Source organism: Histophilus somni 2336 (assembly GCF_000019405.1).
Lineage (GTDB): Bacteria > Pseudomonadota > Gammaproteobacteria > Enterobacterales > Pasteurellaceae > Histophilus > Histophilus somni.
Genome location: NC_010519.1, coordinates 2,012,111 through 2,069,781 on the forward strand (window position 1 = coordinate 2,012,111; position 57,671 = coordinate 2,069,781).

At 37.9% G+C, this 57,671-nt stretch carries 52 protein-coding genes (2 of these 52 running past the window's edge); 20 read left to right on the top strand and 32 right to left on the bottom strand.

What is annotated here, in order from left to right; translation table 11 throughout:
- Positions 1–193, top strand: partial view of a lactoylglutathione lyase gene (gloA, locus tag HSM_RS09120; protein WP_011608659.1) — the end only. It extends 218 nt beyond the left edge of the window; only the last 193 of its 411 coding nucleotides appear in the window; its start codon lies off the left edge, out of view; the stop codon is at positions 191–193.
- A gap of 87 nt (positions 194–280) precedes the next feature.
- Positions 281–937, top strand: coding sequence for a ribonuclease T (rnt, locus tag HSM_RS09125; protein WP_012340875.1), 657 nt, complete (start codon positions 281–283; stop codon positions 935–937).
- 49 nt (positions 938–986) lie between these two features.
- On the opposite strand, the gene HSM_RS09130 is transcribed toward rnt, so the two are convergent.
- Both HSM_RS09130 and HSM_RS09135 read right to left on the bottom strand, forming a co-directional pair.
- Entirely contained in the window at positions 987–2,390 is a 1,404-nt protein-coding gene (locus tag HSM_RS09130; RefSeq protein ID WP_012340876.1) for a multicopper oxidase domain-containing protein, read from the bottom strand.
- Positions 2,391–2,405: 15 nt separating this feature from the next.
- On the bottom strand, positions 2,406–3,131 hold the full coding sequence (locus HSM_RS09135; RefSeq protein WP_012340877.1) for a 1-acylglycerol-3-phosphate O-acyltransferase: 726 nt from the start codon (positions 3,129–3,131) through the stop codon (positions 2,406–2,408).
- 110 nt (positions 3,132–3,241) lie between these two features.
- On the opposite strand from HSM_RS09135, the gene lpxH reads away from it, so the two are divergent.
- On the top strand, positions 3,242–3,946 hold the full coding sequence (gene lpxH / locus HSM_RS09140; protein ID WP_012340878.1) for a UDP-2,3-diacylglucosamine diphosphatase: 705 nt from the start codon (positions 3,242–3,244) through the stop codon (positions 3,944–3,946).
- A gap of 65 nt (positions 3,947–4,011) precedes the next feature.
- Here the strand turns inward: lpxH and uvrD are convergent, their stop codons facing one another.
- The 3 genes from uvrD to HSM_RS09155 form a co-directional block, all read right to left on the bottom strand.
- Positions 4,012–6,192, bottom strand: a complete 2,181-nt coding sequence (gene uvrD / locus HSM_RS09145) for a DNA helicase II (RefSeq protein ID WP_012340879.1) — start codon at positions 6,190–6,192, stop codon at positions 4,012–4,014.
- A 147-nt stretch (positions 6,193–6,339) separates the two neighbouring features.
- Positions 6,340–7,425: a 23S rRNA (cytidine(2498)-2'-O)-methyltransferase RlmM gene (rlmM, locus tag HSM_RS09150; RefSeq protein WP_012340880.1), complete on the bottom strand. Its 1,086-nt coding sequence runs from the start codon at positions 7,423–7,425 to the stop codon at positions 6,340–6,342.
- Positions 7,418–8,311 (bottom strand): transcriptional regulator GcvA, encoded by an 894-nt coding sequence (locus HSM_RS09155; protein WP_012340881.1) that lies wholly within the window; start codon positions 8,309–8,311, stop codon positions 7,418–7,420. Before HSM_RS09155 ends, rlmM begins: the two co-directional genes overlap by 8 nt.
- A gap of 434 nt (positions 8,312–8,745) precedes the next feature.
- Between HSM_RS09155 and HSM_RS09160 the strand changes: the two genes are divergently transcribed.
- A complete protein-coding gene (locus HSM_RS09160; protein WP_256692754.1) occupies positions 8,746–9,783 on the top strand; it encodes a branched-chain amino acid aminotransferase in 1,038 nt (345 codons plus the stop codon).
- Between the two features lie 80 nt (positions 9,784–9,863).
- Here the strand turns inward: HSM_RS09160 and bcp are convergent, their stop codons facing one another.
- Positions 9,864–10,340: a thioredoxin-dependent thiol peroxidase gene (bcp, locus tag HSM_RS09165; RefSeq protein WP_012340883.1), complete on the bottom strand. Its 477-nt coding sequence runs from the start codon at positions 10,338–10,340 to the stop codon at positions 9,864–9,866.
- 109 nt (positions 10,341–10,449) lie between these two features.
- Here bcp and dapA point away from each other — a divergent pair, with 109 nt between their 5' ends.
- Positions 10,450–11,346: a 4-hydroxy-tetrahydrodipicolinate synthase gene (dapA, locus tag HSM_RS09170; RefSeq protein ID WP_012340884.1), complete on the top strand. Its 897-nt coding sequence runs from the start codon at positions 10,450–10,452 to the stop codon at positions 11,344–11,346.
- A 302-nt stretch (positions 11,347–11,648) separates the two neighbouring features.
- Positions 11,649–12,245 carry a hypothetical protein gene (locus tag HSM_RS09175; RefSeq protein WP_012340886.1) on the top strand — a complete coding sequence of 199 codons (597 nt, stop codon included), beginning with the start codon at positions 11,649–11,651 and terminating at the stop codon, positions 12,243–12,245.
- A 114-nt stretch (positions 12,246–12,359) separates the two neighbouring features.
- Here the strand turns inward: HSM_RS09175 and rimI are convergent, their stop codons facing one another.
- From rimI to ung, 10 genes are all read right to left on the bottom strand, one after another.
- Positions 12,360–12,806: a ribosomal protein S18-alanine N-acetyltransferase gene (gene rimI / locus HSM_RS09180; protein WP_012340887.1), complete on the bottom strand. Its 447-nt coding sequence runs from the start codon at positions 12,804–12,806 to the stop codon at positions 12,360–12,362.
- Positions 12,807–12,809: 3 nt separating this feature from the next.
- The gene (locus tag HSM_RS09185) at positions 12,810–13,214 is read right to left on the bottom strand and encodes a DNA polymerase III subunit psi (protein ID WP_012340888.1); all 405 of its coding nucleotides are present in this window, start codon (positions 13,212–13,214) and stop codon (positions 12,810–12,812) included.
- A 177-nt stretch (positions 13,215–13,391) separates the two neighbouring features.
- Positions 13,392–15,803, bottom strand: coding sequence for an endopeptidase La (gene lon, locus HSM_RS09190; protein ID WP_012340889.1), 2,412 nt, complete (start codon positions 15,801–15,803; stop codon positions 13,392–13,394).
- A gap of 288 nt (positions 15,804–16,091) precedes the next feature.
- Entirely contained in the window at positions 16,092–16,979 is an 888-nt protein-coding gene (gene hflC / locus HSM_RS09195) for a protease modulator HflC (RefSeq protein WP_012340890.1), read from the bottom strand.
- Positions 16,979–18,229 (bottom strand): FtsH protease activity modulator HflK, encoded by a 1,251-nt coding sequence (hflK, locus tag HSM_RS09200; protein ID WP_012340891.1) that lies wholly within the window; start codon positions 18,227–18,229, stop codon positions 16,979–16,981. The genes hflC and hflK overlap by 1 nt, the downstream gene beginning before the upstream one ends.
- 308 nt (positions 18,230–18,537) lie before the next feature.
- Positions 18,538–19,503, bottom strand: a complete 966-nt coding sequence (gene pfkA, locus HSM_RS09205) for a 6-phosphofructokinase (protein WP_011608642.1) — start codon at positions 19,501–19,503, stop codon at positions 18,538–18,540.
- Between the two features lie 112 nt (positions 19,504–19,615).
- The gene (locus HSM_RS09210; protein WP_011608641.1) at positions 19,616–20,512 is read right to left on the bottom strand and encodes a cation diffusion facilitator family transporter; all 897 of its coding nucleotides are present in this window, start codon (positions 20,510–20,512) and stop codon (positions 19,616–19,618) included.
- A gap of 14 nt (positions 20,513–20,526) precedes the next feature.
- Positions 20,527–21,081 (bottom strand): 6-phosphofructokinase, encoded by a 555-nt coding sequence (locus HSM_RS09215; protein WP_012340892.1) that lies wholly within the window; start codon positions 21,079–21,081, stop codon positions 20,527–20,529.
- On the bottom strand, positions 21,078–21,854 hold the full coding sequence (gene yaaA, locus HSM_RS09220; protein WP_012340893.1) for a peroxide stress protein YaaA: 777 nt from the start codon (positions 21,852–21,854) through the stop codon (positions 21,078–21,080). Before yaaA ends, HSM_RS09215 begins: the two co-directional genes overlap by 4 nt.
- A gap of 15 nt (positions 21,855–21,869) precedes the next feature.
- Positions 21,870–22,541 carry a uracil-DNA glycosylase gene (gene ung, locus HSM_RS09225; protein WP_011608638.1) on the bottom strand — a complete coding sequence of 224 codons (672 nt, stop codon included), beginning with the start codon at positions 22,539–22,541 and terminating at the stop codon, positions 21,870–21,872.
- A gap of 259 nt (positions 22,542–22,800) precedes the next feature.
- Between ung and grcA the strand changes: the two genes are divergently transcribed.
- On the top strand, positions 22,801–23,184 hold the full coding sequence (grcA, locus tag HSM_RS09230) for an autonomous glycyl radical cofactor GrcA (protein ID WP_011608637.1): 384 nt from the start codon (positions 22,801–22,803) through the stop codon (positions 23,182–23,184).
- A 102-nt stretch (positions 23,185–23,286) separates the two neighbouring features.
- Here the strand turns inward: grcA and glyS are convergent, their stop codons facing one another.
- The gene (glyS, locus tag HSM_RS09235) at positions 23,287–25,353 is read right to left on the bottom strand and encodes a glycine--tRNA ligase subunit beta (protein ID WP_012340895.1); all 2,067 of its coding nucleotides are present in this window, start codon (positions 25,351–25,353) and stop codon (positions 23,287–23,289) included.
- An 852-nt stretch (positions 25,354–26,205) separates the two neighbouring features.
- Here glyS and HSM_RS09240 point away from each other — a divergent pair.
- From HSM_RS09240 to HSM_RS09250, 3 genes are all read left to right on the top strand, one after another.
- Positions 26,206–34,482, top strand: coding sequence for a YadA-like family protein (locus HSM_RS09240; RefSeq protein ID WP_012340896.1), 8,277 nt, complete (start codon positions 26,206–26,208; stop codon positions 34,480–34,482).
- Between the two features lie 285 nt (positions 34,483–34,767).
- Positions 34,768–34,926, top strand: a complete 159-nt coding sequence (locus HSM_RS10920; protein WP_157857771.1) for a hypothetical protein — start codon at positions 34,768–34,770, stop codon at positions 34,924–34,926.
- 226 nt (positions 34,927–35,152) lie between these two features.
- Positions 35,153–36,070: a glycosyltransferase family 52 gene (locus tag HSM_RS09250; protein WP_041605163.1), complete on the top strand. Its 918-nt coding sequence runs from the start codon at positions 35,153–35,155 to the stop codon at positions 36,068–36,070.
- A gap of 69 nt (positions 36,071–36,139) precedes the next feature.
- On the opposite strand, the gene HSM_RS09255 is transcribed toward HSM_RS09250, so the two are convergent.
- The 5 genes from HSM_RS09255 to HSM_RS09275 form a co-directional block, all read right to left on the bottom strand.
- Positions 36,140–36,430 (bottom strand): DsrH/TusB family sulfur relay protein, encoded by a 291-nt coding sequence (locus HSM_RS09255; RefSeq protein WP_009875596.1) that lies wholly within the window; start codon positions 36,428–36,430, stop codon positions 36,140–36,142.
- 11 nt (positions 36,431–36,441) lie between these two features.
- Positions 36,442–36,804, bottom strand: coding sequence for a sulfurtransferase complex subunit TusC (tusC, locus tag HSM_RS09260; protein WP_012340898.1), 363 nt, complete (start codon positions 36,802–36,804; stop codon positions 36,442–36,444).
- On the bottom strand, positions 36,801–37,181 hold the full coding sequence (tusD, locus tag HSM_RS09265) for a sulfurtransferase complex subunit TusD (RefSeq protein ID WP_011609781.1): 381 nt from the start codon (positions 37,179–37,181) through the stop codon (positions 36,801–36,803). The genes tusC and tusD overlap by 4 nt, the downstream gene beginning before the upstream one ends.
- Complete coding sequence (locus tag HSM_RS09270; RefSeq protein ID WP_011609782.1) at positions 37,181–37,849, bottom strand: helix-turn-helix transcriptional regulator; 669 nt, start codon at positions 37,847–37,849, stop codon at positions 37,181–37,183. The genes tusD and HSM_RS09270 overlap by 1 nt, the downstream gene beginning before the upstream one ends.
- Before the next feature lie 68 nt (positions 37,850–37,917).
- On the bottom strand, positions 37,918–38,604 hold the full coding sequence (locus tag HSM_RS09275; protein WP_012340899.1) for an FKBP-type peptidyl-prolyl cis-trans isomerase: 687 nt from the start codon (positions 38,602–38,604) through the stop codon (positions 37,918–37,920).
- A 96-nt stretch (positions 38,605–38,700) separates the two neighbouring features.
- Here HSM_RS09275 and HSM_RS09280 point away from each other — a divergent pair, with 96 nt between their 5' ends.
- Complete coding sequence (locus tag HSM_RS09280) at positions 38,701–38,922, top strand: SlyX family protein (protein ID WP_012340901.1); 222 nt, start codon at positions 38,701–38,703, stop codon at positions 38,920–38,922.
- 1 nt (position 38,923) lies between these two features.
- Here the strand turns inward: HSM_RS09280 and HSM_RS09285 are convergent, their stop codons facing one another.
- From HSM_RS09285 to HSM_RS09295, 3 genes are all read right to left on the bottom strand, one after another.
- Positions 38,924–39,379, bottom strand: a complete 456-nt coding sequence (locus HSM_RS09285) for an NUDIX hydrolase (RefSeq protein WP_012340902.1) — start codon at positions 39,377–39,379, stop codon at positions 38,924–38,926.
- A gap of 1 nt (position 39,380) precedes the next feature.
- A complete protein-coding gene (locus tag HSM_RS09290) occupies positions 39,381–40,028 on the bottom strand; it encodes a pseudouridine synthase (protein ID WP_041605339.1) in 648 nt (215 codons plus the stop codon).
- An 86-nt stretch (positions 40,029–40,114) separates the two neighbouring features.
- A complete protein-coding gene (locus HSM_RS09295; protein WP_012340904.1) occupies positions 40,115–42,328 on the bottom strand; it encodes an NADP-dependent isocitrate dehydrogenase in 2,214 nt (737 codons plus the stop codon).
- Positions 42,329–42,542: 214 nt separating this feature from the next.
- Here HSM_RS09295 and HSM_RS09300 point away from each other — a divergent pair, with 214 nt between their 5' ends.
- Positions 42,543–43,721, top strand: coding sequence for an ATP-grasp domain-containing protein (locus HSM_RS09300; RefSeq protein WP_012340905.1), 1,179 nt, complete (start codon positions 42,543–42,545; stop codon positions 43,719–43,721).
- A 60-nt stretch (positions 43,722–43,781) separates the two neighbouring features.
- Positions 43,782–44,534, top strand: coding sequence for an esterase family protein (locus tag HSM_RS09305; protein WP_012340906.1), 753 nt, complete (start codon positions 43,782–43,784; stop codon positions 44,532–44,534).
- A 454-nt stretch (positions 44,535–44,988) separates the two neighbouring features.
- Here the strand turns inward: HSM_RS09305 and tuf are convergent, their stop codons facing one another.
- From tuf to hslR, 6 genes are all read right to left on the bottom strand, one after another.
- Positions 44,989–46,173, bottom strand: a complete 1,185-nt coding sequence (gene tuf, locus HSM_RS09310) for an elongation factor Tu (RefSeq protein ID WP_011608348.1) — start codon at positions 46,171–46,173, stop codon at positions 44,989–44,991.
- Between the two features lie 71 nt (positions 46,174–46,244).
- Positions 46,245–48,347: an elongation factor G gene (gene fusA, locus HSM_RS09315; protein ID WP_011609790.1), complete on the bottom strand. Its 2,103-nt coding sequence runs from the start codon at positions 48,345–48,347 to the stop codon at positions 46,245–46,247.
- 89 nt (positions 48,348–48,436) lie between these two features.
- Positions 48,437–48,907: a 30S ribosomal protein S7 gene (gene rpsG / locus HSM_RS09320; RefSeq protein ID WP_011609791.1), complete on the bottom strand. Its 471-nt coding sequence runs from the start codon at positions 48,905–48,907 to the stop codon at positions 48,437–48,439.
- 130 nt (positions 48,908–49,037) lie between these two features.
- Positions 49,038–49,412, bottom strand: a complete 375-nt coding sequence (rpsL, locus tag HSM_RS09325; RefSeq protein ID WP_011609792.1) for a 30S ribosomal protein S12 — start codon at positions 49,410–49,412, stop codon at positions 49,038–49,040.
- Positions 49,413–49,570: 158 nt separating this feature from the next.
- Entirely contained in the window at positions 49,571–50,431 is an 861-nt protein-coding gene (gene hslO / locus HSM_RS09330; RefSeq protein ID WP_012340908.1) for an Hsp33 family molecular chaperone HslO, read from the bottom strand.
- A gap of 55 nt (positions 50,432–50,486) precedes the next feature.
- On the bottom strand, positions 50,487–50,897 hold the full coding sequence (hslR, locus tag HSM_RS09335) for a ribosome-associated heat shock protein Hsp15 (protein WP_012340909.1): 411 nt from the start codon (positions 50,895–50,897) through the stop codon (positions 50,487–50,489).
- A gap of 71 nt (positions 50,898–50,968) precedes the next feature.
- Here hslR and cysQ point away from each other — a divergent pair, with 71 nt between their 5' ends.
- From cysQ to HSM_RS09370, 7 genes are all read left to right on the top strand, one after another.
- On the top strand, positions 50,969–51,787 hold the full coding sequence (gene cysQ, locus HSM_RS09340) for a 3'(2'),5'-bisphosphate nucleotidase CysQ (protein ID WP_012340910.1): 819 nt from the start codon (positions 50,969–50,971) through the stop codon (positions 51,785–51,787).
- A 71-nt stretch (positions 51,788–51,858) separates the two neighbouring features.
- Positions 51,859–53,349, top strand: coding sequence for a glucose-6-phosphate dehydrogenase (zwf, locus tag HSM_RS09345; protein ID WP_011609796.1), 1,491 nt, complete (start codon positions 51,859–51,861; stop codon positions 53,347–53,349).
- 50 nt (positions 53,350–53,399) lie between these two features.
- Positions 53,400–54,104, top strand: coding sequence for a 6-phosphogluconolactonase (pgl, locus tag HSM_RS09350; protein WP_012340912.1), 705 nt, complete (start codon positions 53,400–53,402; stop codon positions 54,102–54,104).
- Between the two features lie 32 nt (positions 54,105–54,136).
- Positions 54,137–54,565: a toxin-antitoxin system YwqK family antitoxin gene (locus tag HSM_RS09355; protein ID WP_012340913.1), complete on the top strand. Its 429-nt coding sequence runs from the start codon at positions 54,137–54,139 to the stop codon at positions 54,563–54,565.
- A 3-nt stretch (positions 54,566–54,568) separates the two neighbouring features.
- Entirely contained in the window at positions 54,569–56,023 is a 1,455-nt protein-coding gene (gene gnd, locus HSM_RS09360; protein WP_012340914.1) for a decarboxylating NADP(+)-dependent phosphogluconate dehydrogenase, read from the top strand.
- A 168-nt stretch (positions 56,024–56,191) separates the two neighbouring features.
- Positions 56,192–56,941 carry an MlaA family lipoprotein gene (locus tag HSM_RS09365; RefSeq protein ID WP_012340915.1) on the top strand — a complete coding sequence of 250 codons (750 nt, stop codon included), beginning with the start codon at positions 56,192–56,194 and terminating at the stop codon, positions 56,939–56,941.
- Positions 56,942–56,960: 19 nt separating this feature from the next.
- A complete protein-coding gene (locus HSM_RS09370; protein WP_012340916.1) occupies positions 56,961–57,455 on the top strand; it encodes a YfbU family protein in 495 nt (164 codons plus the stop codon).
- A 49-nt stretch (positions 57,456–57,504) separates the two neighbouring features.
- Here HSM_RS09370 and yggU read toward each other — a convergent pair whose 3' ends face one another.
- On the bottom strand, positions 57,505–57,671 hold the 3' portion of the coding sequence (gene yggU, locus HSM_RS09375) for a DUF167 family protein YggU (protein WP_011609802.1). It continues 133 nt past the right edge of the window; only the last 167 of its 300 coding nucleotides appear in the window; its start codon lies beyond the right edge, outside the window; it ends in the stop codon at positions 57,505–57,507.

A 57,671-nucleotide genomic window follows, 5' to 3' on the forward strand; every position in this document is an offset into this window, starting at 1 on the left:
TCACATTGCTATTGGAGTTGAAGATATTTATGCCACTTGTAAAGCGGTTAAAGAAGCAGGTGGGAAAATTACTCGTGAGCCTGGTCCAGTAAAAGGCGGAAAAACTGTCATCGCATTTGTGGAAGATCCTGATGGCTATAAAATTGAGTTTATTGAAAATAAAATGGCACAAGCAGGGCTAGGTAATCAATAACCTCAACAATTTTTATCCTAAAAAATGGGCTTTTTATCTGCCTATTTTAAGTATTACATTTATCTCATTCTTATAAGGTAATATTTCGTGACCGCACTTTCAGAACAAGCAGTGGATTATAATTTACTTAAAAATCGCTTTCGGGGTTTTTTTCCTGTCATTATTGATGTGGAGACAGCAGGCTTTAATGCTCAAACAGATGCCTTGCTGGAGCTAGCTGCACTCACACTGAAAATGGATGAAAACGGTCTATTAGTACCGGATGAAAAATGCCATTTTCATATTCAACCGTTCGAAGGGGCTAATATTAATCCTGAATCACTCAAATTTAATGGTATTGATATAGACAATCCGTTGCGTGGTGCTATATCAGAAAATGTTGCTATGAGTGAATTGTTTAAAATGGTGCGTCATGGGCAAAAAAAGGCTGACTGTCAACGTTCAGTTATCGTAGCTCATAATGCGACATTTGATCAAAGTTTTGTTATGGCAGCAGCAGAACGTACGAAAATAAAACGCAATCCGTTTCATCCTTTTTCGATATTTGATACCGCAACGTTAAGCGGTTTTATGTTCGGACAAACAGTGTTGGTCAAAGGTTGTCAGGTTGCCAATATTTCTTTTGATGGAAAAAAAGCACATTCTGCTTTATATGATGCGGAACGAACAGCTGAACTTTTTTGTTATATGGTAAATCATTTAAAAAAACTGGGCGGTTTTCCCCATGTGGCAATAAACTCATAAAAAACGGTGCTAACAAAGCACCGCTCTTTTGCGTTACTCCTTATTCAAATTACTGTACAACAATACTCCCTAAGCAACCTTGATCAGCTAACACTAAATCAGATGAACCGAAAATAAAAGGGAATTTAGTAGAGGACGCATGATTAAATTGCACTAAAATTTCTACCTTGCCGTCAATCCAAAGACTATCTTTCCATGCAATATCCGATTGTTCTACCGGCTGATCATTTATGCTTTTCATGACAAAACGAGCACCTTGAATTTTAAATCCGACGGGCCTTGAAGAACTTAGAATCCAGCGTTCTATCTGCCCTCTTTTGGTACTAATGTCTATTCTATTCGGTTCAAACCGTTGTTGATTAATGGTTGCATTGCTCACATCAAAATAAAACTCTCTCGTTTTCATATTTTTCTTTGCCAATAAACTAGGTGCATCAGTATGAAATTGCCAATGACTTGGATTATAAAATACTGATTTAACCCCCTCTGTTCTTAACTCAACAATAACATTATCAACCAGCATATCAGAACTGAATATTGTACCTATCTTATTCAAAAGATTTCTTTTACTACCAGTAATTAAGGTAACATTTCCGCCCTCACTTAAGTCAACCAATAATTCAACCCTTTCACTAGGTGCAAGAGAAACTTTTTTGACAATTTTTGTTTGTGGCAAATAACCTTGTTCTCTGGCAATCAAGAAAAATGCCCGCTCATCATCAAATGTTAAATCATAAGAACGAGATAAAGAGGCATTCAACAAACGTAAACGTACCAATCCTTTAGGTACATTCAAATAAGGTGCTTCAACACCATTGACCAATAACCGCTCGCCTAGAAAGTGCGGTTGATTTTGAAATACTTGCTCTCCCTTAGAATTTAACAGTACATCTTGCAAAATAAGTGGAATATCATCAACGCCATATTTTTTTGGCAGTTTAGATTGATGAGTATCTTTGTCATTTATAATCCACATGCCAACTAAGCCACGATACGTTTGATACGCTGAATTAGCTAAAGTGCAGGCATGATAAAAACAAGTTGATGCCGGTTGAGTAATAGGTAAAATTGGAGCCCATCCTTCCCCTGCCTTCAATACTCGCCCAATACCACCAATTAATTCACTGTGTGCTTGTAAACCTTGTATATTCATAGCAACTGCCTGCGTTAAATTATTACGATAATTTAACTTCACAAAATCACCTTGCTCAACTCTTACGGTAGGACCTAAATGATGCCCATTAAATCCCCAAACTTCCGTTAGCTTTTTTTCTATGAATGAAGTTTGAGCAGCTTGCATCGTTAAAAATATCGGTCGCCCACGTTTTGCCTCCAATAACGGTGGAATAAATAAAGGCAAACGGCTAGCAGCCATTACTGATTGAGGGATACATGATAAAGAACTGGCTAAAATACCGCTTTTCAAAAAATCCCGTCGAGTCAAAGATCTCATATTTTACCTTGCTGCTTATACAGATTGCTGTTGAATTTCTGCATCAAGCTCTGCGATGCGTTGTTGCATAATTTGATGACAATATTCAGCTAATTCCCGTACATTATCCTTTGTGTAGTTCGATGTATCTACAGGAGACATCATTTCACAAATCACTTTACCATTGTCCCACCGATTTAGGTCAATGCGATTATGGGTGGTTGAACAAACGACTGGAACAATTGGCACACCAGCGGTAATTGCCGCATAAAAAGCCCCCATTTTAAAAGGTAATAATCCACGCCCACGACTACGTGTCCCCTCAGGAAACATCCAAACTGACAAATTATCTTCATTTATACGATGAGCAAGTTGGTTTATTGTATTATGGGCTTTGGAGCGATTTTCTCTGTCTAACAAAATATTTCCCGTTGCCCAATAAAGAAGACCAAAAAAGGGAATCCAAACCAAACTTTTCTTGCCTACACTGACTGTACGAGGGCGAACCATAGCAGAAACAGTCACCATATCATAATTATTTTGGTGATTACCAATATAGATGCACCTACCGATACTATCGACATTTTCAGGAAAACGATGTTCAACTTTTAATCCAAAAAAAGGATATAAACGCCCAAACCAGCGAGCCATCACACCTACATTACTTGGATTTTTAAAACGAATAAGTGAATAAAGAGATCCTACTACACAAATTAAAATACTACAGAAGATAACAACGATGGCTCTTAATAATATCAACATAAATATACCCCTAAAAATTTGTATACGCCAAGTATAACGAAAATCTAAAAATAAGTGTAGAAAAGCATAAAAAAGTGCTAGGCTAGCACAAATATTTTAGGAACCTCAGCATGAAAAAAACATTCTTTATTGCAGATTTACATTTAAGCGAAAACCGACCGCATTTAACTGAACTCTTTGTTCATTTTATGCAAACGCAAGCACCACAAGCAGAAAAACTTTATATTTTAGGCGACTTATTTGATTTTTGGATTGGTGATGATGAACAATCAGCATTGATCGAAACAGTACAACAACAAATATTACAACTTACTCAAAAAGGTATCTCTTGTTATTTTATTCATGGAAACCGTGATTTTTTGGTGGGAAGACAGTTTGCCAACAGTTGCGGAATGGAATTATTACCAACCTATCAGATCGTTAATTTATATGGTAAAAAAGTACTTATTTGCCATGGTGATACACTCTGTACCGACGATCTTGCTTACCAACAATATCGCAAAAAAGTACAACAAAAATGGCTGCAATGGCTATTTCTTCACTTACCTTTAAAAGTGCGGTTAAAAATTGCAGAAAAAATTCGCCAAAAAAGCAAAACGGATAAAACACATAAAAGTATTGAAATAATGGACGTCAACAAGGATTTTGTAGAACAGATTATGCAACAGTTTCAGGTCAACATTTTGATTCATGGACATACGCACAAGCAGAATATTCATCAAAATCCACCGCACTTTACTCGCATAGTTTTAGGTGATTGGGGAGCAACAGCTTCTGTTTTAGAGGTTTCAGCCAATGGGTTTCAGTTTATCTAATTCGTCAGGCACAAAACCTAAACATAAAGAAAAAGAGATCAAAATGTGCTATTTTTCCATCACAACTAAATTTTTTCCAATTTGGCTAAATGCGCGATTAGCCATTTAATACCTTGTCCCTGAAAAGCGATTTGTAATCGGGTATTATTATCAGCCCCCTCAACATTAATCACTGTTCCCTGACCAAATTTTTCATGTTTCACCTTTTGTCCAACTTTCCAACTATTATCCGATAAATCAGTTTTGACGATAGAACCCACTGCACTTCGGTTATAAGCTCGAGTCACTGTGCCACGTAAACGAACTTCTTGAATACATTCTTGCGGTAATTCAGCAATAAAACGAGAAGGAATATGTTTTTCGTCTTTACCATACAAGCGGCGAACTTCCGCATAACACAATGTCAATTTCTGTTTTGCTCGAGTAATCCCTACATAAGCTAAACGGCGTTCCTCCTCCAAACGTGCCAAGTCTTCACCCGAACGAAAACTTGGGAAAAGCCCCTCTTCCATACCAACAATAAATACTCTTGGAAATTCTAAGCCTTTCGCTGAATGCAATGTCATCATTTGCACACAAGGCTGGTGAGAGGCTGCTTGTTCTTCTCCTGCTTCCAAAGAGGTATGTGTTAAAAACGCCACTAAATCAGACATATCTTCAGCCTCATCCGGTTTTATAAATTCTCTCGTTGCGGTAACCAACTCCTCCAAATTTTCAATTCGCACTTCCCCTTTGTCCCCCTTTTCCTGTTTATACATGTCATATAAACCGGAATGTTTAATCACAAAATCAGTTTGTACAAATAGGGGCATTTCTGCGGTTTCTTGTTGTAAGGAATTGATTAATTCAATAAAACGTAACAAAACAGTTACCGAACGGATAGGAATTAAATTTTCTTGAATAGCAAGCTGAGTTGCTTGCCATAAAGTCACTTGTCTTTCACGAGTTAAATTACGCAAAATATCTAAAGTACGCTCACCAATACCTCGTGGTGGCGTATTTACAACACGTTCAAAAGCCGCATCATCTTGTCGATTGGCAATTAAACGCAAATACGCTAAAGCATCTTTAATCTCTTGTCGTTCAAAAAATCGCATACCGCCATAAATGCGATAAGGAATTTTAGCCCTGAGAAATGCCTCTTCTATCACACGAGATTGGCTATTGCTACGATATAAAACTGCACAATCATCAACCTTACCGCCGTTATCCAGCCAATTTTGTACCTGACCGGAGACAAACAAAGCCTCATCCAACTCGTTAAAAGCCGCATAAATCCCCACAGGATCTCCTTTTTCACCCGCAGTCCAAAGATCCTTACCTAACCGATTACTATTATTGGAAATTAAACGGTTTGCACTTTCTAAAATGTTGCCGGTTGAACGATAATTTTGTTCTAAACGAATAATTTTCACTTTTGCAAAATCTTTAAGAAAGCGATGAATATTCTCAATTTGAGCACCACGCCAACCATAGATAGATTGGTCATCATCTCCGACAATCATTACATTGCCCTGCGAACCGGCTAATAATTTAATCCAAGCATATTGAATTTTATTAGTATCCTGAAATTCATCGATCAAAACGTGCTGAAAACGCTGTTGATAATATTGCAAAATATGTGGATTTTTTAGCCACAATTCATAAGCTCTCAATAATAATTCAGCAAAATCTACTAGACCTGATCGATCACAAGCATCTTGATAAATTTTATAGATCTTGATCCACTCTCGCTCTTGACGATCATTATTATCTTCAATCTGATGAGGGCGTAATCCTTCTTCTTTTTTATTATTGATATACCAACAAGCTTGTTTATAGGGAAAGGCTTTTTCATCATATTGATGCAATTTCATCAAACGCTTAACTAAGCGAAGTTGATCTTCACTGTCTAAAATTTGAAAATCCTGTGGCAATCCGGCATCTGCGTAATGGGATCGCAATAAGCGATTGGCAATACTGTGAAAAGTGCCAATCCACATACCGAATAAACGTTGATGGGAATAACGAGCTAACGTTGCCTCAATACGATGACGCATTTCCGTCGCTGCTTTATTGGTAAAAGTTACCGCCATAATACTTGATTCAGGTATTTTTTCTACCGCACTTAACCAAGCAATACGATACGTTAATACTCGAGTTTTTCCGCTTCCAGCACCAGCAAGTACGAGATAATTCCCCAAAGGTGCAACAACAGCATTGCGTTGTTTTTCATTAAGATCATTAAGTAATTCTGAAATATCCATTGTCGCCCATAAACTGTGTTTTTATACAGTTGATTATATTGTTTTAACCGGAAAAAGCAAGATAAGAATCACCGAATAAATGCTGAAGCATATTTCGCCAACTTTCCTTCCCAAATTTCCAATCCATTTAAATATCAAACAAATTTCCTACATAAGTCGAATATAAACGGTTATTTCTTCTCTATCATGATAAAGATGTTTTGCTTGTATTTGGAAAGATATATGTTGTTCATTTAGTCTTTCTTTAATTTGTTGTAAACACCGCTTAACCTCAAAATAACGCTTTTTCATAGGTAATTTTAAGTTAAAAATAGTTTCCTTACACCAACCTTTGACGAGCCATTGACTGATTAAATCAGCAATTCTACGTGGCTGTTCAACCATATCGCAAACCAGCCAGTCAATTTTACAATGCTTAGGAGGCCGAAATTTAAAGCCATCTTCAGCACAATGTTCAATTCTGCCGGTCTCATGTAGACTTGTTGCCATTTTGCCATGATCCACTGCATACACAAAAACACCTCGTCTAACCAATTGATAAGTCCACCCTCCCGGACAAGCCCCTAAATCAACAGCATATTTATTTTCGTTAAAACGTGTTGCTTCTTGATTGGGGGGAATAAAATAAAGAATTGCTTCTTCTAATTTTAATGTTGAACGACTAGGCGCTTCTGCCGGAAATTTTAGTCGTGGAATCCCCATAATATGTTCAGCATGGTTATTGTTATAGGAATAGCCAATGTAACAACTGTTGGATTGAGTGAAAAAAATATGCAGAGTAATACCGCTCTTTTTGTTTTTTGCTTGTAGCCAGCCTTGCTTTCTGAAAGCTTGTCTAAGCGGTACAGTAAATTTTCGACAAAAAGCGGCCCGTGTTTTAGCTTCATTGGTATCGGCGGTTTCTACCCAAATATCACTACTCTGTTTGAGATTGAGGATTTTTTCTTGTTGACGATAATATTCAATAATCGGACTGATACGATCTTGCACGGAAAGATTACTAATAAGATCAGATACGACAATCAGTTGGCGAGCAAAAATCAGTTGACTAAATGTAATCTTTCTAGCGAGGAGATCCGCCTCACCGATTTGGTAACATTCAAAAATAACATAACCTGAATTTTCTACTACTCTGGCAAAGCCAAAAACACCAAGTGCGGTGGCTTTTTCGGTTATTTCCGCCGCCAATTCTTTTTCAAAGCCACTGCGGCAATATAACGCTAATTTATTCATGTTTATTTTGCTTCATTGCATGCATAATCCATTGACGGAATGCGTTAATTTGTTCTGTATTGGTTCGATTAAGAGAATTTACCACATAAAAAGATTTTGGATCCGGTAGAGAGATAGATAACACAACTTGTAAGTTTCCGTTCTCTATTTCGTGTTGAGCAAGAATTTTATTTGCCAACACAATACCTTGTCCATGCACAGCGGCTTGTAATGCCATAAATGTATGACTAAATACCGGTCCATGTCGAATATCTAATTTATCCAGTTGAAGTAAATTCGCCATATTACGCCAGTTATCTCTAGTATGAACATGAATAAGATTATGCTGATACAAATCTGTTGCTTGCGTAACAGGTTGTTTAGCGAGTAATTTAGGGGAAGCCAAAATCAACAATTTTGCCTCTGCCAATTTTTCAACTTGTAATCCTTCCCAATTTCCTTTGCCATAATAAATGGCAATATCAATTTCATTACTCAAAGGTATTTCGTCTTGATCAACCCCTTTTAATCTCACCTCAATATCCGGATATCGTTGATTAAATTCACTTAATTTTGGTACAAGCCATTGCATACCAAAAGTTTGCGGAACGCTAATTGAAAGATATTGCTCATTTTTCTGAGCCATTAATTTTGTTGTAGCATCGGCTAAATTATTTAGAATTTTGCTGACATCGGAAAAATAAGCCCGACCCAAATCGGTTAATTCTAATGTTCTATTTTTACGCTTAAATAATATAACACCTAAAAAATCTTCTAATAATTTTATTTGATGGCTAACTGCAGCCTGTGTAACAAAAAGTTCATCTGCGGCTTTAGTAAAACTTAAATGCCTTGCTGAACTTTCAAAAGATTTCAATGAATTTAAAGGAGGCAAACGTTTAATCATCATTCTTCCCAATTGTATTGTTTAAATTATAACGGTTGAAATTGCTATCAGATTAGTTTTTCTAATACCATATATAAAAAAATATATCTTGTCTGACCTATCCATTCTCCATAGAATGCACGCATACTTAACGATTGGTAATTCCTTACTGGTTAAAGAGTTTCGGACTTAAGTATGATGTTGTGTTTGCATATTGTTCGGGAAACCGAACCGAGTAACAAATTTTAAGTTACTCATTTACTTCCTGTATGTATATTTAAACCGTTTTTTAGGTTATGTACCGCTCTTTATGAGCGGTATTTTTTTATGGGCAAAATTCTATCATAAAATTTCCCATCTCTATCATTCCGAGCGATAAAAATCCCTTTATATTTTAAATATCCAGTTTCCAACCTGATGAGAATAGTGTAGATTAAATTCACTATTTTATAAACATCAAGAAGGAAGTAAAAATGAATAAAAATATTGATTGGGAAAATCTCGGTTTTAGTTATATCAAAACAGATTATCGTTACATTGCTTATTGGAAAAATGGAGCATGGTCAAAAGGTGAATTGATACAAGATAATGTTTTGCATATCAGTGAAGGTTCAACCGCACTCCATTACGGTCAACAATGTTTTGAGGGCTTAAAAGCCTATCGTTGCAAAGACGGCTCAATTAACTTATTTCGCCCTGAACAAAATGCACTACGCATGCAAAAAAGTTGCCAACGCTTGTTGATGCCCGAAATTCCGGTGGAAATGTTTGTCGATGCCTGTAAACAAGTCGTCAAAGCAAATGCAGATTGGCTAGGTCCTTACGGTTCCGGTGCAACACTTTACTTACGCCCATTTTTAATCGGTGTTGGTGATAATATCGGGGTCAGTCCGGCTCCTGAATATATATTCTCAATCTTTTGTTGTCCTGTTGGTGCATACTTTAAAGGCGGTATGAAACCGACTAACTTTATCGTTTCTGACTATGATCGTGCCGCACCACAAGGCACTGGAGCAGCAAAAGTGGGGGGAAATTATGCCGCCAGTCTTTATCCGGGGAAAATGGCGAAAACACGTCATTTTGCAGATTGTATTTATCTTGATCCGACTACACACAAAAAAATAGAAGAAGTTGGTTCTGCAAACTTCTTCGGTATAACTAAAGACAATAAATTTATTACTCCATTATCGCCGTCAATTTTGCCAAGCATTACTAAATATTCTCTACTCTATCTGGCAAAAGAGCGGTTAGGAATGGAAGTGATTGAGGGCGATGTTTATATTGATCAATTAGATCAATTTAAAGAAGCCGGTGCATGTGGAACAGCGGCAGTCATCACGCCTATCGGCGGTATTCAATACGGCGATCATTTCCATGTATTTTATTCTGAAACTGACGTAGGTGAAATAACAACAAAGCTTTATAATGAGCTGGTCGGTATTCAGTTTGGTGATGTTGACGCACCAAAAGGCTGGATTGTTAAAGTAGAATAATAAAAAATACACAACTAATCTGCAATTTAATCAAGTAACTTTCCGATGAAATTGCAGATTTTTTCTGACATAAAAATATCTTAACGTTGTTCCAATGAATTTAAATAATCCAAGACAATTTGATGATGATCCGTAGTTTTAAATTTATCAAAAACTTGTTCAATTTTTCCCTGTTCATCAATTAAAAAACTAATGCGATGAATACCATCAAAGATTCTTCCCATAAACTTTTTTTCTCCCCAAACACCGAATTGTTCTGCCACAATATGTTGCTCATCTGAAAGAAGATCAAAATTCAATGCTTTCTTTTCTATAAAATTGGCTAATTTTTTCGGCGAATCCGGACTGATACCTAAAATAACAACACCTTTATTTTCTAGCTCTGCTTTGCTATCACGCAACCCACAGGCTTGCTTTGTACAACCAGGCGTCAACGCTTTCGGATAAAAATAAACCAATACTTTTTTACCGTGAAAATCTTCAAGACTAATCGGTTTACTATCTTGATTTAATAGACTGAAGTGCGGTGCAAAATCGCCGGCTTTTAATGTTTTCATAAAATATTACCTTTTAAAAAATATAAAAAAATACTTGCAAAGTGTTGCCATTTTAACGATCCTAAACGGACTTTTTCAAGCTAATATGCAAACATAATAAGGAGATTTTATGACCACACACAGACCTTTATTCTACGGTAGTATCACCGCACTTATTACGCCAATGGATAATCATGGGGAAGTTGATTTTAACGCATTAAAAAAACTGGTTGAATACCATATTGCTTCAGGAACTCACGCTATCGTTTCTGTCGGTACAACCGGAGAATCCGCCACATTAAGCATCGCTGAAAATGTGAAAACAATTTTAAAAACTCTTGAGTTTGCCGATGGAAGAATACCTGTTATTGCAGGTACCGGAGCAAATGCAACCAGCGAAGCGATTACGATGACCAAGCTGTTAAATGATAGTGGTGTTGCAGGTTGTTTATCCGTTGTACCTTACTACAATAAACCAACTCAAGAAGGTATGTATCAACATTTTAAAGCCATTGCAGAATGTACGGATATTCCACAAATTCTTTACAATGTCCCGAGTCGTACCGGTAGCGATCTATTGCCTGAAACCGTTGGTCGTTTAGCTCAAATTAGTAATATTATTGGAATTAAGGAAGCGACAGGTGATGTCAGCCGTGTAGCGAAAATTAAACAGGCGGCGGGGGACGATTTCATTTTTCTCAGCGGTGATGATGCAACAGGGCTTGAAAGTATGAAACTTGGCGGTCAAGGAGTCATTTCCGTCACAAATAATATTGCCGCCGCTGATATGGCAAAAATGTGTGAATTGGCATTAGCCGGAAAATTTGATGAAGCAGAAATCATTAATGATAAATTAAGTGCTTTACATAAAGATTTATTCATCGAATCAAATCCTATTCCGGTGAAATGGGCGGCTTATAAATTAGGATTAATTCCTGAACCGATATTACGTCTTCCACTGACAACTTTAAGCGAACAATCGCAACCAAAAGTTATTGAAGCATTAAAAAATGCCGGATTGCTATAGTCTTCTTACTAAACATTAGGGTCTGCAAACGACCCTATTTTTTAACCGATTTCTAGGTTAAGTGCGGTTGTTTTGAAGGGCAAAATAATTTTTATTTTTTTCTGAAGGTTTGTATTGTATAATTCGTCACCTAATGTCATGCGTACAATCTACGCTTATCTTTTTACAAAATAAGGACTTTTTATGAAATACAAACTGTCGTTAGCGTTATTATTTACGCTTCCAGCCTTTGCCCATGCGGGGGGGGTAATTTCAACTTTTACGGCAAGGCGGGGATTGATTTAACCTCTCGTTTTGAGACTATGAGAATAGTATTAAATTACAATAAAGATGTAACAAATCTTCCTACAAGCTCAAGACAAAACACCTTCTCACCAAGTCTCTTTCTTGAAGCTACCTACAATATTTTACCGCAAACGGAAATCGGTCTCGGACTAGGCTATATTAAACGAAAAGGGTTCGATCATCATGCGACTTGGCAGATCACACCTGAAGGTAATTACGGAATAGGTGGAGATGTTAATGTAATTGAAAAATATAGAATAAATCGCTATTCTTCCCTACCAATTTATTTCACACTGAAACAAAATTATGCCTTTAATGCAAATAGCAAATTTTATCTAAAAGGCGATATCGGTTATTCAATCAACAAAATTGATAATACAAAATATATTTACTATACAGATCTAGATCATAAAACTACAACGACTAATCGCAATATGAAAGCCCGAAACGGTCTATATTTGGGTTTAAGCATCGGTGTTGAATATAAGTCTTTCTTAGCAGATATTGGATATTATCATGCTCATGCAAAAGTCAATTATGAAAGTAACGGCTACTATTCATGGCATCCTTACAACAACGACGCCATACGTTTAACGCTTGGATTTAAATTCTAAACAATACTAAACAGAATAAATCTTCAAGCCAAACTTTTACCATAAAAATCCCTATTGAAATATTATTCAATAGGGATTTTAACATGTTCAATCGGTTAAATCTTTATGAAACCGCTACATCATACCAAAATAAAGTGCCATTACCACCGCACTTTCCCGCTTTCCGTCAGGTAAAGGATAATAATTTTTACGAATATCCACCTCATTAAAACCCAAATTGTGATATAGCTGTCTTGCCTTAATGTTCGTTTCTCTCACCTCAAGCCATAAGGTTTGTATATTACGTTCTAATAATTGTTGAATTAATTCTTTCAGTAATTCTTTTCCTAACCCCAATCCTTGATAATCAGGATCGACGGCAATATTAAACAACGTTGCCTCATCTAACACAAGATGACAAATGGCAAACGCAACAATTTTGCCATTAACCACTTTCTTTAAATTAAGATAATGTTCGCCTTGATTATTTTTTAATGTGCCTAATGACCAAGGAACAATATGTGCTTTTTGTTCGATCGCAAATAATTCGGCAAAATCTTGTTCATCAATATATGAAATCATTTTCTATATTTCCTGAATTTGCTGCCAAAACTGACGTTTTTCCTGAGGACTTTGCTTTAATCTCTCAAGTTCATTACTTTTCCAACAAGGCATATATTGCTTATCGCTTAAAGTGCGGTCTATTTTCTGTTGATCGTTTGTGAGTAACCAATAAATCACTTCATGTTCGACTTGAAGATAAGGCAAAAAATCAAAGTCAATACATAAACAATCTTCTTTCATTAGCTCAAGACTACGAAAAATATCTTGTAAAAACGGTTGTTCTTTTAAAACCGGCTGTTCAGAAATCATAATCAAACGAATATTTTTTGCCACAGAGACATTTACCAACCCTTTTAAAATCTCGGGATGGCGTAATTTCCACTGTGAAATACCCATTTCTTGTAAGAGTTTATCTCGTCTGTTCATTTCTATTTTCCTAAATAACAGGCTATTTTAAACCGTAACCGAAATGAGGTTAAGCAATAATTGTGTCCATTTTTAGCTCTTGGATTTGATATAAAGTGAAGAAACTCAACCGTAGAAGATCAAACCTAAATAAGAAATCATTAAATTAGTTTTGACCTTCTACACTCCAGTAGAATTTTAATTCAAACTTTTTGTTCGAGAAGAACGCTTACGAGAAGATTTAATTTTATGAATTGGAGAAAGCTTCACAAAATCAACTCCTTCCGCTGGATTTTCTAGTGCAATTGTTAAGACTTCATCAATAGTGTCAACCGCATGAATAGTTAAATTATTTTTCACATTTTCAGGGATTTCTTCCAAATCTTTGACATTTTCTTTGGGTATAATCACCGTTTTAATACCACCTCGATGAGCTGCTAATAATTTTTCCTTCAACCCACCAATCGGTAATACTTTGCCACGTAAACTAATTTCCCCCGTCATTGCTACTTCAGATTTTACCGGATTACCGGTTAAACAAGAAACCAACGCTGTACACATAGCAATACCCGCACTTGGTCCATCTTTCGGAGTCGCACCGTCCGGTACATGAATGTGAATATCACGTTTTTCATGAAAGTCATTAGCAATACCTAACTTTTCAGCTCGAGTTCTTACAACAGTCATCGCAGCTTGAATACTTTCTTTCATCACATCGCCCAAAGAACCGGTATAAATCAATTTACCTTTACCGATTACAGATGCCGTTTCTATTGTTAATAAATCACCGCCAACTTCGGTCCAAGCTAATCCAGTCACTTCACCAATGCGGTTTTGTGTATCTGCTCGACCAAATTCAAAGCGTCTAACCCCAAGATACTCTTGCAAATTGTTAGAATTCACTTGAATAGATTTCAAACTTTTATCTAATAGCAGATTTTTCACTGCTTTGCGACAAATTTTAGAAATCTCTCTCTCTAAAGAACGAACACCGGCTTCTCGAGTATAATAGCGAATAATATCTAAAATAGCCTCTTCATTGATAACCAACTCATCAGTCTTCAATCCGTTACGCTCAATTTGTTTATTCAATAAGTGACGTGTCGCAATATTGAGTTTTTCATCTTCCGTATAACCGGAGAGACGAATGACTTCCATACGATCCAGTAAAGGTGCTGGAATATTCATTGAGTTGGACGTAGCAACAAACATTACATCAGATAAATCATAATCGACTTCAAGATAATGATCATTAAAATGTGAATTTTGTTCAGGATCTAGCACTTCCAATAATGCAGATGCTGGATCACCTCGATAATCCATTGCCATTTTGTCAATTTCATCAAGTAAAAATAGTGGATTTTTTACCCCCACTTTTGCCATTTTTTGAATTAATTTGCCAGGTAAAGAACCTATATACGTTTTACGATGTCCACGAATCTCTGCTTCATCTCGCACACCGCCTAATGCCATGCGTACATATTTACGCCCCGTTGCATTGGCAATAGAATGCCCTAGCGATGTTTTTCCCACACCCGGAGGGCCAACTAAACATAAAATAGGGCCTTTTAATTGATTTAAGCGACTTTGTACCGCTAAATACTCCAATATACGCTCTTTAACACGTTCTAAGCCATAGTGATCCGCATCTAAGGTTTCCTGTGCTTTGGCAAGATCTTTTTTAACTTTAGTTCGCTTATGCCAAGGAACTTGAACCATCCAGTCAATATAACTACGCAAAACCGTTGCTTCGGAAGACATTGGCGACATCATCTTTAATTTTTGCAATTCGGCAAACACTTTTTCACGAGCCTCTATCGGCATCTTAGCCTCTTCTATTTTCTTGCGTAATTGCTCAACTTCATCAACTGTGTTTTCATCATCATTCAGCTCTTTTTGTAATGCCTTAATTTGTTCATTCAGATAGTAATCACGTTGATTTTTTTCTATCTGTTTTTTAACTCTGCCACGCACACGTTGTTCAACTTGCAATATATCGGCTTCGCTTACCATTAATCCTAATAAATATTCAAACCGTGCCGACAAATCTCCTATTTCTAGGATATTTTGCTTTTCATTAATAGATACCGGAAGATGAGCTGCAACCGTGTCACTTAATCTCTCTATATCATTAATACGTCGCAATGCAGAAATAATATCTGCGGGAATTTTTTTATTTAAATTCGCATATTTTTCAAATTCGGATAAAGTAATTTTCTTCAATACACTTAATTCTTTCTCATCACTCCATTGTGTTTCAATTAATTCGTGAGACGCTAAGAAGAATTCCCCATTATCTTGCAAATCAATAAGTTTAGTTCTTTGTTGTCCTTCAACAAGAACTTTTACAGTACCATCCGGCAATTTTAACAATTGAATAATATTGACTAATGTACCAATCTTATAAAGATCAGCGATCTTAGGTTCTTCAATGTCAGGTTTTCTTTGTGAAACCAATAATAATTGCTTATTATTTTCCATCGCCTCCTCTAAACTACGAATAGACTTGGGACGACCAACAAACAATGGCATTACCATATAAGGAAAAACTACCACATCACGCAATGGTAGAACCGGAAGATGCTCTAGCTTAGTTCGTTTTGCGTTCATATAATTTACTCTCTTTCTTAAAAATAGACTGAATGCACAGGATATGGGGGCTTTTTGTTAAAGTTCAAGCGAAACCCAACCTGCTAAAACAATCAACATCATTCTATCTAAAATGCTACAAAACATTCCGGCACTTTCTTTTGCTTATTTCGAAGAAAATTCAAGCACCTGTTGTACGAAGAGTGATGTATCTTTAGAAATAAAAATCTGCACCTTAATCAGTTGTTTATTTACTCCAACTTTTAGTGTGCAGATCATTTTCAAGTGCGGTGTGTTTTTATAAGGATTTTACTTTTTAGGGTGATCCATAAAACGGAAGAAATCACTACCCGGTTTTAAAATCATCATATTATTCGAACCTTCAAAGCTGTTTTCATAGGCTTTCATACTACGCATAAAACTGAAAAACTCCGGTTCTTGAGCAAACGCATCTGAATATAATTTTGCTGCTGTTGCATCGCCTTCACCTCGCAACTCTTGTGCCTTTTTACTTGCTGTTGCCAAAATAACCACAACTTTACGATCAACATCAGCTTGAATAAATGCGGCTTTTTCTTTACCTTGTGAACGATGTTCACGAGCCACTGCATCACGTTCAGCACGCATACGTTGATAAATTGAAGAAGATACTTCATCAGGTAAATTGATCTGTTTTACACGAACATCTACGACTTCAATACCCAATTCAGCAGTACTATCTTGTCCTGTATTCAATGCTTTCTTCGCATCTTCCATTAATTCACCACGAGTACCGGATACAATGTCTTTAATAGTTCTGGAGCCAATTTCAGAACGCAAACGATCATTTACTTTACGGCGTAAAAGATTCGAGGCTTGTACATAATCTCCGCCACTAGTGGCTGTATAAAAGCGACCGAAATCACTAATTCTCCATTTAACATAAGAATCAACTAATAGATCCTTTTTCTCTACAGTCACAAAACGATCAGGTTGACCGTCTAAAGTTCTAATGCGAGCATCAAGGATTTTGACGTGATCAATAAATGGGATTTTAAAATGCAAGCCAGGGCTATAAACAACCACTTTATTATCTGCATCACGATGTACTTTACTAAACCGTAGCATAATGCCACGAGTTCCTTCATCAATAATCACAACACTTGAATAAATCAGTGCGACCAATACGATAAGAATAGGAGTTAAGAATTTACGCATTAATTAAATCTCCCTTGACGACCTTCTATAACTTGATAAAGACTGTTCGGTTGCGAAATTTCCGGATTTGTTACCGCTCTTTCAGGAACCTTTTTTTCACTTGATTGATCAGTTTTAACGAGCGTATTGCTTTTCTCTGCTAACGTTTTACTATTCAAGATCTGCTCTAACGGCAATACGGTTAAATTATTTCCACTCTGTGTATCTAACATGACTTTCGGTGTATTCGCCATGACTTTTTCCATAGTTTGAATATACAAACGTTCACGTAATAATTCCGGCGATGCTTTAAACTCAGGTAATAAACGTTGGAAACGCTCTACTTCACCTTGTGCATCCAACACAACTTGTTCTTTATATGCTGTCGCCTGCTCAATAATACGTTGTGCATTTCCACGAGCCCGTGGCTCTTGCTCACGAGCATAAGCTTCTGCCTCACGAATATAGCGTTGCTCATCTTCTTGAGCCTTAATTGCATCATCGAAAGCCGCTTTCACTTCCTCCGGAGGGCGAGCAGACTGGAAGTTCACATCAATCACTTCTAAGCCCATATCATAAACAGCAATGATATCATTTAAAGTTTTCCAAGTATTTTCACGTACAACTGAACGTCCGGTAGTTAAAATATCATCCATCGTCATATGACCAATTACATAACGTAATGCACTATCTGTCGCTTGATTTAAACTGTCATCCGCTCTCGTTACACTAAACAAATATTTCGCCGGATCTTGAACACGATATTGCACCGTCATCTCAACCTTAACCATATTTTCATCTTGCGTTAACATTGAACCCTGTGTTCTTAATTCACGAACCCGCTCAACATTCACCGCTGTTACGCTATCAATAAACGTTGGTTTCCAATTTAAGCCCGGCTGAACGATTGAATGTAATTGTCCAAAACGAAGAACTACACCACGCTCCGCTTCTTTTATGGTATAAAACCCGCTTAATCCCCAAATCACCGCACCAATCAATACACCTAACGGTAACAATTTACCTAACCCCACCGGAGAATTTGGCTTGCCGTTTTTTCCGACATTACCGGATTTACCACTGATTTTTTTCAGCAAATTATTAAAGATCTCTTCAATATCCGGCGGTGATTGTTGAGTATTCTTTTGTTGGTTATTCGGCTGCTCCCAATTTGACTGTTTATCTTCATTATGGGATTGATTATTTTCCGGTTTTTTCCCCGTGCTACCCGGCTTACCCCAAGGATCTTGATCTGAATTATTGAACGACATTTCATTCTCCATTTGTCAAAAATTGTGACAAGTCTAAACAAAATATTGATCTAAGTCTAATTTATTTAAAACTAATTTTGCGATTTATTTGGTATTCCTCACACAAAAGCAAAAAAATAACTCATTTTTCAAACTCTGTAATGATAATCACCGCACTTAGAGGTAACAACACAGAATGATGAAAATCACCTTTCAAACGAATGGATAAGAACAAAAAATAGTTATTTAATAGCAAAAAATTCAGAATGAGAAAGTTATTCAGAAGTGATAAAAATCGCCGAATAATCGGCGATTTTGTATAAAATGAATCAATCTAACCGTTTAGACATAGCTAACCAATCGGCTTTAAATTCACGACGCATATTATTAATTGCATCAATAATATCATGATGCACCAATTGTTCATTTTGGATACCGACACAATAACCACCTTTGCCCTGTAATAAAAGATCTACAGCGTAAACCCCCATACGAGAACCTAAAATGCGGTCAAAAGCACAAGGCGTACCGCCACGTTGAATATGGCCTAAAATAGTTGCTCGAGTTTCGTGTTTTACACGGGCTTCAATTTCTCGAGCCAGCTCATTCACATCACATAATAATTCAGTGATGGCAATAATTGCATGACGCTTACCCTTAATAATGGCACGCTCAATTTGCTTAATTAATTCTTCACGATTAAATTCAATTTCAGAAGCAACAATATATTCACAACCACCTGCAATAGCCGCCGAGATCGTCAAATCGCTACAATGTCTGCCCATAATTTCCACGATAGAAATACGCTTGTGTGAACTTGAGGTATCACGTAAACGGTCAATTGCCTCAACTGCGGTTTCAAGTGCGGTTTGATAACCGATAGTATAATCAGTGCCAGCAACATCATTATCAATTGTTCCAGGAATACCGACACAAGGGAAATCATGTTCTTCAGTGAGTAATTTTGCTCCCATATAAGAACCGTCTCCCCCGATGACGACCAGTGCATCAATACCATGTGAACGTAAAATTTCCACGCATTTTTCACGTACGGCAGGATCTTTAAACTCAGGGAAACGAGCTGAGCCGAGGAATGTACCGCCCCGGTTGATAATATCCGATACGCTATAGCGAGTTAATTGTTGGATCTTGTTGTGATATAAACCGTAATAACCTTCATAAATCCCATAAACTTCCAAACCCTCGGATAAAGCCGAACGAACAACACCACGTATCGCAGCATTCATCCCCGGTGCATCACCGCCACTTGTTAAAACTGCAATTTTTTTTATCATATTACTTACCTAATGTATTGTTAAAATTAATCTTCAAAAAAACAGTGCCAAGGTTACACTATTCCTTGCCGTCGCTCTATAAAAATTTTTGTGAATTGCAACACAATTTGATCTAGTTTAAACTTTTCAGCTCAACTTGAACAACGCTGGTTGGCTCTTGATGAATCGCAATATCAGTGTAAGAAAATCGCTGTCTCAATTGATTTTCTATATCTTCCGTAATTTGATGAGCTTGAAGAAAAGACATATGATCATCTAATTCTAAATGAAATTGGATAAAACGAACCGCACCTGAACGTCTAGTTTTAAGATCATGAAAACCCAAAATACGTTTATCTGCTAAAATAATTTGTTCTATGCTTTTAATTTCTTCATCCGGTAAGGCAACATCTAAAAGCAACTGGAGATTATCAAACAAGATTTTACCTGCATTAATCAATATATAAAAAGCAATTAAAAGAGCAAAAATCGCATCGGCTTGTTGGTAACCTAATTGGCTCAACGATAATGAAATTAAAATAGTAAAATTCATCAATAAATCCGTTTGATAATGAAGTTTATCCGCTTTAATTGCCGGACTGCCTGTTTGTTTAATCACTTTGCTTTGATATATCACTAACAATGCAGTAGCTAAAATCGAAAATAAGGTTACAAAAACACCAATCTGAAAATTCATCAAGGGTTGTGGTGTATTTAAGCGATGAATACCTTGCAGAAGAATAAATACCGCCGATCCGGAAATAAATGCACTTTGCCCCAAACCAGCAAGAGCCTCAGCCTTACCATGACCAAAAGAATGATTATGATCCGCCGGCATCAGTGCAAAACGCAAAATCAGCATATTCATCAAAGACACCAATAAATCCAACATTGAGTCAGTGATAGACGCTAACATACTGACAGAACTCGTTTGCCACCAAGCGAAACTTTTCACTAAAATTAATAATAAAGCGGTAAAAATAGCTAAATTGGCTGCTTTTTTCACTTGTTGGGAATAAATACGTTCCATTTATACAATTACCCTCATTGATAACAACCGACTATTTTATATTGTTCGAGCTGTGCGATTTCTTTATCCACAATATATTTTTTTAAATAGCGTTCAATTTTATGTTTACTCATTGCTGATGTGGGAGCTTTCATTAACTTAAAAGAATATTGATATTGAATAAAACCACAAAAAGGAATCTCTTTACCTTTTGCAATATCTACTTGCCAAGTTGGATTTTTTTCTGTCGGTTCATAAATCACAAAGCTGTAAAGCTCATTATCTTTCAAATAAAGATTAAATTGCTTCACACCGTTATTCTGATAAACATGTCGTCTCAATGTTATACGATCCGACAAACTACGTTTTTCACGATTACGATCATGTAATAATTCAACCGCACTTTGCCAGTTTTCAACGGTATGCTCTTTCGGTAAATAAAAGTAACGAGCCACAGTTTCCAAATCTATCGCACTGACAAGATAATAACTTTTTTCATGATGCTTAATATATTCCGGTACGTTTACTCGAGAGTGTGATACACAAGCCGACAATAAAAGTGCGGTCAGAACAGCTAATATTTTGTTCATTTGGTTAAATCTCGTTTAAATACAAATTCTGTTTGTGTTGAAGAGGATGGATTAAACTGATACCCCCCTAAATCAAACTCTTTTAATTGTTCAATGTCAGTGACTCGATGTTGAATAATATAGCGACACATCAACCCTCTTGCTTTTTTAGCATAAAAACTGATGACTTTATATTTTCCTCCTTTGTTATCAAGGAAAACCGGCTTGATAATTTTCACCTCTAATTGATTTTCTTTAATGGATTTATAATACTCATCTGAAGCCAAATTAACGAGAATTCTATCGCCCTGCTGTTCAATTGCCTGTTGTAATGCGTCGGTGATGATATTTCCCCAAAAAGCATATAAATCCTTGCCTTTTTCATTTGCCAATTTTGTTCCCATTTCTAAACGATAAGGTTGCATTAAATCAAGCGGTCGTAACACTCCATATAATCCGGATAATACACGCAAATGCTGTTGTGCAAATTGAATATCGTCCCGACTTAATGTTTCAACCTCCAAGCCGGTGTAAACATCACCTTTAAAAGCATAAATTGCCGCACGAGAATTTTGTTCATTATGCTCTATTTGCCATTGTTCAAAGCGTGCGGCATTTAAGCCAGCAAGTTTATCGCTAATCGACATTAACGAACTTATTTGTTCCGGTGAAAGTTGACGACAAATTTTTATCAATTTTTCGCTATATGCAGTTAAGTGCGGTTGAGAAAAAGCAAAATTCGGTACCGCACTTTCCCAATCTAACGTTTTGGCTGGAGAAATAATAGCTAACATGTTCTTTCCTCAAATTTATATCGTCATTGGCAATTGCCAATTAATTTCAGTTAAATTGTGATGTCGTAAATACTGATTGGTTTTGGAAAAATGCCTACAACCGAAAAATCCTCTATGTGCCGACAATGGCGAAGGGTGTGGCGAGGTTAAAACACAATGCTTAGTGCGGTCAATAAATTGACCTTTTTTCTGAGCATGACTACCCCAAAGCAAAAAAACAAGATGATCACGTTGTTCATTTAAAACATGAATAACACGATCCGTAAACGTTTCCCAACCAAAATTCGCATGTGAATGTGCTAATCCCTGTTCAACGGTCAACACCGTATTGAGCAATAATACGCCTTGCTTTGCCCAACCGACCAAATAGCCATGTGAAGGAGTTTGAAACCCCATAATATCTGTTGAGAGTTCTTTATAAATATTTACCAATGAAGGAGGCGGTGCTATGCCGGGTTTGACTGAAAATGCCAACCCATGTGCTTGATTGACACCATGGTAAGGATCTTGACCCAGAATGACGACCCTAACCTGATCAAACTCCGTCAGTCTAAAGGCACTAAATACTTCTTCTTGAGGTGGATAAATTGTTCTACCGCTTTGTCTGGCTTGTTGAACTTGCTGTAAAATATGCTGGAAATAAGGTTGTTGTTTTTCTTGCCCAATTGCCTCTTTCCACGTATTCATGATTTTCCTCATATTGATATGCCAATCTTAAGCGGCAATTATAAAGAAAGAATAATAAAATGCCTAGTTTGGATTTGCTTAATACGTATAGGTTATTTTTAAATTTTGCTGATTTTAACGCCTTGATTACGTTTCAATCCAATATATTTTTTCAATAAAATTAAACCGCTCTATATCAAATTAATTGAAAATATAAAATTTTTTGATAAAATTTGCACCAGTTCAATTCGTGAAAAAACATAATGATTAGGAGCATATTATGATTAAAGGTATCCAAATTACTCAAGCGGCAAATGACAATTTATTAAACTCGTTTTGGTTGTTGGACAGTGAAAAAGGCGAAGCTCGTTGCTTAGCGGCTAAAGCGGAATTCGTTGAAGATCAAATCGTGGCAGTAAGCGAGTTAGGTCAAATCGAATATCGTGAATTACCGGTTGACGTTGCACCAACAATTAAAGTTGAAGGGGGTCAACACTTAAATGTGAATGTATTACGTCGTGAAACATTGGAAGACGCAGTAAATAATCCGGAAAAATACCCACAACTAACCATTCGTGTTTCCGGTTACGCAGTTCGTTTTAACTCTTTAACACCGGAACAGCAACGTGATGTAATTACTCGTACTTTCACACAAAGTTTATAATTTCCATCTGATCTGATGTGCCGTATTCCCACATACTTTAAAACGTGGAAATACGGCACAAAATATTCTCGTCGACTTTACTCTCCGATCTTACCTTATTTTTTATTGCAACACCGAAATGTCTGCTACTTGTAAAAAGAGATTTTGTAGCGTGCTTAAAATCGCTAAGCGATTTTGGCGAAGCGTTTGTTCTTCCACATTTACCATTACTCCGTCAAAAAACGCATCAATCGGCTGACGTAAATTCGCTAATTTATCCAATACAGCCGTGTAGTCGCCTTGTGCAATTAACGGTTGCACTTCGCCTTTTAAGGCAATAACCGCTTCCGCCAACGTTTTTTCTGCCGACTCTACGCAAACGCCTAAATCAATCTCACCAATCGCAATATCGGCTTTCGCTAGAATGTTGCTCACACGTTTATTTGCGGCGGCTAAGGCTTCGGCACTGTCTAATGTACGGAAATGAGAAACCGCACGCACACGAGCATCGAAGTCCGCAGGTTTGGTCGGACGGCGAGCCAATACAGATTGAATGACGTCTACTGCAATGCCTTCACTTTCATACCATGCACGGAAGCGGCCAAGCATAAAGTCTACTACTTCATCAACCACATTTTTATTCGTCAGTTTGTCGCCAAAAAGTGCGGTCGCTTTTGCCACAATGTCAACTAAATCCAACGGCAAGTTTTTCTCCACAATAATTCGCAGACAACCCAGTGCGGCACGACGTAAAGCAAACGGGTCGGCACTGCCTTTCGGGGATTGTCCAATACCGAAAATCCCTGTGAGCGTATCAATTTTATCCGCCAATGCAACAGAACAAGCGACTAACGAATTCGGCAATGTATCACCGGCAAAACGTGGCATATATTGTTCGTTCAACGCAACCGCCACGTCTTCATCTTCGCCATCGTGGCGAGCATAGTGCATACCCATTACGCCTTGCGTATCGGTAAATTCAAACACCATATTGGTCATCAAATCGCATTTTGAGAGCAAGCCGGCACGTTTCGCTTTCGTTTGATCCGCCCCGATTTGTGCTGCAATTTCTCCTGCTAAGGCTTCAATACGAGCGGTTTTATCACGCAATGTGCCAAGCTGCTGTTGGAATAACACGGTTTCAAGGCGTGGCAACCGATCTTCCAATTTCTGTTTTAAGTCTGTTTTGAAGAAGAATTCCGCATCGGTCAAGCGTGGGCGAACCACTTTTTCGTTACCTTCAATAATTTTGCTCGGATCGTCCGGATTAATATTGGACACGAAGATAAAGTGCGGTAATAATTTTCCGTCTTTATCATAAATCGGAAAGTATTTTTGGTCGCCTTTCATCGTATAAACCAAGGCTTCCGCAGGGACGGCAAGGAAACGTTCTTCAAATTTAGCGGTCAGTACATTCGGATATTCAACTAATGACGTTACTTCTTCCAACAACTCTTCTTCAATATCCGCCACACCGCCAAGTGCGGTCGCTTTTTCTTGAGATGTTGCAAGGATCAACGCTTTACGTTCATTGAAATCGGCTACCACAGAACCACGTTCTTTGAGCAATTGCGGATATTGATCGGCGTGATCAAGACTAAATTCACGCTCACCTAAAAAACGATGTCCACGAACGGTACGCCCGCTCGCCACGCCTAAAATTTCGCCTTCAATCAGATCCGCACCGAATAAAAGCGTTACGGTATGCACCGGACGTACAAACTGCTCGGTTTTATCGCCCCAACGCATTGTTTTTGGAATTGGTAATCCTGCAAGGGCTTTATCAATAATGCCTACAAGCAAGTTTTTAGTCGGCTGACCTTCAATCACTGCACGATGCACCAGCCATTCGCCTTTATCGGTGGCAAGACGTTCGGCTTGCTCAACGGTAATGCCACAGCCTCTTGCCCAGCCTTCCGCCGCTTTGGTCGGCTTACCTTCGGCATCAAACGCCGCCGATACTGCCGGCCCACGTTTTTCAACTTGTTTGCTCGGTTGAGCCTCTGCCAGCCCCAACACTTTTACTGCCAAACGGCGAGGGGCTGCAAACCATTCCACTTTCTCAAAAGCCAACCCTGCTTGATTTAACTCTTGCTCAACATTCTCCGCAAATGCGGTCGCTAATTTTTTGAGTGCCTTTGGTGGCAACTCTTCTGTGCCGATCTCGGCGAGGAAGTTTTGTGCTGTCATTGTTATTTCTCAACTATACGTTTTATTTAAATCCATTGGCTAAACAAATTGCTTTGTTCGTTTTTTGGGGTACTTTTACTCAATTCTTCACATCGTTTTTACGTCTACCAAATTCCCTAACTCAATAAAAATCAAAAGGTTACGTTTTACTTGATATCGTTTTGAACTCATTTTCTTATTCTACACTATTTTAGATAGAGGCAAAACAAGATTGCTTTTGAAAACGCTCAATTTGCCTTTTCGTTGTACTGAGTTTTAACGTTTTAAAAATCAATCTAAGCTCATATCAAAGTAACCCAGAAAAGAAAAAGAAAAAGAAAGGATAAAAAAAAGAGAAGAATTTTATTTTTTTTGCGATAAATTTAGACAATTTTGTAGCAAATTTATAACTAGATCAGTATAATCGCACACTTAACTAAACTGGATTTAATCATTTGAGAAAATAACTCAAATCAACCCTATTAACATTAATCGAATAAGAAGCAGAATATGAGCCTACAGCCTACAGCCTACAGCCTACAGCCTACAGCCTACAGCCTACAGCCTACAGCCTACAGCCTACAGCCTACAGCCTAGGCTAACGCCTTTTTATAAACCTTGCAAAATAAATTTTAAAAAGTTTTTAACTTCTCGTCATACCCAAATTTCCCCTTTTAACCCCCTTTGCGAAGATATCATTCGCCTTTTTCTGCTTTGCCTTAAAAAGCAAGGTATTGCCTATTTAGAGTTATCCCCTCTCTCTAAAGTTTAATAAATAATCAGTAAGAGATAATAAATAAACAATCAATAACAGATTCGATCAATAACCATTTAACAAGTCATTCAAAGATAATTTTTAAAGCGAGTAATTCTATGAACAAAATATTTAAAACTAAATACGATATTACAACAGGTCAATGTAAAGCCGTTTCCGAGTTAGCCAGCAATCGCCAAATAGCAAGTAGTTCGGAGAGTAAGCCGAAGTGCGGTGTGTTTTTCGGTGGAAATTTAGGGGCGTTTAAGGTCCTGCCGTTGGCGTTGGTACTTGCGGGATTTTTTGGTGTGAGCAGTGTTTCATATGCTGATATAGTATATATAGATATGGATGGAGAAACAGGAGCTGCGGGTGTAAAACAGAACTGGTCTGAAGCAACGTATTGGAAAGATAAAAAAAATATTTTGATAACCCCTGTTCAAGATAGGGGTCAAATTTTAAAGAGATATGGTGGAATAAATACAAATGTAGAACACTCTGTAATTATAGGTCCTAACTCGGCTGGGAGAAACCATAAACAAGGTATGACGATATTGGGCTATAATGCAGTCGGTTACGAAAGTCAAGCAACAGCTTTAGGTAATAATGTATATTCAGCTGGACAAGGTGTAGCACTTGGATCGGATGTAATGGCTGCGGGTCTTGGTTCTATAGCAATAGGGAATGATGATATATATACTGATGTTGGATTTTCAGATACGTTGCCTGAAGAGACTATTTTGAAAATTTATGGATATCGTTCAGATGATTCAACTAATGTTAAGTATAAAGGTAAGATTAGTTATAAAGATATATTAGATGAAAATGACTTTAAGAAAAAATACGTAAGAGATAATCATATTGATACCAGAGTATACTCCCCTACTTATTCAGCCGGAGTGGCGGCAATCGCTATCGGTTCAAGATCAGTTGCCTATGGAGATACCTCACTGTCTATCGGGACATTATCTTTCGCCTTAGGTAAGAGTTCAACGGCGGTCGGTGTACGTGCGTTTGTGGATTTTGTCGCAACAGGTGGGGTTGCGATCGGAGACGAATCACGGGTATTTGCCGCGAATTCCTTTGCGGTAGGAAATAATGCCGAATCAACGAATAAAGGGGCGTTATCCTTTGGTAGTTTCTCAAAAGCAGTAGGTGAGGGTTCTATCGCTATAGGACAAAATGTAGGGTCTAATGCCAAGTTAAGTGGTAGTGCTGACACCGAACTTGAAAAGTTGATTATGAGTACTACACAAACTGCTCAACCTACCGTATCCCCTGGGGATCATGGAAGTGCAACTATTGCATATGACAATAGATCACCTGATAAACAATTAAAATTCGGAGATAAGAATGAGATTGTTACACTTGGATTTGCTGCAAAAAACCAAACAGAAAATCCAGTTTCTAAGCTAATTGATGAGCTAATAAAGAAAAAAGAAAAACAAAAAGATCAGCTACAATATGCTTTTGACAAAAGCAACGGCGAGATCATCGAAACCACTGAAAAAATTTATAAAACTCAAAAAGAAGGCGACCATGCGATTTCGCTGGGCTATCATATTTCCAACAACGGCGATAATACCATTGCGATCGGGAGTGCTTCCATCGTCAGAGGATCGAACTCGGTCGTTTTGGGGGCATTAAATAACATCGGTAAATATGCACGAAATACCATCGCACTTGGGATTGGTACTAATGTATATAAAGAAAACTCTGTTGCTATCGGTACGGGGGTCAATGTTGCCGGTGCGGGCGTTGTGGCTATCGGTTCTGGCGTTGGTGTAACGAAAGATAACACCATCGCCGTCGGCTATGGTGCCCATAGTTTATCAAGTGAAAGTATTGTTTTGGGAAATGATGCAAGCCTAAAAGACCATGCTTCCGAATCTATCGTCATCGGACACCATGCACAAGTTGAGCATAAACTTGATGAATCAGCTAAACAGGAGAAAATAGAAAAAGTAAAACGAGATAAGAGGATATTTTTAGATAACGGCAATGTAGAATTAGAGATGTCCGCCATTGCGATAGGGGCAGACTCAAAAGTTTATGCTGAAAAAGGCGTAGCATTCGGGAATAATGCACAAGTTGAGCAAAACGCAAGCAGTGCGATGGCATTAGGTAATGATGCCGAAGCGACGATGAAAAACTCCGTGGCGTTGGGGTATAAATCCACCACCAAATATTTTTATGAGGACAAAACGGGCAATACTGCAACTATTACTTCATCAAACGGACCAACCGTTAAAAATGACAGCTCTACCAAGACCGCTACGTTAGACGGGAAAAAAGCCATTGAGTTAGCTCCCTATATTCCGGAGGGGTCAAGTTACGATTTAAAAACCGATGAAGCAGCGGGTATTGTGTCAGTTGGTTGGATTAAAAATGGAAGTAATGGTGGCGGTCAAGAACTTGGATTGAGAAGAATTGTCGGCGTCGCACCGGGTGCGTTGGATTCTGACGTGGCGACGATTGGACAATTAAAAGCCTTAGCTTATGTGAAAAAAGAGGGGGTGGTAACCTACTATACCGAAGAGAACGGGAACATATATAAAGTCGTTAAAGACACGAAAGGCAATTTTTATAAAGTCAATACGGATAACGGAACGCCATTAGATGATACGCAAATAGATAAAAACAAGGTTTTTGCCGGTCCAAAAGGGGCGAATGAAAAACCTGTCATGATAAATGGCAAAAAAACCGCAGATATGGGCGAACTAATTAAATTTGGTCATATAGCTGATGGAGAAATTGCTGACAAGTCTAATCAAGCGATTACGGGGAATCAGCTGAATCAGCTTGGTAAAACTATTTTAGGCTTGACCGTAAATAGTGATAAAACAAAATTTGATACGCCTAGTTTTGTAGCGGTTAATTATGAAGGAGCACAATCCGGAACAAATAACCAGCCAACAACATTTAAAAAAGCCATTGATGAACTGATTACGGCAGTAAATAAAGGGCTTAACATTGCAGGAGATGCTGAAAGCGGACAACTTACCCTAGGCTCAACTTTAACGATTAAAGCGGGGAATACAACGGTTGAGGATAAGGTACTCAAAACAACAACAGAATATAAAAGCGATAATATTAGAACAGCCTATCAATCGAATAACAAAACACTTTTAATAGGCATAAAAGAAAATCCGACATTTAAAAAAGTTACATTGTCAGAAGAACAAACCTATCCTTCTGGTACACAAAAAAATACAGTCGATAAAAACGACTTAATTACTAAAGGCTATTTAGACGGTGCATTAAAAAACGTCGCTACGAGTTTTAATGTCCAAGGGGATTCAGGGGCTAAATTTAAAGTCCAAGATACTTTAAACATTAAAGGAGCAGACAGCACGGCACAAACTACTGATCAAAGTGCGGGGACAACTTCTACAGCTCATAAAAATATCACCACTAAAGCCTCAAGCGATACATTAGAAATTGCTCTCAATGAGGACATAAAAGAGGTTAATTCCATTGCGGGCAAAACATTTATGACCAAGGGTAGCAATGGTAAGCAAACGCCTGTAAGCTCTTCAATTGAATTTAATGGAAAAAATGTAAATGGTACCAAAGCCAATACTAACGTTGTGATTAAATCCAATGGTGCAAATTTTGTATTTGACAGAACCGGCTTAACCTTAAGCGGTAAACAGATTAAAGGCATTACAAGCGGTTTAGGGTTAAATGGTACTGGAAACGGAAATGCTGACATTATCGACAAAGTCCTTGCTGGAACTCTTGATAGCACAAACAGCGGTGGCAGTAGCACGACAATTGCCAACAACGCCGTCAATGTGAAAGACCTGTCCGAAGTCGCTAAAGCGATTGTTCAAAAAGGCTTGACCTTTGCAGGGAATACTGGCACTGACGTTAAAGCCTCACTCGGCGATAAAATCACGATTAAGGGCGAGGGAACGTATTTGACCAGCAAGGCTTCTTCAAATGGTAGCGGTAAAGAAATTACATTTTCTTTGACGGATAAAGTAACCAATAAATTAGCGATAATCAATGTCGGCAATGGGTCTACCAACGGCGATAATTCCTTTGCGTTGGGTAAAAATTCTACATGGGAAGGGAAAACTACCGCTGCGACCAGTGCAGATATTAATGTGGGTTCAGCAAGTTTGAAATTTGACTGGAACAATGCAGGAGCAGGGGCGGATAAAGAAGTTGTCAGTGTGGGTAGTCAAGGCAATGAACGCATAATTAAACATGTTGCTGCTGGAAGTGTAATGCCTAACTCAACCGATGCGATTAACGGCGGACAGGTGTATAGCGTGATTGAAACATTTGGTAAATTAGGCGTTACAGTATTAGGTGCGGAAGTGGATAGCGGTACAAAACAATTCAAAGCAACCACATTTACCAAGTTGAAAGATAAAGATGGAAGTGAGACATCTCCAGCACCAACAACTTTTAAACAAGCGATTGAGAAAAGCATTGAAACCATCAACAAGGGCTTAAAATTCAAGGGCGATAAAAGTGCTGGAAGCAACAACGAAGCGAAGCAACTCTATCTTGGTTCAACCTTGACAATTAAGGGGGCGGAAAGCACCGCACAAACACCTGCCCAAGGTGCGGGTGTAGCCAAACATCAAAACATTACTACAACGGCAAAAGATGGTGGAATACTTGAAATCGCTTTGAACACGAATTTGAAGGACATTACCTCTATTGGGAAAGATGGGGATAATGTTTTAACGTTTGCAAATGGTGCAAGCGGTTCAAGTGGTGGAAACTCAGCGGTATTAAAAGTCGGTGGAAGTGAATTAACTTTTACCAAAGCAGATGGTAACAAAGTTACAATTACAGGCTTGGCAGATGGAAAGAGTGATGGCGATGCTGTTACAGTCAAACAATTAACCGCTTCACAATTGCATTATTTGTCGGTGAAAAATGGAACTAGTAATACCAGCACTGGTACTAGAACCGACAATTACAATAATGACGGTGCAAAAGGCGATAAATCAATTGCTATCGGTGTAAACACTAAAACAGATATGGGAGCCATAGGTGCGGTCGCATTGGGTAGCGGTGCGGAGGTGAAATCGGAATATGGCGTAGCGATAGGACACGGCACGGTAGTGGGTACAGGTGCTAAAAACTCCATTGCGATTTCAGCGACTAAAGATAGTGATAAAGGTAATTTACAAAACGCCGAATGGGCAATTTCCATCGGTAATAAAAACAACGTTTCAGGCGGAAATGATATTGTTGCCTTGGGGTCGAATATTACCATTTCAAAAAATAATGGTAAGAGTAACGATTCTGTCATCGCTATAGGAAATACAGTAACTTTACAAAATGCCAAACAATCCATCGGTGTGGGTAGGGATACGAAAATCACCAATGCCGAATGGGCAGTGTCTATCGGTAATAACAATAGCATTACGGGTGGTAATGACATTGTTGCCTTGGGGTCGAATATTACGGTTTCAGGTAGTGGTAATGATAGCGTACTCGTATTCGGTAACAGTGCCAAAGCAGAAAGTGCAAGTAATTCCGTGGTGATTGGTAGAGAAGCAGAGTCCAAAGCACAAAGTGCGGTGGTACTCGGTAAAGGTGCGAATGTTAAGCAAAACGCCACAGGTGCGGTCGCCATTGGTGAGGGTGCGACAGTTGAAGAAAATGCTGGCGATTCTGTGGCATTGGGTAAAAATTCAAAAGCTAGCGACAAGAAAAATGCACCGAGTGGTGCAGAGGTTTTTGCTGGTAAAAATAGCTTAAAAATCACTTGGGCAAGTGCAGGAACGTCTTCTGATATGGCAAAAGACAAAACCGTAGTCAGTGTAGGGGATAAGGGTAGCGAGCGGATTATCACCAACGTTGCCGCAGGTAAAGTCGAAACAGGCTCAACCGATGCCATCAACGGCGGACAGCTTGCGGAAGTGATTAGCATTTTTGGTAAATTAGGTTTTGATGTACTTGGTGCAGAGAAACATGATACAGATGATGGCTTTAAACAATCAACTTTTGCAAAAGTTGAGTATAAGAGAGCCTCGCAAGGAACACAGCAAGGACAACAGCAAGAACAAGCAAAAGCCCCAACAACCTTTAGAGAAGCTATTAATGAAAGCATTACGGCTATTAACAAGGGCTTGATGTTCAGTGCGGATCAAAGTGCGGTAACAAATGGCACTCAAAACACACCGCACTATCTTGGTTCGACCCTTAGCATTGTGCGTTTAGGTATGAATCAGGCTGGTTCGTCTGCTACACCAGCTCCGGCGGGGACTTCATCACAACCAAATATTGCTGAGTTTAAAGGTGATAATTTAATCACTCAATACACGAGAGAAACTAACGGCAACGCCAAAATCGAAATCGGCTTTAAAAATGCACCGATATTTGAAAAGGTTACGCTTTCTCAAAAACAAATGTATGAGAATGGCACAGGTAGCGGAAGTGGTGCAAGCGGAAGTACAGTTGGTGAAAATGACCTCATTACCAAAGGATACCTTGAACAAGCGTTAAATAAATTTAAGTTCAAGGTTGAAAATGGTAGTGGTAAGCCTATCGAAATCGGTCGTGGCGACACTTTGAAGTTTACGAACGGACAGAATATCCAAGTTACTGTAGCAAATGGAAATGGCAGTGCAACACAGCCAAGTTCGAGTGCTTCTGCTTCTGCACCGGCTCCAACACCAGCTGCTCCAGCACCGTCGCCTGCTCCAGCAGCTGCACCGCCGTCTGCTTCGGCAAGTAGCACAACTACAACACCAACCACGAGTACAACAACGACTGGTACACCAACCGCACCTACTACGGCTGTTGTTACTATAGCGACGACTGACACGTTAGAAAATATAAAATCTATCTCTTCACCTAAAGGAAGTGCGGGCGGAAATGGTGCTGGTTCAAATGAAGAAGTCACCAAACTTTCTTTAACTTCAGAAAATGCCACATTCCAAGTTGGCACAACGGGTGCGAAAGTGAATATCAATAAAGAGGGTATTGCACTTATGCCACAAGGGGCGAATAACACAGGCGGAGCAAATGGAGCAAATCCATTTGCTGATACAGCATCAATCACTATTAAAGCAGGTGCAAAACCGGCGGATCCAAAAAGTTTAGATTCACTTGATCCTAATAACGGACCTTCAATAGAGTTCTCAGCCAAGAAAACAAGTGATGGTAAATCTATTGGCACAGGAAAAATCACCGGTCTGAAAGATTTAGAAGCAAATTCTGACGGCACGAGTGCGGTGAATAAAAACTATGTGGATAAACTGGATAAAGTGACGGTGAAATATGATGATGAACATAAAAAATCAATCACTTTAGGCGGTAAACCTCAAAATGGAGGTAAGGCTCATGACCCTGTTGCCATCAACAACCTCAAATCCGGTTTAGGGCTTGATGATATGAAAGATAAACCGGATTCTCAAAAAAATGGATTAAGTTTTGAACTAGTGAAAAAATTAGTTGCTGAGGGTATGAGCGGTCAGCAAGGGCAACAAATGACAAAAGATGACCTACACAAAGCCGCCAATCTCGCTGATTTAAAAGCGGTTGCACAAGCTGGGTTGAGATTTAAAGGAAATCAGGGCGATGATGTGGTCAGAAAAATCAGCGATACCTTAACCATTAAAGGGGAAGAAAACGCTACAACTGGTTCTAGTGCCACTGACAAGTTTAACAGTACGACAACCGCCGCTGGTAACATTAAGGTAGAAACCAATACAGCCAAAGACGGCTTAGAAATAAAACTGTCGGATACCTTGAAAAATATGAAAGCCTTTGAAACCAAAGAGGAGGGCGGTAAGAAATCGACGTTAAATAGCGAGGGCTTAACTGTTGAGAACAAAGGTAAAGATGGCAATAGTAAAGGTACCTCTGCCACCTATGGTGCGGACAATATCATGTTGGAAGATAAAGGTAAAAACAATAAAGCAACAATAACTGCTGAAAGCCTTACCTTTGCTGACAACGTAGCACAAAATCAGCAAAATCCAATGCCAAAAACCGTTCTTAATAAAAACGGCTTAACCGTAACCGGCAAAGGCGGTGAAATTAAGATTGATGGTGAAAACGGTATTATTACCGTACCGGATATTAAACCAACAACCAGTGGAAGTGCGGTGGTGAATAAGAAATATGTGGATGGTCAACTCAGTGCCACTGTCAACCGCTTGGATAATGTGATCAGTGCCAACAACAAACGCTTGCAATCAGGAATTGCCGGTGCAAATGCGGCGGCTGCGTTGCCAACGATTGCGATGCCGGGTAAATCGGCACTTGCAGTCTCTGCGGGTACCTATAGAGGGCAAAGTGCGGTGGCTTTGGGCTACTCTCGTGTGAGCGACAACGGTAAGATTATGCTGAAACTACACGGCAACAGCACCTCAACCGGCGATTTCGGTGGTGGTGTCGGTATCGGCTGGGCGTGGTAAGCTGAGGTCAAACTATCAAAAAAAGCAGTGATAATCTGTTCCTTAGTCAGTTGTTTTTTTTATCCAACTTCTAGGTAAAGATCAAAATCACTGCTTTTTTGTTTGTTGGTGCGGTATTTGCCTGAGAGCAATGCATGATAAAAAATAGTCAGTTAAATACTGAATAACGATGCCATAATGTATAGGTGAAATTTCGAGATAAAAGCAAAAATCTATTACATCATTTCATTACTAATAAATTTAGCGTAAAATAATGCCATCTATAATTACATAGCAGAAATAAAAATGAGCCTACAAGCCTACAAGCCTACAAGCCTACAAGCCTACAAGCCTACAAGCCTACAAGCCTACAAGCCTACAAGCCTACAAGCCTACAAGCCTACAAGCCTACAAGCCTACAAGCCTAGTATATTGGCTAAAAACAACCTTGCAAATTCATTATGAAAGGTTGTTAATGTCTAAACAAAAATCCAAGACCAATCAATCTCAATCTATTACTCAAAATAGTTTTCGTTTTTTTGATGCCTATAAATCATTCATAGATTTAAAAGATTGTTGTTTATTTCTCAGAACGAACGATATCAATACTATTGGTATGTTTGCAGTTAATGTACTTGCATTTCCTCACAAAAAAACACCGCACTAAAATAAGATGTTCCGAGAAGATAATATGAATTTAATTATATGCTGTACTCCATTACAGGTAATCATCGCCGAAAAAATTATCGAACGTTATCCTGAGCAAAAATTTTATGGGGTTATGTTAGAATCATTTTATAACGATAAATTTGATTTTTATGAAAATAAATTAAAGCACTTATGCCATGAGTTTTTTTGTATAAAAATTGCAAGATTTAAACTAGAAAGGTATAAAAATTTACTTTCTTTATTAAAAATTAAAAACAAAACTTTTGATCGTGTTTTCTTGGCGAATATCGAAAAAAGATATATCCATATTATTTTAAGTAATATCTTTTTCAAAGAATTGTATACTTTTGATGATGGTACTGCAAACATCGCCCCAAATAGTCACCTCTATCAAGAATATGATCATTCTTTAAAAAAAAGAATTACTGATATTCTATTACCCAATCACTACAATTCCAACAAAGTAAAGAATATATCTAAGCTACATTATTCAATTTATCGTTGTAAAAATAATATTATAGATAATATAGAATATATGCCTTTGTTTAATCTAGAAAAGAAATATACGGCACAAGATAAAAGCATCTCAATACTATTAGGTCAACCTATATTTTATGATGAAGAGAAAAATATTCGATTAATCAAAGAAGTCATTGCAAAATTTAAAATTGATTATTATTTTCCTCACCCAAGGGAAGATTACTATATAGATAATGTTTCATATATTAAAACACCGCTTATTTTTGAAGAGTTTTATGCAGAACGATCTATTGAAAATAGTATTAAAATATATACTTTTTTTAGTAGTGCGGTATTAAATATAGTAACCAAAGAAAATATTGACCGTATCTATGCTTTAAAGCCTAAATTAACTGAAAAAGCATATTTAGATTGTTATGACATATTGAAAGATTTTGGTATAAAAGTGATTGATATTTAAAATTTTTGGCAAAAAAAAATAAATAAATGATCTTAAATTAATCCGTAATAATGAACTTCATTATTCACTTTATAAAGCAAGCTGAGGAGTAAATGTTACGGTAAGTTCAACCAGTTCATCTAAAGAAATTATTTTCATTTGCGGTAACTGTACAAATATTTTCTCACTTAAATTTCTTGCCTCAACATCAGGTTGTAAAAACATAACAGGTATATTAAGGCAAGCAAAAAGTTGAGGGTGCTTTAAGGGTAATAAAACAGCATCTTGCCATAAAACTAATACATCTTGTGGTGTGATTTGGTCTAAATAACCGGTTAATTCATTTATGTCGTAGCTTGATTGAGAAAAGGTATAGAGCATATTATTTATCCCTAAAAAGTTAAAATTTTCTCTGCCTGATTTAGTTTTTGTAGCAACAAAGTGCGGTCAATTTTTTGACAGGAAATAATAAAATCTTGGCTATTTAATTGATATTTTTCACAAGATTGCCGACAAATATAGCGTTGCTCGATTTCATACAAATCCAATAATTTAAAGGTACTAATGAAATCTTTTTGCAAAATAATTTCAGGTTTCTGCTGATTAAGTAAATTAAAAACACCATCTTCTAAGAAGAAGAGCGCAATTTCATCTTCATTACAAAATGCCGTTGCCGCCAACAGTGCATCTAAACCTTCTCGGCTGATACTGCTACCGTGTGGTGCTTGGCGAAAGATAAAAGCCAGTTTTATCATATTGTTATCAACCTATCTGCTTGCAAAACTGCCTTATTAAACTCTCCTAATCCTGCCAAAATAAAACCTTCTGCTAAATTATTTTGTTGCTGGTTATTTGAACTCAGCGGTTCAACGATACCTCGCCGTTGTGCTGCTGAAATACAAAGATGCAATGGAACAGAATATGTTTGACTTAACTGTTGCCATGCTTTTTGTAAGTGAAATTCGTCATTTGCCGGATTAACAAAGGCATTACCTAAAGTTACCCCTTGTTGAAAAAAAAAGATTTGTTCAATTTGATGACCTTTCGCCAATAAGGTTTGTGCAAATTGATAAGCAAGATATGCCCCTTGTGTACCATAAACAGGCTGTTTAACCGCTAAAACATAACGCATTATTCTATTCCTTGCTCTTGTTTGAGTTGACGGATATAGAGATAAACGGTATGTCGAGAGATATTTAAGCGTTCCGCTACTAAATTAATCGCATCTTTAATATCAAAAATACCTTTTTCATATAAGGACAGGACAATTTGACGATTTTTGTTATGATTTGCAACAAGACGATCCGCTGTAATTTCTTCGATAGTTTGTTCTATAGTTTGAACAACAAGCTCCTCTACTGAACTGGCGAAATTAACTGCTGACATTTCCACTTGTTCAGGTGCGGGCATCAATGCCTGAATAAATTGAGACATGGGAATATCCAAATTAATATTAATGCAAAGTAAGCCTATAATGCGTTGATTACCGTTACGAATTGCAATCGTCACCGATTTCATCAATCCCTTACTTTTAGATCGAGTAAAATAAGGTTTAGACACACTCTCGGTTTGCATATTGTGCAAAGACGTTAATGCAAAATTTGTAATCGGCGACCCCACTTGGCGATTGGTATTATGTCCATTGGCAATACAAATAGCCGAATGCTCAAGGTCTTCCAAAGAGTGTAAAACAATTTCACAGTGCTCACCAATTAATGCACTAATCCCCTCAACCACAGCGATATAAGAATTGAGAATAGTATGATCTTCATTTGTAAAAGGGCGTCTATCCGATAACATGCTTAATTTCCCTTATTTTTCTCACCGCACTTTAGGCTATTTTTAATGTAAGTGCGGTGAGTTTTACTTTATTTTTCAGAAGTTACATCTAAGATTTCAATATCAAAATATAGCGTTGAACTCGGTGGAATTAGACCTGCACCTCTTTCGCCATAAGCTAAGTCGGCAGGAATAACCAACTCAATTTTTCCGCCTTTTTTAATGAATTGTAAACCCTCTGTCCAACCTAAAATCACTTGATTTAATTTAAATTCAGCAGGTTGTCCACGCTCTCTGGAACTATCGAATACTTTGCCATTGGCTAATTTGCCCGTGTAATGTACTTTAACACGATCTGTCGGTTTAATGCTCTTACCTTCTCCCATTTTTTCAATACGATAAAGTAAACCGCTTTCCGTTTTTTTCACATTCGATTTTTTAGCAAATTCTGCTGTAAATTTCTCATTTTCAGCTTTGATTTTAGCCATTTTTGCATGACGTGCTTTGTTTTCTAACTCTTGCAACGTTTCTTGTGCTTTTTCATCAGTTAAAGTGCTTTTATTTTCTACAACATCTTTAATGCCAGCAACAATTTTCTCATAATTGTAACTGGCAACATCTTTGTGTTCTTCACCCATCACCGTTAAATATTTTCCCATAAAATAGCCCAAAGCATAAGAAACATCATCATTGAACTGCTTATCAGCAAAAACAGATTGAGAAACGACCGCACTTGCTATTAACGCTATTGCAGAACGTTTTTTAATTTTTAACATTTTTCTTGATCCTTTATAATAAAAATATGAAATGTTGAATAGATTAAATTGTCTTGTTCAAATGCACAATCATTATTTTTTAATTAGAGACTATTTATGCCACAAACTCAAGAATTAGATCAACGTATTGCAGAATTAGAAATGAAAATTGCCTTTCAAGAAAACACCTTAGAAGAATTAAATCAGGCATTAATTGATCAACAATTTGTTTTAGACAAAATGCAACTACAATTACGCTATATGGCAAGCAAATTAAAGGATTTACAATCTTCTAATATTGCAAGTCAAGCGGAAGAAACACCTCCGCCACATTATTAACTTATTGATAAACATCAATAATATCAAGAGGATAGGTTTTTTCGGATAAATAATCTTCCACGGCTTGTAATACCAAAGGATTGCGAGCCGCTTGTCCATCTTGCTGAATATAATGGTGAAACTCCTCCAAGCTCAACCAAAGCCCTCCGGAAATATCCGGATCAGAAGGTGTTATCTCAACCCAATCTGTTAACTCAACAGAAAAAACAAACCGTAAATAATCAGTTTTAGAACGAGGTGCATGCCATTGGTAAATCTTTAATAAGTTTTGCATCTCTGCTCGAATACCGGTTTCTTCAAATAATTCTCTTTGTGCACCTTGTAAAATAGTTTCATTTTTTTCTAGATGCCCAGCTGGTTGATTAAGCGTCATTTTGCCGTATTCAAATTCTTCGACAAATAAAAATTTGCCTTTGCAGTGCACAACACAAGCCATTGTAATATTTGGTTTATACATATTAGATACTCTTTTTAACTTGTTGATATAAATCTTGTAATTCGGTTAACGTAAGCTCACGAAATTGTCCATTGGCTAAATTGGTGAGCGTTAGCCCCGCTGTTTCATAACGAATTAAACGCAATGTGGGAAAACCGATATGGGCAGTCATACGTCGTACTTGACGGTTACGCCCTTCGCTAATTTTAATTTCCAGCCAGCTGGTAGGAACAGTTTTACGCTCACGAATCGGAGGATGTCGTTGCCAAATATTCGGTTCAGAAATCAACCGCACTTTTGCCGGTTTGGTCAATCCATCATTCAATTCGATGCCTTTTCTCAGCTGTGCAAGATCGGTTTCCACTGGAATGCCTTCTATTTGTACCCAGTAGGTTTTTTCCATTTTAAATTTTGGATTCGTCAGTCGGTGCTGTAGCTCGCCATTATTGGTTAACAATAAAAGACCCTCGCTATCTCGATCTAAACGTCCTACGGGATAAATGTGCGGTATTTTTATAAAATCTTTTAATGTTGCCCGCCCTTGTTCATCTGTGAACTGACAGAGAACATCAAAAGGCTTGTTGAATAAAATCACTTTAGTTTGTGCAAAGTTAAGTCCCCTTTTTTGCCTACGTTTCAGCACCGCACTTTTTACAAGCGATTTTATCAAGTTAGTGTTGTTTAATTTTTTGCGTTGAAGATCCATGTTTTAGATAAAAATAAATAAGGGCAAGCCATTAGCTGCCCTTATGCTGATTAGATTTTTGCCAAAATATTATTCAATGTTGCTGAAGGACGCATGGCTTGTGCTGTAGCCTTGGAATCAGGGTGATAATAACCTTGAATATTTTGCGGCGTCCCTTGTGCAGCAAGTAGCTCTTGATTAATTTGCTGCTCATTTTCTTGCAAGGCTTGTGCAATTAACTCAAACTTCCTATTAAGTTGTTCATCTTTGTTTTGCGCTGCTAAGGCTTGAGCCCAATACATTGCCAAATAAAAATGCGATCCTCTGTTATCAATCGTCCCCAATTTACGTCCCGGAGATTTATTCTTATCTAAGAAAATTGCATTTGCCTGATCTAATGTTTCTGCCAAAATTTGTGCTTGATCGTTATTTTGCGTTTGAGCAAGGTGTTCCAGTGAAGCTTGTAGTGCTAAAAACTCTCCTAGTGAATCCCAACGTAAATAACCTTCTGCAATAAACTGCTCAATATGTTTTGGTGCAGAACCGCCGGCACCAGTTTCAAATAACCCCCCACCATTCATCAATGGTACAATTGAAAGCATTTTGGCAGAAGTACCTAATTCTAAGATTGGGAATAAATCTGTAAGATAATCTCGCAACACATTACCGGTAGCGGAAATCGTATCCAACCCTTGACGAATACGATTTAATGAAAATTTGCAAGCCTCAATCGGAGATAATATTTTGATGTCTAAATGTGTTGTATCAAATTCAGCCAAATAAGACCGCACTTTTTTGATAACTTCACGATCATGTGCACGATTTTCATCTAACCAAAAAACAACCGGCGTATTGGTAACGCTTGCTCGATTAACTGCAAGTTTAATCCAATCCTTAATTGGTGCATCTTTCGTTTGACACATGCGGAAAATATCGCCTTTCTCCACATGTTGCACCAAGTAAATTTCGCCATCTTCACCAACCACTTGAATTACCCCTTGCTCTTCAGCTTGGAAAGTTTTGTCATGTGAGCCATATTCTTCCGCTTTTTGTGCCATTAATCCGACATTAGGTACTGAACCCATTGTAGTAGGATTAAAAGCTCCGTTATGTTTACAGTCTTCAATGACCGCACTATAAATCCCTGCATAACAACGATCCGGAATGAGTGCCAAGGTATCTTGTAATTCCCCTTTTCTGTTCCACATTTTGCCTGAATTACGGATCATTGCCGGCATAGAAGCATCAACAATAACATCAGAAGGAACATGCAGATTAGTAATCCCTTTATCTGAATTTACCATAGCAATATCAGGTCCTTGCTCCATTGCTTTTTCAATTGCCGCTTTGATTTCATTTTCCTTGGCATGGCCGGCGATTTTGCTATAAAGCTCACCCAACCCATTGTTCGGGTTGATGCTAAGTTGAGTAAACACATCAGCATATTGTGCAAAAACATCGGCAAAATAAACAGAAACAATAACACCGAAAATGATAGGATCTGATACTTTCATCATTGTTGCTTTAAGATGTGTTGAAAATAACGTACCCTCCGCTTTAGATTGAGCTTTTGCTTGTGCTACAAAATCTTTTAACGCTTGTAAACTCATCACTGAGGCATCTATTACTTCACCAGCTTTTAACGGTGCAAATTTTTTCAACACTTTCTTTTCACCGTTTGCAGCCACAAATTCTATTTGAAATTGTCCCGCACTTTTTACCGTTACGGATTTTTCCGTACCATAAAAATCTCCTTGTTGCATGCTGACAACTTGGGTTTTTGATTGTGCAGACCAATCGCCCATTGAGTGCGGATTTTTCTGTGCATAATTTTTCACTGCTTTTGGTGCACGTCGATCAGAATTTCCCTCACGTAAAACGGGATTTACCGCTGAACCTAATACTTTTGTGTAAGCCGCTTTTATTTTTTTTTCTTCTTCCGTCTGTGGTTCTGTTGGATAGTCAGGAACAGCAAATCCTTGTTGTTGAAGTTCTTTAATGGCGGCGTTAAGTTGAGGAATAGAAGCTGAGATATTCGGTAATTTAATAATATTAGCTTCCGGTTTAGTCGCCAATTCACCCAATTCAGCAAGGGCATCAGGAATTTTCTGTTCCTCACTAAGGTAAGCAGATAAATTGGCTAAAATTCGCCCTGCAAGAGAAATATCTTTGGTTTCTACATCAATATTTGCGACAGCAGTAAATGCTTGCACAATTGGAAGAAAAGAATAAGTCGCCAACATTGGTGCTTCATCAGTTAATGTATAAGTAATTTTTGCTGACATAGGCATGTTCCTGTATAGATATGAATTGGTTAATTGGAATGAATTTGCTCTTTATGGTATTAGAGCGTTCTAAGCATAACAAAAAAATAACAATAATGTTATTTTATGCGTACAATTTTTTCAAAATTTAAACAATATCTGGAAAGAATATATACAGATAAATGATATTTATGTCATAATCCGAGCGATTTCGTTTTTTATTTTAGGAGCTATTATGTCAAAACCATTAAATTTTGTGATGATTTCTCCACATTTTCCTGCAAACTTTGAAACTTTTGCCGTTCGTTTAAAGGAGTGTGGTTTTAATACATTAGGTATTGCAGACACACCTTATGAACAGTTAAGTGAAAACTTGCGTAGTTCCTTAACGGAATATTATCGTGTTGATAATATGGAAGACTACGAGCAAGTCTATCGTGCTGTTGGTTATTTTGCACATAAGTATGGTCGAATTGATCGTATTGAATCTCATAATGAATACTGGCTTGAGCTTGATGCAAAATTACGTACAGATTTTAATGTTCCTGGGTATAAGAACGATGATATGTTGGCAATTAAAACCAAAGCACAAATTAAAGAAATTTTTCGTCAAGCAGGTCTGAAAGTTGCTCAGGGAAAAGTATTTAACTCTGATGATGAAGCACGTAAGTTAGCTAAAAAATTGAAGTTTCCTGTGATTATTAAGCCAAATTCAGGAGTGGGTGCAAGCGATACTTATAAAATTAAGTCGGTACAAGAATTAGAGGACTTTTTTTCTTATAAAAATGCACACGTTGAATACATCATGGAAGAATTTATTGATGGGGACATTATTACCTTTGATGGTTTAACCGATAAAGAGGGCAATATTGTGTTCTATTCCGGTCTTGAATATTCCGAGTGCGTATTGGATACCGTAGAAAATGATAATGATATGTTCTATTACGTTCCTCGAGAAATTTCAACCGACTTAATTAAATTAGGACAAAAATGTGTTGATGCTTTCAACGTTCGTGAGCGTTTCTTCCATTTTGAGTTTTTCCGTGTGAAAAAAACAGGTGATTTGATGCCGTTAGAAATCAATTGTCGCCCACCCGGTGGCTTGACTATTGATATGTGGAATTATGCAAATGATTTTGATGTATTCAGAGAATACGCCAATATTGTGAAAGAAAATAAATTCTACACAAATATTACACACCCATGGAATGTGGTATATATCTCACGTAAAGCAAATAAGAATTATGTAAACTCCATTGAAGATGTGCAACAAAAATATTCTACTAATATTATTAGTGTGCAAACCGTACCCGGCGTTTTTGCCAAAATTATGGGGGAACATGGTATTTTAGCTCGCACAGAAACTTTAGATCAGATGCATGAAATTGCACAATTTGCACAACAAAAAGCATAACTTTGTTTTAATTTATAGACAGGATTTCCCTGTCTACTGTAACTTTTAGGAAAAAAATAAATGCACTTTGAAAGACGTAGCCATTGGAGCGGTGAATTGGGACGTGAAATGCACTTTAATGTGTATGGTCATGCGGGTAAGCCTGTGATTGTATTTCCTTCATCCGGTGGAAATCAAAATGAATATGGTAACTTTGGTATGATTGAAGCTTGTCGTTCTTTTATTGAGCGTGGCTTAATTAAATTTTATACACCCGACTCTTTCGATAATGAATCTTGGCTGGCAGAATGGAAATCCGGACATGATATGGCACAAGCACACAATGCTTATGATCGCTATATTTTAAATGAACTTGTTCCACTAATCCGTTATGAATCAAAATGGGACGGAGCAATGATTGCGACAGGTTGTAGTATGGGGGCATTCCATACAATTAACTTTGCTTTGCGTCATCCGGATTTATTTGATGTTGCAATTGCATTGAGCGGTGTTTACGACGCACGTTTCTTTACTCATGAATATCATGGTGATTCTACCGTTTATTTTAACTCGCCAATTGATTATTTATGGAATCAACATGATAACTGGTTCTTAGAACGTTATCGCCAAAATCATTATATTGTGGCTGTTGGGCAAGGTGCTTGGGAAGAACAACATATAGCGGATACAAAACGTTTAGAAGAAGCATTTCGCAGTAAAGGAATAGAAGGTTGGTTTGATTACTGGGGTCATGATGTGGATCATGACTGGCCTTGGTGGCGAGTTCAGATGCCATTTTTCCTCTCAAAATTAGAGGAACAGGGGATTATTTAATCAATAAAGGAAAACATAAAAATCTATGGAGATCTCAAAAAACCTTACTACGGTATTCATGTTCCTTGTATTGGTCATAATTTATATGAAATTGCTTATCAGGCAATCAGTTTAGCGGTTCGAGAAATAAATGATAGAAACAAGATCATTTCTAAAATTGTCATTAGAAGTCGGCTGATAGATAGTAATAAATAAAAAACTAAGGGGAATTCAGACTTAAAGAACAAAATTAGTGATCAAAGCCTAGTTAAATCCTTATAATAAATACAAGAAGTTAACTGGGTCAGAGACTTTTAATGCACATTGCAGTAGTAATGATCTTCAAAAATACGACCAAAATTAAGGCTAAACAACGTTATAAATGAAAAAGTGAGCATAAATCTGCTCACTTTTTGATGCTCCAACTACAATTCCTTATGAATTTTAGAATTGTCTTTGTTTATTTAATGGAGTATTACTTAATAATCTTAGCAACAACACCCGCACCTACAGTACGTCCACCTTCACGAATCGCAAAACGTAAACCTTGGTCCATCGCAATCGGGTGAATTAAGCTTACTGTCATTTTGATGTTATCGCCAGGCATGACCATTTCAACACCTTCCGGTAATTCAATTGTACCTGTTACGTCAGTAGTACGGAAATAGAATTGTGGACGGTAACCTTTGAAGAATGGAGTATGACGTCCTCCTTCCTCTTTTGACAACACATAAACTTCTGATTCAAAGTCTGTGTGCGGTGTAATTGAACCCGGTTTCGCTAATACTTGACCACGTTCAATTTCTTCACGTTTTGTTCCACGTAATAATGCTCCAATGTTTTCTCCCGCACGACCTTCGTCTAATAATTTACGGAACATTTCTACACCCGTTACCGTGGTTTTTGTTGTCTCTTTAATACCGACAATTTCAACTTCTTCACCAGTACGGATAATACCACGCTCTACACGTCCGGTTACTACTGTACCACGTCCTGAAATTGAGAAAACATCTTCAATCGGTAATAAGAACGGTTGGTCAATCGCACGCTCAGGCTCCGGAATATAGTTGTCTAAGTGAGACGCTAATTCAAGAATTTTTTCTTCCCACTCAGCAACTCCATTTAATGCTTGTAATGCTGAACCACGTACAATTGGTGTGTCATCGCCTGGGAAGTCGTATTGAGAAAGTAATTCACGTACTTCCATCTCAACTAATTCCAATAATTCTTCGTCATCTACCATGTCGCATTTGTTTAAGAATACGATGATGTACGGTACACCTACCTGACGACCTAATAAGATATGCTCACGAGTTTGTGGCATTGGACCGTCTGTTGCCGCTACCACTAAAATAGCTCCGTCCATTTGTGCCGCACCTGTAATCATATTTTTTACATAGTCAGCATGTCCCGGACAGTCAACGTGTGCGTAGTGACGTGTTGCTGTATCATATTCAACGTGTGAAGTGTTGATAGTGATACCACGTGCTTTCTCTTCTGGTGCGTTATCAATTTGGTCAAATGCACGTGCTGCACCACCAAAGTGTTTGGATAATACAGTCGTGATCGCTGCTGTTAAAGTTGTTTTACCGTGGTCAACGTGGCCGATTGTACCCACGTTTACGTGCGGTTTTGTACGTTCAAATTTTTCTTTAGACACTTTTCAGTTTCCTTTTATTGAGTCCCCAAAAGTGCGGTGCAAATTTGGGGAGTTTTGTTGATTAAATAAAATTATTTTTTACGTGCTTCAATTACTGCATCCGCCACGTTTTTCGGTGCTTCAGCATATTTTAACGGTTCCATTGAATATGATGCACGACCTTGAGTTTGTGAACGTAGATCCGTTGCATAACCAAACATCTCTGCTAATGGAACTTCAGCATTGATTTTCACAACAAATTCGTTTGCTTCTTGACCGCTTACCATAGCACGACGACGACTTAAGTCACCAATTACATCACCAACATAATCAGGTGGAGTTTCAACTTCCACTTTCATGATTGGCTCAAGTAACACTGGATTTGCTTTATTAAATGCCGCTTTAAATGCTAGAGAAGCAGCAAGCTTAAACGCCAGTTCAGATGAGTCAACATCATGGTATGAACCGAAATGTAAACGAACACCTAAATCAACTACAGGATATCCAGCTAATGGACCGGATTTAAGTTGTTCTTGGATACCTTTGTCAACAGCTGGAATATATTCACCAGGAATTACCCCACCTTTAATTTCGTTAACAAATTCATATCCAGGACCTTCAGGTTCTAGAGGGTATAAATCAATAACTACATGACCATATTGACCACGACCACCAGATTGTTTTGCGTGTTTTCCTTCAACATCGTTTACACGAGTGCGGATAGTTTCACGATAAGATACTTGTGGTTTACCGATATTTGCTTCGACCTTGAATTCACGACGCATACGGTCAACGATAATATCCAAGTGTAACTCACCCATACCTGAAATAATAGTTTCACCTGACTCTTCATCAGTGTGTACACGGAAAGACGGATCTTCTTGAGCAAGACGCCCTAATGCAAGACCCATTTTTTCCTGGTCAGCTTTTGTTTTTGGTTCAACAGCAACAGAAATAACCGGTTCCGGGAATTCCATACGCTCGAGGATAATTGGTGCATCCATTGCACATAAAGTATCACCGGTACCTACATCTTTCAGACCGATTGCGGCTGCAATGTCTCCTGCACGTACTTCTTTAATTTCTTCACGTTTATTCGCATGCATTTGCACGATACGACCGAAACGCTCACGTTTGTCTTTTACAGAATTCAACACAGTTGCACCCGATTCAACAACACCGGAATATACACGGAAGAAGGTTAAATTACCAACGAATGGGTCAGTAGCGATTTTAAATGCCAAAGCTGCAAACGGTTCATCATCACTGGCATGACGCTCACCTTCTGTTTCATCCGGATTAATACCTTTAATGGCTTCAATATCTGTTGGTGCCGGTAAATAATCAATTACAGCATCAAGCATCGCTTGAACACCTTTATTTTTGAATGCTGATCCACAAGTTACAAGGATAATTTCAGTTTTTAATGCACGTAAACGTAAACCTTTTTTAATTTCTTCTTCAGTTAACTCATCACCTGAAAAGAATTTATCCATCAACTCATCAGAAGATTCGGCAGCGGCTTCAACTAAGTTTGCACGCCATTTTTCACATTCAGCAAGCATCTCTGCAGGAATATCTTCATAGGTAAAAGTCATCCCTTGGTCTGCTTCATTCCAGTTGATCGCTTTCATTTTAATTAGATCAACAACACCTTTGAAATTATCTTCTGCACCAATAGGCAATTGTAGAGGAACAGCATTGCCACCTAAACGTGTTTTGATTTGCTCAACAACACGTAAGAAATTGGCACCGGTACGGTCCATTTTATTTACGAAAGCGATACGCGGTACTTTATATTTATTAGCTTGACGCCATACTGTTTCTGATTGAGGTTGAACACCACCAACCGCACAGTAAACCATTACCGCTCCATCAAGAACACGCATTGAACGTTCTACCTCGATAGTAAAGTCTACGTGTCCCGGAGTATCAATTACATTAATACGATGTTGTGGAAATTGTTGCGACATACCCGACCAAAATGCCGTTGTAGCCGCAGAAGTAATAGTAATACCACGCTCTTGTTCTTGTTCCATCCAGTCCATGGTTGCAGCACCATCATGTACCTCACCAATTTTGTGACTTACACCTGTATAGAACAAAATACGCTCAGTGGTAGTTGTTTTACCCGCATCAATATGCGCACTGATACCGATATTACGGTAAAGTGAAATAGGGGTTGTACGAGCCATTATTATTTCCTTGTTTGGAATAAATTTAAAATATGAACAAGGCTCCACCGCATAGTAATGTGATGAAGCCTAAAAAACACTTTGCTACTCTACCAACGGTAATGTGCAAATGCTTTATTAGCCTCAGCCATACGGTGGACATCTTCACGTTTTTTCACTGCCGCACCTTTGTTCTCAGAAGCATCTGATAACTCATTAGCTAAACGCAAAGCCATAGATTTATCACCGCGCTTACGTGCAGCTTCAACGATCCAACGCATACCTAATGCGTTACGGCGAGTTGGACGAACCTCAACCGGCACTTGGTATGTAGAACCACCAACACGACGAGATTTAACCTCAACTGTTGGACGTACGTTTTCCAATGCAATTTCAAAAGCCTCTAATGCTTCTTTTCCTGTACGTTGAGATAACGTTTCTAATGCACCATAAACGATAGATTCAGCGATGGATTTTTTACCATCTACCATTAAAACATTAATAAATTTCGCAAGTAATTCTGAGCCGAACTTCGGATCAGGAAGAATCTTGCGAGGTTCAATACGACGACGACGTGGCATTGTAATTTCTCCGTTTTTTATCTTCAGGATTATCCAAAACTCTTTATGTAAGAAATGACATCTTACTTTTACTGGAGTTTATGGTAATTAATTTGTTAATTAGCGTTTGGCCTTACTTAACGGAGAACCATTAAGCTTTAGGACGTTTAACGCCGTATTTAGAACGACTTTGTTTACGATCTTTAACGCCGGCACAATCCAATGCACCGCGTACTGTGTGGTAACGCACACCCGGTAAGTCTTTCACACGACCACCACGGATTAACACCACGCTGTGTTCTTGAAGGTTATGACCTTCACCACCGATATAAGAAGTTACTTCAAAACCGTTAGTTAAACGAATACGACATACTTTACGTAATGCTGAGTTCGGTTTTTTAGGTGTAGTTGTGTACACACGAGTACACACGCCACGTTTCTGCGGACATGACTCTAACGCAGGAACGTTGCTTTTTACAACCTTTTTCACACGCGGTTTGCGTACTAGTTGGTTGATAGTTGCCATTAATAAAACTCCAATAGTTTTTACAAAAATGTATATTTAATAATCTATCTATACAAAGATAGACGCCGAATTCTAATCACACAAAGTGATATTGTCAAGAATTAAGCAATTCTATCCTGCAAAAATAACGAAAGATTCCATTTAGATTGGGTGAAGATCTATGCTTTAAGTTTCTCAATAGTTTTTTTATCAAAGAAATAATGTGTACCACAACATTCGCATTGCATATCAATACTACCGCCATGTTCTGTTAAAATATTTTCAATTTCATCATCGGAAATCAAAAGTAATGCAGATCCAGAACGCTCTAAAGAACAACCACAATGAAATTCCACCGCACTTGGTGGATAAATCTCCACAGTTTCTTCATGGTATAAGCGGTACAATAGTTCTTCTGCAGTTAGTCCAAATAATTCTTCATTTTTTACTGTTGCAGCTAATGTCGCAAGATGTTCAAAATCCTCTTGTGAACCGGTACCATCAGGCATGATTTGTAATAATAATCCGGCAGCAACAGGTTTTCCCTCATATTCACCGGAACGAATCAATAATTGTGTTTGTAGCTGTTCCGAACGAATGAAATAATCCTCTAAGCACTCTGCAATGGTTGGTTTATCTAATGCAATCACTCCTTGATAACGCTCCCCATTTGTTGGGGCTATAGTAATTACTAATATACCATTGCCGACTAACTCTGATAAGGTTATATCATCATACACATCATCTTGTAAACGAGCCAATGCACGGATTTGTTGACTATCACTGCCGTTAACTAACAATAATTTTAACGGACCGTTACCTTGAATTTGTATGGTAATATTGCCTTTGAATTTTAAAGTTGCTGTCAATAAATTGGTAGCGACCATCATTTCACCTAATAAATTCCGTACAATACGAGGATATTCATGTGAGTTAAGTGTATCGGTGAAAGTCTTATTCAAACGTACCCACTCACCTCGTACGGCACGATCTTTAAATAGGTAACGGTAAAGTTTGTCATTATCTGTTTGATATATCATATATTTTTCCTGTTTATTCAAATTTTCAATATCTATCGTCTTTATAAATTGAATGCTATTCCTGATACTTAAACTTCAATAAATCTCTCCGCTCTTTTTTATTTGGACGGCGATCTGGGTGTGGCATAGAAAGTACATTATTCTTACGTGCGATTGCCATTTTCTCTCGCTGTTCAACACTCCTAGTGGTTTCACGATACAACAATTGTGCTTCCGGTGCACCACGACGTTGTGCAGATAGGGCTAGCACTTCTACTTCTTTTTCTTCACTACCTTGACGCAATTTGAGTATTGCACCAATTTCCACCGTTTTATTTGGTTTAGTACGTTGGTTATTATAATGCACCTTTCCACCGTCAATCATTTCTTTTGCAATAGTACGTGTTTTATAAAAGCGTGCAGCCCATAGCCATTTATCGAGCCGAATACTATCATCTTTTTCCTTGGGTAAATGCTGTTTTGCCATATTTGTCTTTTCGTTCAGTTAAAATCAGGGGTATGATAGGGGGATTAAAGACATTTGTAAAAGGGAAGATTATGAATGAATTAAAAAGTCAGGTACTGCTGGAAAAGGTTTTACAAATCGCTCATCAAGCTGGAGACTATCTTAATCTTTTTTACAATGGAGAATTTGATTTTCAGATCAACATAAAATCGGATAATACGCCTATCACAAACGCAGATTTATTTGTAAACCAGTTTCTTATCGAAAAACTGACCGCACTTACGCCACATATCCCTGTTTTATCAGAAGAAAGCTGTCAAATTTCTTTTTCAGATCGACGGCGGTGGCGTACTTATTGGTTGATTGATCCGCTGGATGGTACACAACAATTTATTAATCGAACAGATCAATTCGCTGTGCTAATTGCACTGATTCATCAAAATCGGATCATGTTAGGTATTATTCATGCTCCCGTGTTAAAACAAACTTATTATGCCCTGAAAGGGCATGGTGCTTATAAACAAACGGAACATTCTCTGCAAACTTTATCAGCCAGAAAATTTGACTTAAACCATACAGTAAAAATTGCAGTAGGTTCAAAAAATGCGGAGCAAAAAGTGCGGTCAATTTTGAGATCAAATTATCAATACGAATTTATTACTTATGGTTCTAGCGGTTTAAAAACCGCACTGGTTGCAGAAGGAAGTGCAGATTGCTATATTCGACTGGGACAAACCGGTGAATGGGACACAGCTGCGGCGGAAGCCATTTTATCCGAAATAGGCGGAGGAATCCGTGATACCCAATTCAACGCCCTAACTTATAACAAACGACCGAGTTTAATAAACCCTGATTTTATTATGGTATCGGACATATCTGCCGATTGGAAAAAAATCTTTCAATTTAATTAATGAGAACTATTGGAAATTTAGCTGATTTCAGAATATTATTCACTTCTTTTAATATCGGACTTAAACAAAATATGAACGTAAATGCAGAAAATAATTGTATTGTTATTTTTGGAGCTTCGGGAGATTTAACTCACCGAAAATTAATCCCCGCACTTTATAATTTATACAAAATAGGACGTTTGACAGAAAATTTCTCTGTGTTAGGTGTTTCCCGAACTGACTTAAGCGATGAAGAATTTCGTGAAAAAATGCGTAATGCGTTGAGAAAAACAGAAGATATAACAGAAGAACATTTGGAAAAATTTTGTTCTCATCTTTATTATCAGGCGATTGATACCTCGAATGCTTCTGATTATGGAAAACTTGTTCCTCGTTTAGATGAGCTACATGATACATATCAGACCGGAGGCAATACTCTTTATTATATGTCCACACCGCCAAGCCTTTACGGTGTGATTCCTGAATGCCTTGCCACACACGGACTAAATACGGAAGAATGCGGTTGGAAACGTCTTATTGTAGAAAAACCTTTTGGTTATGACATAAAAACCGCAAAAGAACTTGATGTGCAAATTCATCGTTTTTTTGAAGAACATCAAATTTATCGTATTGACCATTATTTGGGTAAAGAAACTGTTCAAAACCTTCTCGTATTACGTTTTTCCAACGGCTTATTTGAACCGCTATGGAACCGCAACTTTATTGACTATGTAGAAATTACAGGTGCTGAAGAAATCGGTGTTGAAGAACGTGGCGGATACTATAATGATTCTGGTGCAATGCGTGATATGTTCCAAAACCACTTATTACAAGTTTTAGCCATGGTAGCAATGGAGCCCCCTGCTATTATTAATGCTGATTCTATGCGTGACGAAGTAGCAAAAGTGTTACATTGCTTACACCCGCTCAGCGAAGACGATATAAAAAACAATCTTGTTTTAGGTCAATACACATCTTCAACTATAGATGGTGAAGTGGTGAATGGTTATTTACAAGAAAAAGGCGTTCCAGCAGACTCCAATACAGAAACCTACATTGCTTTACGTTGCGAAATTGATAACTGGCGTTGGGCTGGTGTGCCATTCTATGTGCGTAGCGGTAAACGGTTACCAACTCGTGTTACGGAAATTGTCATACACTTTAAAACAACCCCCCATCCAGTCTTCAGTCAAAATGCACCGGAAAATAAATTAATTATCCGAATTCAGCCTGATGAAGGGATTTCAATGCGTTTCGGCTTGAAAAAACCGGGTGCAGGCTTTGAAGCAAAAGAAGTGTCAATGGATTTCCGCTACGCTGATTTAGCAACACCAAGCCTACTAAGTGCCTATGATCGTTTATTATTAGATGCCATAAAAGGCGATGCGACACTTTTTGCACGGACAGATGCAGTACATGCCTGCTGGAAATTTGTACAACCCATCTTGAATTATAAAAAAGATCAAGGGCGTGTTTACGAATATGAAGCCGGAACCTGGGGACCAACCGAAGCGGATAAATTAATTGCTAAAACGGGGAGAGTATGGCGTAAACCTAGTGGAATGATGAAGAAAAAAGTCTAAATCAAATAAATAGTAATTAAACGTAATAACACTTGCCATAAGGAATACGAATGAATACAAAAATTTTTGATACGGCTCAACATGCAGTTGAACAAATCGCTCAGGAATTTGTGCAATATAGCAAACAAAATCGTGCGGTGCATATTTCCCTTTCAGGAGGTTCAACGCCTAAATTGTTATTTAAAACCCTTGCTCAAGAGCCGTTTAAAAGCGAAGTGCGGTGGGAAAATTTACATTTTTGGTGGGGAGATGATCGTATGGTTGAACCGAATAATCCTGAAAGTAACTACGGTGAAGTGAAAAAATTACTGTTCGACCACATTAGGATTCCAACAGAGAATATTCATCGTATTCGTGGCGAAGAAAACGTTGAACAAGAACTTGCAAGATTTTCGCAAGAGCTGATTGCATGTGTACCGAATCTTACTTTCGACTGGATTATTTTAGGTATGGGAACAGATGGACATACTGCGTCACTCTTTCCTTATCAAACCGATTTTAGTGATTCGAATGTAGCGGTCATCGCAAAACATCCTGAAACGGGGCAAATTCGTATTTCAAAAACCGCAAAACTAATTGAACAGGCAAAACGCATTACTTATTTAGTAACCGGTGAAGCCAAAGCGGAAATTTTAAAAGAAATACAGACCGCACTTCCAGAAAATTTGCCTTATCCGGCAGCCAAAATTAAAGCAAAAAATGGCGTAACGGAGTGGTATTTGGATAAAGCCGCCGGAAAATTATTGTTATCTTGATCTATTAATTGCTTAAATCAGTGGAGCTTATTATGAAAAAATGGTTTTCTGTGGTATTAATTGCGATGCTTTCTGCTTGTTCGATTCAAGGAATTTTTGAAAAGCAAGATGTTTCAACACAGTTTGAAATTGTTAAACGCCGTGTGATTGAAAAACACAAAGTCCCTCAAGGCATACCTGACGGTGAATTTTCAGGATCTGACAGTTCATATGGACGAACATTTAAAACGTTTGTTAAACATGGCTATATTGATAAATACTTTGATATTTACCACCCAAATGGAAAATTACATTCTCATACGGTGTTAGTTGATGGTATCGCACAAGGTTGGTCTTTTGGTTATACTCCCGAGGGCATTTTACGAACAAAACTGTTATATAAAGATGGTGCAGTTATCGAAATTATTCTTTTAGATGAAAAAGGTAATGTTATTCAACATATTAAACAAAAAGAGGGATAAATTATGTCACAAAAAGGCGATATCGGCGTGATTGGACTCGCCGTAATGGGTCAAAATTTAATTTTGAATATGAACGACAACGGCTTTAAAGTCGTGGCGTATAACCGTACTACTTCAAAAGTGGATGAGTTTTTAGCAGGTGCGACGAAAGGCACGAACATTATCGGAGCCTATTCATTGGAAGAACTTGCCGGTAAATTGGAAAAGCCACGTAAAGTAATGTTGATGGTACGTGCGGGGGAAGTGGTGGATCAATTTATTGAGGCATTACTACCGCACTTAGAACAAGGCGACATCATTATTGATGGCGGTAACTCAAACTATCCCGATACAAATCGTCGTGTAAAAGCCTTAGCTGAGAAAGGTATTCGCTTTATTGGCTCGGGAGTTTCAGGCGGTGAAGAAGGTGCTCGCCACGGACCATCTATTATGCCAGGTGGCAATGAAGAAGCGTGGCAATATGTCAAACCAATTTTACAAGCCATTTCAGCCAAAACTGACAAAGGTGAACCTTGCTGTGATTGGGTAGGTAAAGAAGGTTCAGGACATTTTGTGAAAATGGTGCATAACGGTATCGAATATGGTGATATGCAGTTAATTTGTGAAGCCTATCAGTTCTTAAAAGATGGCTTAGGTTTAAGCTATGATGAAATGCAACAGATCTTTGCTGAGTGGAAGAAAACTGAGCTTGATAGCTATCTAATTGATATTACAACAGATATTCTTGGATATAAAGATGCGGACGGCGAACCGTTAGTCGAAAAAATTCTTGATACTGCAGGGCAAAAAGGAACAGGTAAATGGACAGGGATCAACGCCTTAGATTTCGGAATTCCATTAACTTTAATTACAGAATCGGTATTTGCTCGCTGCGTATCCTCTTTCAAAGATCAACGTGTGGCGGCATCTAAACTCTTCAACAAGACTATCGGCAAAGTGGAAGGCGATAAAAACGTTTGGATTGAAGCTGTGCGTAAAGCATTATTGGCATCAAAAATCATTTCTTATGCTCAAGGCTTTATGCTCATTCGTGAAGCCTCTGAAAACTTCGGTTGGAATATCAATTACGGAGCGACCGCACTTTTATGGCGTGAAGGTTGTATTATCCGTAGCCGTTTCTTAGGTAATATTCGTGATGCTTATGAAGCCAATCCGGACCTGATTTTCTTAGGGTCAGATCCATACTTTAAAGGCATTTTAGAAAATGCGTTAAGTGATTGGCGTAAAGTGGTAGCAAAATCTATTGAGGTGGGTATCCCAATGCCTTGTATGGCAAGTGCGGTTACTTTCTTAGATGGTTATACTTCTGAGCGTGTGCCAGCAAACTTGTTACAAGCACAACGTGATTACTTTGGTGCTCATACCTACGAACGCACTGACAAACCTCGTGGCGAGTTTTTCCACACTAACTGGACAGGACGTGGTGGCAATACTGCATCAACGACTTATGATGTATAATTCAATCTCAACACAAAAAAGCGGTGAACTGATCACCGCTTTTTATGTTTTTAAACTAAAGAAATAGTCAATTTATACAAGTTATTCATTAATTGCATGATTTACTTTGTAGTTAAGGGGTAAGTTGTTTACAATGCACAAAGATTTTTTATTCATCAGGATTAAAAAATGAAAACTGTCAAAAAAAGCAAATTAATTATCACCGCACTGAGTGCAATGTTATTACTTTCGGCTTGTGCCACTATAGATGAGCAAACCGGAGAACGTAAAGATCCCTTAGAAGGATTTAACCGTGTGATGTGGGATTTTAACTATAACGTTGCTGATCCTTATGTGCTAAAACCGATTGCAAAGGGTTGGAAAGAATATGTTCCACAACCAATCAGAAAGGGATTGACTAATGTAGCGAACAATCTTGATGAACCTGCCAGCATGGTTAATCGTTTGTTGCAAGGTGAGTTTAAAAAGGCAATGGTGCATTTTCATCGCTTTTGGATTAATTCAATCTTTGGATTAGGTGGACTCATCGACTGGGCAAGTTATAGTGAACCTCTGCAAATTGAAAATAAACACCGTTTCGGTGATACGCTAGGTACTTATGGCATGGAAACGGGGTCTTATGTAATGTTACCGCTTTACGGACCGGCAACACCTCGTCAAGATCTCGGCAATCTTGTTGATGTAACTTATCCGATGTTATCCTTATTAGGTCCTTGGGGGCTACTCAAATCGAGTATACAACGCCTTGATTCTCGTGCTAATCTACTTGGCAAAGAAACATTATTGGAACAATCAAAAGATCCTTATGTTACATTCCGTGAGGCTTATTTACAGAATGTAGATCATCATACTCATGATGGACAAATAAAGAGAACGCAAGAAGAATTTTCTAAAGAAGACTTAAAAGACATCGACTAAACTCAAGAAGGAATTTATTATGGAAATGACCTCAACTCAACGCTTAATCTTAGCCAATCAATATAGATTAATGGGTTTATTGGATCCGACCAATACACAAAAATACCAACGTTTAGAAGCTATTGTGAAAGGCGGTTTCGGCTTAGAACTGAAAGAATTGGATAAAGAGTTTTCCGATCTTTCGGAAGCGGAATGTCTCACTGTATTAAATACTTTGGAGATGTATAACGCATTACAAATTTCTTACAATAATTTGCCGGATAAGTCCGCTTTGACACCGCATCGCTTACAATTTGCGGGCTATTGTGCAGTGCGGGAGAAAAAATATCTTAATTACTTACGCTTTATCACCTCAGTCGAAGGGAAATATCAAGAGTTTATGCGTTGTGAACATGGTTGCGACTCCCAAACTCCAATGTGGGATAAGTACCTCAAAATGCTTGACGCCTGGCGTGCCTGTCCCCATGAATATCATTTAAGCATGGCAGAAATTCAAAAAATCTTAAATGCTTAATTGAGTCAACGTTGGTAAAAAAACCGCACTTTATAAAGAGTGCGGTTTTTTATGTAGTTTCTATCAGTAAATTTGCTACAACCGGCGGAATACTTTTGGGGTGAGGAATAAGAATTTGCTTATGCCGACTCAGCTCACCTTTTTCCAAAATAATCTGACTTTTTGCCACCTTGAAAGTTTTACTTAAAAATTTCAACAAGTGAGCATTTGCCTGTC

Bases quoted from the DNA above. Each gene is read 5' to 3' on its own strand.
- HSM_RS09255 (WP_009875596.1), bottom strand. From the start codon at position 36,430: ATGCTCTATACCTTTTCTCAATCAAGCTACGACATAAATGAATTAACC.
- HSM_RS09130 (WP_012340876.1), bottom strand. From the start codon at position 2,390: ATGAGATCTTTGACTCGACGGGATTTTTTGAAAAGCGGTATTTTAGCC.
- HSM_RS09240 (WP_012340896.1), top strand. From the start codon at position 26,206: ATGAACAAAATATTTAAAACTAAATACGATATTACAACAGGTCAATGT.
- HSM_RS09275 (WP_012340899.1), bottom strand. From the start codon at position 38,604: ATGTTAAAAATTAAAAAACGTTCTGCAATAGCGTTAATAGCAAGTGCG.
- rpsG (WP_011609791.1), bottom strand. From the start codon at position 48,907: ATGCCACGTCGTCGTCGTATTGAACCTCGCAAGATTCTTCCTGATCCG.
- lpxH (WP_012340878.1), top strand. From the start codon at position 3,242: ATGAAAAAAACATTCTTTATTGCAGATTTACATTTAAGCGAAAACCGA.
- rimI (WP_012340887.1), bottom strand. From the start codon at position 12,806: ATGATTTCATATATTGATGAACAAGATTTTGCCGAATTATTTGCGATC.
- tusD (WP_011609781.1), bottom strand. From the start codon at position 37,181: ATGCGTTATGTTTTAGCGGTTAAACAGCCTGTTTATGGTACACAAGGG.
- HSM_RS09305 (WP_012340906.1), top strand. From the start codon at position 43,782: ATGCACTTTGAAAGACGTAGCCATTGGAGCGGTGAATTGGGACGTGAA.
- dapA (WP_012340884.1), top strand. From the start codon at position 10,450: ATGACCACACACAGACCTTTATTCTACGGTAGTATCACCGCACTTATT.
- tusC (WP_012340898.1), bottom strand. From the start codon at position 36,804: ATGATAAAACTGGCTTTTATCTTTCGCCAAGCACCACACGGTAGCAGT.
- glyS (WP_012340895.1), bottom strand. From the start codon at position 25,353: ATGACAGCACAAAACTTCCTCGCCGAGATCGGCACAGAAGAGTTGCCA.
- HSM_RS09365 (WP_012340915.1), top strand. From the start codon at position 56,192: ATGAAAACTGTCAAAAAAAGCAAATTAATTATCACCGCACTGAGTGCA.
- HSM_RS09210 (WP_011608641.1), bottom strand. From the start codon at position 20,512: ATGGAACGTATTTATTCCCAACAAGTGAAAAAAGCAGCCAATTTAGCT.
- grcA (WP_011608637.1), top strand. From the start codon at position 22,801: ATGATTAAAGGTATCCAAATTACTCAAGCGGCAAATGACAATTTATTA.
- HSM_RS09185 (WP_012340888.1), bottom strand. From the start codon at position 13,214: ATGAACAGACGAGATAAACTCTTACAAGAAATGGGTATTTCACAGTGG.
- yaaA (WP_012340893.1), bottom strand. From the start codon at position 21,854: ATGTTAGCTATTATTTCTCCAGCCAAAACGTTAGATTGGGAAAGTGCG.
- fusA (WP_011609790.1), bottom strand. From the start codon at position 48,347: ATGGCTCGTACAACCCCTATTTCACTTTACCGTAATATCGGTATCAGT.
- lon (WP_012340889.1), bottom strand. From the start codon at position 15,803: ATGAACGCAAAACGAACTAAGCTAGAGCATCTTCCGGTTCTACCATTG.
- cysQ (WP_012340910.1), top strand. From the start codon at position 50,969: ATGAATGAATTAAAAAGTCAGGTACTGCTGGAAAAGGTTTTACAAATC.
- pfkA (WP_011608642.1), bottom strand. From the start codon at position 19,503: ATGATAAAAAAAATTGCAGTTTTAACAAGTGGCGGTGATGCACCGGGG.
- gnd (WP_012340914.1), top strand. From the start codon at position 54,569: ATGTCACAAAAAGGCGATATCGGCGTGATTGGACTCGCCGTAATGGGT.
- pgl (WP_012340912.1), top strand. From the start codon at position 53,400: ATGAATACAAAAATTTTTGATACGGCTCAACATGCAGTTGAACAAATC.
- HSM_RS09295 (WP_012340904.1), bottom strand. From the start codon at position 42,328: ATGTCAGCAAAAATTACTTATACATTAACTGATGAAGCACCAATGTTG.
- rpsL (WP_011609792.1), bottom strand. From the start codon at position 49,412: ATGGCAACTATCAACCAACTAGTACGCAAACCGCGTGTGAAAAAGGTT.
- HSM_RS09250 (WP_041605163.1), top strand. From the start codon at position 35,153: ATGAATTTAATTATATGCTGTACTCCATTACAGGTAATCATCGCCGAA.
- HSM_RS09280 (WP_012340901.1), top strand. From the start codon at position 38,701: ATGCCACAAACTCAAGAATTAGATCAACGTATTGCAGAATTAGAAATG.
- hflK (WP_012340891.1), bottom strand. From the start codon at position 18,229: ATGTCGTTCAATAATTCAGATCAAGATCCTTGGGGTAAGCCGGGTAGC.
- zwf (WP_011609796.1), top strand. From the start codon at position 51,859: ATGAACGTAAATGCAGAAAATAATTGTATTGTTATTTTTGGAGCTTCG.
- HSM_RS09270 (WP_011609782.1), bottom strand. From the start codon at position 37,849: ATGTTATCGGATAGACGCCCTTTTACAAATGAAGATCATACTATTCTC.
- HSM_RS09370 (WP_012340916.1), top strand. From the start codon at position 56,961: ATGGAAATGACCTCAACTCAACGCTTAATCTTAGCCAATCAATATAGA.
- HSM_RS09300 (WP_012340905.1), top strand. From the start codon at position 42,543: ATGTCAAAACCATTAAATTTTGTGATGATTTCTCCACATTTTCCTGCA.
- HSM_RS09285 (WP_012340902.1), bottom strand. From the start codon at position 39,379: ATGTATAAACCAAATATTACAATGGCTTGTGTTGTGCACTGCAAAGGC.
- hslR (WP_012340909.1), bottom strand. From the start codon at position 50,897: ATGGCAAAACAGCATTTACCCAAGGAAAAAGATGATAGTATTCGGCTC.
- hslO (WP_012340908.1), bottom strand. From the start codon at position 50,431: ATGATATATCAAACAGATAATGACAAACTTTACCGTTACCTATTTAAA.
- HSM_RS09215 (WP_012340892.1), bottom strand. From the start codon at position 21,081: ATGAACAAAATATTAGCTGTTCTGACCGCACTTTTATTGTCGGCTTGT.
- rlmM (WP_012340880.1), bottom strand. From the start codon at position 7,425: ATGAATAAATTAGCGTTATATTGCCGCAGTGGCTTTGAAAAAGAATTG.
- uvrD (WP_012340879.1), bottom strand. From the start codon at position 6,192: ATGGATATTTCAGAATTACTTAATGATCTTAATGAAAAACAACGCAAT.
- HSM_RS10920 (WP_157857771.1), top strand. From the start codon at position 34,768: ATGAGCCTACAAGCCTACAAGCCTACAAGCCTACAAGCCTACAAGCCT.
- hflC (WP_012340890.1), bottom strand. From the start codon at position 16,979: ATGCGTAAATTCTTAACTCCTATTCTTATCGTATTGGTCGCACTGATT.
- HSM_RS09175 (WP_012340886.1), top strand. From the start codon at position 11,649: ATGAGAATAGTATTAAATTACAATAAAGATGTAACAAATCTTCCTACA.
- HSM_RS09355 (WP_012340913.1), top strand. From the start codon at position 54,137: ATGAAAAAATGGTTTTCTGTGGTATTAATTGCGATGCTTTCTGCTTGT.
- bcp (WP_012340883.1), bottom strand. From the start codon at position 10,340: ATGAAAACATTAAAAGCCGGCGATTTTGCACCGCACTTCAGTCTATTA.
- HSM_RS09155 (WP_012340881.1), bottom strand. From the start codon at position 8,311: ATGATTAAACGTTTGCCTCCTTTAAATTCATTGAAATCTTTTGAAAGT.
- HSM_RS09135 (WP_012340877.1), bottom strand. From the start codon at position 3,131: ATGTTGATATTATTAAGAGCCATCGTTGTTATCTTCTGTAGTATTTTA.
- ung (WP_011608638.1), bottom strand. From the start codon at position 22,541: ATGAATACGTGGAAAGAGGCAATTGGGCAAGAAAAACAACAACCTTAT.